Source organism: Micrococcus sp. 116, from assembly GCF_902506395.1.
Lineage (GTDB): Bacteria > Actinomycetota > Actinomycetes > Actinomycetales > Micrococcaceae > Micrococcus > Micrococcus luteus.
In genome coordinates this window covers 2,110,221-2,156,835 of the sequence record NZ_LR732370.1, presented here as the reverse complement: position 1 = coordinate 2,156,835, position 46,615 = coordinate 2,110,221, and the positions used below count along the sequence as shown (strand labels likewise).

General features: G+C 71.1%; 43 protein-coding genes and 2 pseudogenes. 31 read left to right on the top strand and 14 right to left on the bottom strand.

The window, feature by feature from the left end:
- The coding region (locus tag CITRIK5_RS10095) for a helix-turn-helix domain-containing protein (RefSeq protein ID WP_145992809.1) at positions 1 to 219 on the bottom strand (219 nt) is incomplete at its 3' end.
- A gap of 862 nt (positions 220 to 1,081) precedes the next feature.
- Here CITRIK5_RS10095 and dnaB point away from each other — a divergent pair.
- The 3 genes and pseudogenes from dnaB (at position 1,082) to CITRIK5_RS10080 (ending at position 5,406) form a co-directional block, all read left to right on the top strand.
- The gene (gene dnaB, locus CITRIK5_RS10090) at positions 1,082 to 2,470 is read left to right on the top strand and encodes a replicative DNA helicase (RefSeq protein ID WP_370462596.1); all 1,389 of its coding nucleotides are present in this window, start codon (positions 1,082 to 1,084) and stop codon (positions 2,468 to 2,470) included.
- An 18-nt stretch (positions 2,471 to 2,488) separates the two neighbouring features.
- Positions 2,489 to 3,967: a P-loop ATPase, Sll1717 family gene (locus CITRIK5_RS10085; RefSeq protein ID WP_159833609.1), complete on the top strand. Its 1,479-nt coding sequence runs from the start codon at positions 2,489 to 2,491 to the stop codon at positions 3,965 to 3,967.
- A gap of 432 nt (positions 3,968 to 4,399) precedes the next feature.
- Positions 4,400 to 5,406 (top strand): annotated as a pseudogene (locus CITRIK5_RS10080) (IS481 family transposase).
- A gap of 317 nt (positions 5,407 to 5,723) precedes the next feature.
- Here CITRIK5_RS10080 and CITRIK5_RS10075 read toward each other — a convergent pair.
- The gene (locus CITRIK5_RS10075; RefSeq protein WP_129866852.1) at positions 5,724 to 6,233 is read right to left on the bottom strand and encodes a hypothetical protein; all 510 of its coding nucleotides are present in this window, start codon (positions 6,231 to 6,233) and stop codon (positions 5,724 to 5,726) included.
- A 31-nt stretch (positions 6,234 to 6,264) separates the two neighbouring features.
- On the opposite strand from CITRIK5_RS10075, the gene CITRIK5_RS10070 reads away from it, so the two are divergent.
- From CITRIK5_RS10070 to CITRIK5_RS10055, 4 genes are all read left to right on the top strand, one after another.
- Positions 6,265 to 7,323 carry a GIY-YIG nuclease family protein gene (locus tag CITRIK5_RS10070; RefSeq protein WP_159833607.1) on the top strand — a complete coding sequence of 353 codons (1,059 nt, stop codon included), beginning with the start codon at positions 6,265 to 6,267 and terminating at the stop codon, positions 7,321 to 7,323.
- A gap of 307 nt (positions 7,324 to 7,630) precedes the next feature.
- Positions 7,631 to 9,220, top strand: a complete 1,590-nt coding sequence (locus CITRIK5_RS10065; RefSeq protein ID WP_236557176.1) for an ATP-binding protein — start codon at positions 7,631 to 7,633, stop codon at positions 9,218 to 9,220.
- Between the two features lie 81 nt (positions 9,221 to 9,301).
- Positions 9,302 to 10,153: a GIY-YIG nuclease family protein gene (locus tag CITRIK5_RS10060; protein ID WP_135101295.1), complete on the top strand. Its 852-nt coding sequence runs from the start codon at positions 9,302 to 9,304 to the stop codon at positions 10,151 to 10,153.
- A gap of 130 nt (positions 10,154 to 10,283) precedes the next feature.
- Positions 10,284 to 10,853 (top strand): hypothetical protein, encoded by a 570-nt coding sequence (locus tag CITRIK5_RS10055; RefSeq protein WP_233437087.1) that lies wholly within the window; start codon positions 10,284 to 10,286, stop codon positions 10,851 to 10,853.
- 100 nt (positions 10,854 to 10,953) lie between these two features.
- Here the strand turns inward: CITRIK5_RS10055 and glpK are convergent, their stop codons facing one another.
- The 3 genes from glpK to CITRIK5_RS10040 form a co-directional block, all read right to left on the bottom strand.
- On the bottom strand, positions 10,954 to 12,486 hold the full coding sequence (gene glpK, locus CITRIK5_RS10050) for a glycerol kinase GlpK (RefSeq protein ID WP_044659371.1): 1,533 nt from the start codon (positions 12,484 to 12,486) through the stop codon (positions 10,954 to 10,956).
- Positions 12,487 to 12,580: 94 nt separating this feature from the next.
- Complete coding sequence (locus CITRIK5_RS10045; RefSeq protein ID WP_134377329.1) at positions 12,581 to 13,303, bottom strand: MIP/aquaporin family protein; 723 nt, start codon at positions 13,301 to 13,303, stop codon at positions 12,581 to 12,583.
- A gap of 13 nt (positions 13,304 to 13,316) precedes the next feature.
- Positions 13,317 to 15,056 (bottom strand): glycerol-3-phosphate dehydrogenase/oxidase, encoded by a 1,740-nt coding sequence (locus CITRIK5_RS10040; protein WP_134377328.1) that lies wholly within the window; start codon positions 15,054 to 15,056, stop codon positions 13,317 to 13,319.
- A 292-nt stretch (positions 15,057 to 15,348) separates the two neighbouring features.
- Between CITRIK5_RS10040 and CITRIK5_RS10035 the strand changes: the two genes are divergently transcribed.
- Positions 15,349 to 15,798: a hypothetical protein gene (locus CITRIK5_RS10035; protein WP_123243980.1), complete on the top strand. Its 450-nt coding sequence runs from the start codon at positions 15,349 to 15,351 to the stop codon at positions 15,796 to 15,798.
- A gap of 115 nt (positions 15,799 to 15,913) precedes the next feature.
- On the opposite strand, the gene CITRIK5_RS12455 is transcribed toward CITRIK5_RS10035, so the two are convergent.
- Positions 15,914 to 17,164: a GNAT family N-acetyltransferase gene (locus tag CITRIK5_RS12455; RefSeq protein WP_310735467.1), complete on the bottom strand. Its 1,251-nt coding sequence runs from the start codon at positions 17,162 to 17,164 to the stop codon at positions 15,914 to 15,916.
- A 110-nt stretch (positions 17,165 to 17,274) separates the two neighbouring features.
- On the opposite strand from CITRIK5_RS12455, the pseudogene CITRIK5_RS10025 reads away from it, so the two are divergent.
- From CITRIK5_RS10025 to CITRIK5_RS09975, 11 genes and pseudogenes are all read left to right on the top strand, one after another.
- Positions 17,275 to 17,622, top strand: a pseudogene (locus CITRIK5_RS10025) (GNAT family N-acetyltransferase); the annotation flags it as partial.
- A complete protein-coding gene (locus tag CITRIK5_RS10020; protein WP_043275864.1) occupies positions 17,619 to 18,839 on the top strand; it encodes a Fic family protein in 1,221 nt (406 codons plus the stop codon). The pseudogene CITRIK5_RS10025 and the gene CITRIK5_RS10020, both read left to right, overlap by 4 nt.
- A gap of 248 nt (positions 18,840 to 19,087) precedes the next feature.
- A complete protein-coding gene (locus tag CITRIK5_RS10015) occupies positions 19,088 to 19,429 on the top strand; it encodes an alpha/beta fold hydrolase (RefSeq protein ID WP_063189451.1) in 342 nt (113 codons plus the stop codon).
- A gap of 23 nt (positions 19,430 to 19,452) precedes the next feature.
- Positions 19,453 to 20,049: a DinB family protein gene (locus tag CITRIK5_RS10010; protein WP_020621621.1), complete on the top strand. Its 597-nt coding sequence runs from the start codon at positions 19,453 to 19,455 to the stop codon at positions 20,047 to 20,049.
- 43 nt (positions 20,050 to 20,092) lie between these two features.
- Entirely contained in the window at positions 20,093 to 20,959 is an 867-nt protein-coding gene (locus CITRIK5_RS10005; protein WP_129866855.1) for a hypothetical protein, read from the top strand.
- Between the two features lie 33 nt (positions 20,960 to 20,992).
- Positions 20,993 to 21,148: a hypothetical protein gene (locus CITRIK5_RS10000; protein ID WP_158184087.1), complete on the top strand. Its 156-nt coding sequence runs from the start codon at positions 20,993 to 20,995 to the stop codon at positions 21,146 to 21,148.
- A gap of 102 nt (positions 21,149 to 21,250) precedes the next feature.
- Positions 21,251 to 22,258, top strand: coding sequence for a GIY-YIG nuclease family protein (locus tag CITRIK5_RS09995; RefSeq protein WP_070708970.1), 1,008 nt, complete (start codon positions 21,251 to 21,253; stop codon positions 22,256 to 22,258).
- Between the two features lie 268 nt (positions 22,259 to 22,526).
- Positions 22,527 to 23,234, top strand: coding sequence for a GntR family transcriptional regulator (locus CITRIK5_RS09990; RefSeq protein WP_069941227.1), 708 nt, complete (start codon positions 22,527 to 22,529; stop codon positions 23,232 to 23,234).
- A complete protein-coding gene (locus CITRIK5_RS09985; RefSeq protein ID WP_036315546.1) occupies positions 23,231 to 23,593 on the top strand; it encodes a CidA/LrgA family protein in 363 nt (120 codons plus the stop codon). Before CITRIK5_RS09990 ends, CITRIK5_RS09985 begins: the two co-directional genes overlap by 4 nt.
- Entirely contained in the window at positions 23,590 to 24,324 is a 735-nt protein-coding gene (locus tag CITRIK5_RS09980; RefSeq protein WP_123243979.1) for an LrgB family protein, read from the top strand. The genes CITRIK5_RS09985 and CITRIK5_RS09980 overlap by 4 nt, the downstream gene beginning before the upstream one ends.
- A 177-nt stretch (positions 24,325 to 24,501) precedes the next feature.
- A complete protein-coding gene (locus CITRIK5_RS09975) occupies positions 24,502 to 25,254 on the top strand; it encodes a metal-dependent hydrolase (protein WP_036315551.1) in 753 nt (250 codons plus the stop codon).
- A gap of 32 nt (positions 25,255 to 25,286) precedes the next feature.
- On the opposite strand, the gene CITRIK5_RS09970 is transcribed toward CITRIK5_RS09975, so the two are convergent.
- Together CITRIK5_RS09970 and CITRIK5_RS09965 are read right to left on the bottom strand one after the other, a co-directional pair.
- Positions 25,287 to 26,609 (bottom strand): MFS transporter, encoded by a 1,323-nt coding sequence (locus tag CITRIK5_RS09970; RefSeq protein ID WP_233569908.1) that lies wholly within the window; start codon positions 26,607 to 26,609, stop codon positions 25,287 to 25,289.
- Positions 26,610 to 27,162: 553 nt separating this feature from the next.
- Entirely contained in the window at positions 27,163 to 28,401 is a 1,239-nt protein-coding gene (locus tag CITRIK5_RS09965) for a helix-turn-helix domain-containing protein (RefSeq protein WP_123243977.1), read from the bottom strand.
- Positions 28,402 to 28,567: 166 nt separating this feature from the next.
- Between CITRIK5_RS09965 and CITRIK5_RS09960 the strand changes: the two genes are divergently transcribed.
- The 5 genes from CITRIK5_RS09960 (at position 28,568) to CITRIK5_RS09940 (ending at position 33,753) form a co-directional block, all read left to right on the top strand.
- Positions 28,568 to 30,199, top strand: a complete 1,632-nt coding sequence (locus CITRIK5_RS09960; RefSeq protein WP_123243976.1) for an amidohydrolase — start codon at positions 28,568 to 28,570, stop codon at positions 30,197 to 30,199.
- Positions 30,199 to 31,437, top strand: a complete 1,239-nt coding sequence (locus tag CITRIK5_RS09955; RefSeq protein ID WP_336621541.1) for an allantoate amidohydrolase — start codon at positions 30,199 to 30,201, stop codon at positions 31,435 to 31,437. The genes CITRIK5_RS09960 and CITRIK5_RS09955 overlap by 1 nt, the downstream gene beginning before the upstream one ends.
- A gap of 105 nt (positions 31,438 to 31,542) precedes the next feature.
- On the top strand, positions 31,543 to 32,517 hold the full coding sequence (locus CITRIK5_RS09950; protein WP_123243974.1) for an asparaginase: 975 nt from the start codon (positions 31,543 to 31,545) through the stop codon (positions 32,515 to 32,517).
- 30 nt (positions 32,518 to 32,547) lie between these two features.
- Positions 32,548 to 33,435 (top strand): polysaccharide deacetylase, encoded by an 888-nt coding sequence (locus CITRIK5_RS09945; protein ID WP_123243973.1) that lies wholly within the window; start codon positions 32,548 to 32,550, stop codon positions 33,433 to 33,435.
- A 30-nt stretch (positions 33,436 to 33,465) separates the two neighbouring features.
- Positions 33,466 to 33,753 carry a hypothetical protein gene (locus tag CITRIK5_RS09940; RefSeq protein WP_233569907.1) on the top strand — a complete coding sequence of 96 codons (288 nt, stop codon included), beginning with the start codon at positions 33,466 to 33,468 and terminating at the stop codon, positions 33,751 to 33,753.
- Positions 33,754 to 33,996: 243 nt separating this feature from the next.
- On the opposite strand, the gene CITRIK5_RS12450 is transcribed toward CITRIK5_RS09940, so the two are convergent.
- The gene (locus CITRIK5_RS12450) at positions 33,997 to 34,209 is read right to left on the bottom strand and encodes a DUF6226 family protein (RefSeq protein ID WP_152744220.1); all 213 of its coding nucleotides are present in this window, start codon (positions 34,207 to 34,209) and stop codon (positions 33,997 to 33,999) included.
- 42 nt (positions 34,210 to 34,251) lie between these two features.
- Entirely contained in the window at positions 34,252 to 35,754 is a 1,503-nt protein-coding gene (locus tag CITRIK5_RS09935; protein ID WP_159833605.1) for a long-chain fatty acid--CoA ligase, read from the bottom strand.
- 262 nt (positions 35,755 to 36,016) lie between these two features.
- Between CITRIK5_RS09935 and CITRIK5_RS09930 the strand changes: the two genes are divergently transcribed.
- A complete protein-coding gene (locus CITRIK5_RS09930; RefSeq protein WP_123243969.1) occupies positions 36,017 to 37,078 on the top strand; it encodes a zinc-binding dehydrogenase in 1,062 nt (353 codons plus the stop codon).
- 43 nt (positions 37,079 to 37,121) lie between these two features.
- Here the strand turns inward: CITRIK5_RS09930 and CITRIK5_RS09925 are convergent, their stop codons facing one another.
- Positions 37,122 to 37,349 carry a sulfurtransferase TusA family protein gene (locus CITRIK5_RS09925; RefSeq protein WP_002855519.1) on the bottom strand — a complete coding sequence of 76 codons (228 nt, stop codon included), beginning with the start codon at positions 37,347 to 37,349 and terminating at the stop codon, positions 37,122 to 37,124.
- A gap of 52 nt (positions 37,350 to 37,401) precedes the next feature.
- Positions 37,402 to 38,529 (bottom strand): YeeE/YedE family protein, encoded by a 1,128-nt coding sequence (locus tag CITRIK5_RS09920; RefSeq protein ID WP_123243968.1) that lies wholly within the window; start codon positions 38,527 to 38,529, stop codon positions 37,402 to 37,404.
- Between the two features lie 167 nt (positions 38,530 to 38,696).
- Here CITRIK5_RS09920 and CITRIK5_RS09915 point away from each other — a divergent pair, with 167 nt between their 5' ends.
- From CITRIK5_RS09915 to CITRIK5_RS09895, 5 genes are all read left to right on the top strand, one after another.
- Positions 38,697 to 39,593 (top strand): MerR family transcriptional regulator, encoded by an 897-nt coding sequence (locus tag CITRIK5_RS09915; protein ID WP_036315578.1) that lies wholly within the window; start codon positions 38,697 to 38,699, stop codon positions 39,591 to 39,593.
- Between the two features lie 139 nt (positions 39,594 to 39,732).
- Positions 39,733 to 41,277: a sodium:alanine symporter family protein gene (locus CITRIK5_RS09910; RefSeq protein WP_123243967.1), complete on the top strand. Its 1,545-nt coding sequence runs from the start codon at positions 39,733 to 39,735 to the stop codon at positions 41,275 to 41,277.
- Positions 41,278 to 41,375: 98 nt separating this feature from the next.
- Positions 41,376 to 41,966 (top strand): DinB family protein, encoded by a 591-nt coding sequence (locus tag CITRIK5_RS09905; protein ID WP_010079843.1) that lies wholly within the window; start codon positions 41,376 to 41,378, stop codon positions 41,964 to 41,966.
- 11 nt (positions 41,967 to 41,977) lie between these two features.
- The gene (locus CITRIK5_RS09900) at positions 41,978 to 42,505 is read left to right on the top strand and encodes a hypothetical protein (RefSeq protein WP_036315583.1); all 528 of its coding nucleotides are present in this window, start codon (positions 41,978 to 41,980) and stop codon (positions 42,503 to 42,505) included.
- Between the two features lie 207 nt (positions 42,506 to 42,712).
- Positions 42,713 to 43,543: an alpha/beta fold hydrolase gene (locus CITRIK5_RS09895; protein WP_123243966.1), complete on the top strand. Its 831-nt coding sequence runs from the start codon at positions 42,713 to 42,715 to the stop codon at positions 43,541 to 43,543.
- 7 nt (positions 43,544 to 43,550) lie between these two features.
- On the opposite strand, the gene CITRIK5_RS09890 is transcribed toward CITRIK5_RS09895, so the two are convergent.
- Positions 43,551 to 44,288 carry a Pr6Pr family membrane protein gene (locus tag CITRIK5_RS09890; RefSeq protein WP_020627044.1) on the bottom strand — a complete coding sequence of 246 codons (738 nt, stop codon included), beginning with the start codon at positions 44,286 to 44,288 and terminating at the stop codon, positions 43,551 to 43,553.
- A 104-nt stretch (positions 44,289 to 44,392) separates the two neighbouring features.
- Here CITRIK5_RS09890 and CITRIK5_RS09885 point away from each other — a divergent pair, with 104 nt between their 5' ends.
- Positions 44,393 to 44,842 (top strand): SRPBCC family protein, encoded by a 450-nt coding sequence (locus tag CITRIK5_RS09885; RefSeq protein ID WP_020627043.1) that lies wholly within the window; start codon positions 44,393 to 44,395, stop codon positions 44,840 to 44,842.
- 45 nt (positions 44,843 to 44,887) lie between these two features.
- Here CITRIK5_RS09885 and CITRIK5_RS09880 read toward each other — a convergent pair whose 3' ends face one another.
- Positions 44,888 to 46,600, bottom strand: a complete 1,713-nt coding sequence (locus CITRIK5_RS09880) for an ABC-F family ATP-binding cassette domain-containing protein (RefSeq protein ID WP_159833603.1) — start codon at positions 46,598 to 46,600, stop codon at positions 44,888 to 44,890.
- Positions 46,601 to 46,615: the final 15 nt, after the last annotated feature.

Here is a 46,615-nt window from a genome sequence, read left to right as displayed (position 1 = left end):
GACCGGATCGAGCTGGGCAGGTGAACGGTGCGGCCGGCTGGGCAGGTCCTGAAGGCCGGCTTCTCCCTGGGCGCGGTAGCGGGCGACCCAAGTGGCCACCGTGGGCCGGCTCACCCGGAACTCGGCGGCCACGTGTGCCTGCGGGATCCCGTCGTGCAGGTGGCGGTGGACCATCCTGAGACGGCCGGTCGGGGTCAGGGGTGCGTTAGCGTGAGTCATGAGTGGGTCTTCTCGGGCAGGTCGGTGGTGTAGGAACTTCCATCCTGCGGGAGAGGCCCACTCGTCTCATCTCAGCCCGGTACCCATGTCAAGAACCTCNGCCCCAGAGTCATTGGACGGAACGCGGGCACGGCGGACTCCTCACTGTGGCGGACGACACGACGACGGGTTCCACCCAAGCACCGTGCCCGCGTTCCGTCCAATGACTCTGGGGCAGGTCACTGACGTGCGTGAGTCATCGGTGCGAGGCGACCCGGGGCGGCCGGGAGAGGTGGGCGCGGGGAGGACCCGGGGCCGCGGGCAGAGGCTGTCAACTTCGCCGTCCCCAGATCCGAGCACCTTGTCCACAGGAGTTGTCCACAGATGTGGAGGGTGTGGACGACGGTGTGGATAGGCGTGTACCAGGCGGTGTGATGAGGGCGCAAACGAGGGTGCTGTCAAGTCCCGTGGCCGGGGCGAAAGGGGAGTGGAGAATCTTCCTCCACAGCGCTGGGGATCGCATCGTCCCAGGTCAGAACTGGATTCTGAGACTGGCCGCGCGGTTGTCCCCAGCGCGGTCCCCAGGCGATCCACACGACACGCCGCCGAATCCACACGTTGTCCACAAGGCCTGTGGGAAACGCGGTTGCCCAGCCTCCACGGCGCGCGTAGTGTCGCGTGGTATCCCCAACGCGAGGGCGGGTATTGGCCGCAGGTGACCACTGACAGGCGCGCATCCGCTCGGACCGTCGCCCCGGGGACCGTCGCACCGTCCGCCTGCAGGAGGGTGCGGCGGCACGGGCGGTGACAACAGAGGAATCAGGGCCGGGAAGACCGGCGAGGGCCGCCGTCGTGCGGGCTGTGGGAAGGGAGTCTCCGGACGTTGACTGAGAACTACGGAGACTCGGGCTCCTACGACGGCGGCCGTTCCTCTGAACGCTTCCTGCCGCCCCAGGACCTGGAGGCGGAGCGCTCGGTGCTGGGCGGCATGATGCTCTCCAAGGACGCGATCGCGGACGTGGTGGAGCTGCTGCGCGGCCACGACTTCTACCGGCCGAGCCACGAGATGATCTACGAGGCGATCATCGACCTCTACGGCCGCGGTGAGCCCGCGGACGCCGTCACCGTGGCGGACCTGCTGAACAAGCGCCAGGAGCTCAGCCGCGTGGGCGGCCCCGCCGTGCTGCACGAGCTCATCCAGTCCGTGCCCACGGCCGCCAACGCGAGCTTCTATGCGGAGATCGTGGCGGAGAAGGCCGTCCTGCGGCGCCTCGTGACCGCCGGCACCAAGATCACCCAGCTGGGGTATCAGGGCGACGGCGAGGTCGAGGAGATCGTCAACGAGGCGCAGTCCGAGATCTACAAGGTGGCGGAGAACCGCCAGTCCGAGGACTACGTGCGCCTCGCGGAGATCATGGAGCACGCCGTCGACGAGATCGAGGCGGCCGGCAACCAGGGGGAGGGCCTGACGGGCGTCCCCACCGACTTCTACGACTTCGACGAGCTGACGCAGGGCCTGCACGGCGGGCAGATGATCGTGATCGCGGCGCGCCCCGCCGTCGGCAAGTCCACGCTCGCGCTGGACTTCGCGCGGGCCGCGGCCATCCACCACAACATGGCCACCGTGTTCTTCAGCCTCGAGATGGGCAAGAACGAGATCGCCATGAGGCTCCTGAGCGCCGAGGCGACGATCGCACTCCAGGACCTGCGCAAGGGCACCATCCGGGACGACCAGTGGTCCAAGATCGCCGCGACCGTGGGGCGGCTGAACGAGGCGCCGTTCTTCATCGACGACTCCCCGAACATGACCATGATGGAGATCCGCGCCAAGTGCCGGCGCCTCAAGCAGAAGAACAACCTCAAGATGGTGGTGCTCGACTACCTGCAGCTCATGAGCTCGGGCAAGAAAGTCGAGTCCCGTCAGCAGGAGGTGGCCGAGTTCTCCCGTGCCCTCAAGCTGCTGGCCAAGGAGCTCGACGTGCCGGTGATCGCGTTGAGCCAGTTGAACCGTGGGTCCGAGCAGCGCACGGACAAGCGGCCGCAGGTGTCCGACCTGCGTGAGTCCGGGTCGATCGAGCAGGACGCAGACATGGTGATCCTGCTGCACCGTGAGGACGTGTACGACAAGGAGTCCCCCCGCGCCGGCGAGGCGGACCTGATCGTGGCCAAGCACCGCAACGGGCCCACGAAGACCATTGTGGTGGGGTTCCAGGGGCACTACTCTCGGTTCAGCAACCTCGCCAACGATGGTGGGAGTGGAGGAGCATTCTGATTAATTATGGCCATTTCTATGGACCTCATGAAGGTGTCCACATTTGGTTCCGTGGAGGCAAGTGATGACTCCCTTCTGAGGAAAAGCTTTCAGAATCACCCTGCATATACTTCCATTAAGGAAATGGACTCATTCCTCGTTGCCGGGCGCAAGGGGTCAGGTAAGACTGCAATATTTATGCGGCTTATTGAAGAGGCTGAGACAGATGACGACATTCAAGTAATTGCACATACATTCGATGATTACCCCTGGCCGCACCATGAGCGACAGGCGGTGGAGGGGGTGCCGGCCGAGCGCAGGTACCTGCAGAGCTGGATATATTTCATCCTCATTGGAGTTGCTCGACTTGTGCTAAAGGACGTTCAGACGGAGCGACTAGATGAAGAGCAATTCAACAATTATGAGCGAATGAGGGCGTTTGTCCAGGACGCCTACGGCAAGACTAATCCTGATTTCTCCCAAGTTTTCCAGCCGCTTAAAAAGAAGTTTCGCCTAGATCTTCTTTTCAAGCCAACCCCCGTCGTTGAGGCCGGCATTAAAGAGGTTGAGCCCAGGGAGCTCCCTGTCTACTTCAGTCAGGTAAACAAGGAGATGATGGGGGCATTGATTTCGATCCTAAATCAGGACAAAAAGTACTTTGTTTGCTTTGACGAGATCGATTTGGGATTCGACTCCTCTAGTCGGGAGCATTCGGACCGACTCGCCGGCCTCTTGCTCGCGGCGCGCGAGGTATTCCGTACGGCGCGGAGGGCCGGAAAACATCTAAATCCGGTCGTTTTTATGCGGTCCGATATCCTCAATGACCTGGACTTTGAGGATAAGAATAAGATTACCTCCGAGCTGACCTCCTATGTCATGTGGAACGAGGATGACCAGTTTAACCTACGTCAGCTAATGGAGGCGCGATTTGGTGCACTGGATGGCGGCGATTCCGTTCTTGTCGATTGGAGAAAGGTCTTCGACGAGGGGCAGAAAATCGGACAGCAGAGTAAGTACTCCTATATTCTTCAGCGAACAATGATGAGGCCTCGAGATATCATCAAATATTGCAATATGACTCTCGCCGAGTACAAAAAGGGCAGTAGTCGCGGAAATATTTTCTCCAATGAGCATGTACTCGGTGCCCGCTCGGCCTATTCGAGCTACCTCAAGGGCGAGATTTCGGACGAAATTAAGCGTCACTTCGATCATGGGGAGAAGTTGTTTGACCTTATTAGGTCTATTGGTTACGAAAAGTTCACCCTGGATGACCTTAAGGGGGCGATTGAATCAAAGGGTTATGGGAGTCTCTTCTCTGCAGACGATGCAATTGAAGTAATGTTTGATTTTTCCATAGTTGGATACACGAAGACGGGTGGCGCCCGTGCGGGGTCGACGTCGGTCATGAAATACAAAGATCCCGAGGCCACCTTGGATCGCTCCAAAGTTCGCTTCTTCGTTCACCCGGGACTGAAGGAGGCCCTGTCCCTGAAGGGCGAGTATAAGAAGTCTGAGTAATTGATGGGTAATTTTCCTTGAAAATCCGATAATCTCACATGATTTGCAGGACTTGTGTGGGTGGTGTGCGCGGGGCGGTGAGTAGGGAGGGTGGCCGGGTGATCGTGGGTTGTCGTGGGGCCAGCGACCGCACCTATGTTGGCACTCGTGAGGAGGTCTGTCATCGTCTTGTATTGAGGGTTCCTACCCGGGAGGCCGGCTGGCTCAATGGGGCACCTTAGGGATTTCCGTTTTTTCATTCGTCTCGGGGAGCATGTTATTAATTCCGCAGAAGACTAAGCCTGGCCGCCTACAGTTCGATCGCGTGATCGGAGGCTAACTGTTGTGGGTCATGAGGTTCTTGCCACGGGGTACGGGCTGAGATGAGACGAGTGGGCCTCTCCCGCAGGATGGAAGTTCCTCAACAACCCACCTGCCAGAAGAGACCCGCTCATGACTCACGCTAACGCACCCCTGACCCCCACCGGCCGTCTCAGGATGGTCCACCGCCACCTGCACGACGGGATCCCGCAGGCATACGTGGCCGCCGAGTTCCGGGTGAGCCGGCCCACGGTGGCCACCTGGGTGGCCCGCTACCGCGCCCAGGGAGAAGCCGGCCTTCAGGACCTGCCCAGCCGGCCGCACCGTTCACCTGCCCAGCTCGATCCGGTCTTGGTCGCCCAGATCCACGCCCTGCGGCGGGAGCGCAAGTGGTCCGCACGGCGCATCCATCACCACCTCGTCTCCGAAGGCCACCAGCTGTGCCTCCGAACGGTGGGGAGGTGGCTGCACCGGCTGGGCATCTCCCGGTTGCCAGACCTCGCGCCCACGGGTGAGGACCTGCGCCAACGACCGCAGAAGATCACCGCCCGCGGCCCGGGGCACATGGTGCACCTGGACGTGAAGAAGATCGGGCGCATCCCTGACGGGGGAGGCTGGCGTGCTCACGGAAGGGACTGCGAGAACAGCGAGCGGCCAAGCGCGGGCCTGGCCGGCGGGTCGGCTACACCTACCTGCACTCGGCGATCGACGGGTTCACCCGCCTGGCCTACACCGAAGCCTTGCCCGATGAGCGGGCAGCTACGACCGTGAGCTTCTTCTGCCGGGCGAGGGCGTTCTTCGCCGCGCACGGCATCACCGTGGACCGGGTGATCACGGACAACGGGTCCAATTATCGGGCCGCGGAGTTCACCATGAAGGTGGTCTCGCTCGGGAGCCGGCATCACCGGATCCGACCCTACACCCCGCGTCATAACAGGAAGGTGGAGAGGTACAACCGGCTGATGATCGATGAGATCCTCTACGCCCGCCCTTACGGCTCAGAACAGGCCCGGCGTGAGGCCTTGGCGGTGTGGGTGAACCACTACAACTACCATCGGCCTCATACCTCCTGCGGGGACGCCCCGCCGGCCTCGTTGGCCCCGGCCCGAGTCAACAACGTCATGCCCTCCTACAGCTAACCCTGCGACGCGGCGGAGGTGGTTCAGTGCTGCGGTCCGTCGTTGCCTGTCGAGTGAACGAAGGGGGGGCGCCTCCAGGGGGTGCGCACGAGGACGTTGTATTCACCTTCAACACGACGCTGACCGTGTCCCAGTCCGAGCAAAATGATGCAATTGCCTGCCGGATGGTTCTACGGGGACCCATACCTCTCACCCGGTGGCGTCGATGCATGTATGCGGGAGACGTTGCGGACGAGGTCGTCGCCGTGCCGGCCGATGCGCAGGCGTGAGCCGAGGTGGTCGGGTGCATGAGCGCCGGGAGTGCCGGCTAATCGAGGCTACTTCCGGATAGCCCGCTGGGCGACTTGCGGCAATAGCTGTCCAACCTGCTTGAGTCCCTCCGGGCCAGCGACGGCAGCGATGCCGACGGCGCCCACCGTAGTGGCCACCATGCCGAGCCCCGTGAGGATGACCTTCCCGTTCACCTGGTGCAATGCGGCGATAAAACGGCGATTGTCCTCTTCTTTTTCGCTGGCGAGGCGAATGAGGTCATCCGCCATTGCCATGAGGTGTTCCTTCTCCTGCCGCGTCACATCGGGCTTCGCAAGTTCTCTCTCGATGATGTCCATCTTCTTTCTCAGAAGATAGTCGCGTGTGCTGCCACCTTCCCGGTTTGCGTCAAGCGCATCTTTCGACTGGGCGCGCACTGTGTCTAGCAGTTCACGTAGGGCAGACGGCAAGTCAACAGCGTCCTTGAGGTAAAGGTGCCAGTCCTCCGGGTCCAGACGACCGTGTGAACGCGCGCCGGCGGAAGTCTTCGGCTGCTGCTTGCTGCGCTGCTCTGTCATGCCTTCAGGATGCCCCAGCGTCGGTTGATCTGTGAAGCAGGAGGTCGGTGGCTGTAACCACGTCCGGTCCCAGCGTCATCATGGAGCCATGACGCATGAACAGACGCCGGCTCGCCTGGACGCGGCCGTCCAGGCTGCGGCGCACGCCCTGGACCACGGCCCGGTGTACGAGCTGCAGCTTACCGGGGACGGCGGCCCGGAACGGGGCGTGGCGGCCTGGGCGGACGAGGCCGGGCCGATCCCTGACGCCCCGGGACTCTATGCCGTCTACGCGAAGGACCTGGAGCGGGTCCGCCGGGCGCTCGGGCCTGACGTGCCGGTGGGTGAAGACGGGCTGCTGTACATCGGGAAGGCCGAGAGGAGGCTGGCCGAGCGGGACGTGGCGCAGCACTTCGGCACCGGGAAGACCAGCCGCTCCACCGTTCGCAGGACGTTCGCAGCCCTGCTGGAGCACTCCGTCCTGCTCTGGCCGGTGCCGCGTGCGGGGAAGAAGCGATCCAGCAAGGGCCCGGCGACCTTCGCACTGAGCGAGCGGTCGGAGGAGGCGTTGACCCGCTGGATGGTTGAGTACCTCGTGCTGCGCATCTGGGTCCGTGACACGCCCGTCAGCCTCGGCGAGGTAGAGAAACAGCTGATCCAGGAGTGGGCGCCGCCCCTGAACCTCACCCACGCCGGTGCACGCCCGCACATCAAGGCGGCGCGGGCCTGGATGGTCGCCCTGGCCGATGCACAGCAGGAGGCTGCGCCGCCGGCGGGGTGGTCTCCGACGTCGGTGGGAGACCTCTTCCGTGTGCGCCCTGACCAGTACGGGCTCCGTGGGGATGCGGGCCTGTGGACCGAACTTCGGGTGCGGTTCACGAATCAGCCCATGCCGGCGGCGCGCGCCGAGCTGAAGAGCCTCGTCGACGAGGCGATCGAGGAGATCCTCGTAGAAGCCACCCCATACGACCGGGGCAGCGTGCACATGGACCGTTACAACGTGGGCGGCATGAGCCAGGGACTGGTTCACCGCCCGTGGTGGAGGGAGACCGGCGTGCCGCTGATCCTCGAGCGCTGGGAGGCGTGGGCGGCGGCGCGCACGGCTGAGTGACGAGCACAGATCCCGGCTTACAGCCGGGCCCCCTGACGGGTTCGAGGGGCCCGACATGCCGCTACCTGCCCGCCCGGGGGTTCCTCTGGTGTTCCTCTCACCTCATCCCCTTCACCTCCCGCTTGAGGATCTTCCTCGTCGCCGTCTTAGGGAGCCTGTCCATCACCACGACGCTGCGCAGGTACACGTCCATGCCGCCGCGGAGGCGCACCTCGTCCAGGTTCTCGACGTCGTCGGGGTGCAGGTTGAGCAGCCCTCGAAGGAAGCGCCCGCCATGACACTGACACCATGACTTACAATTGTCACTGTGAACTGGTTTTCTGATGATCTGACGGCCACCCTCGACGCCCTCCGCGCGCGTCGTGGCGACACCACCTCGGTCGAGGTCAAGCGGGCCACGGGCGGCGTCCCTTCCATGCCGGAGACGCTCTGCGCCTTCGCCAACATGCCCGACGGTGGAACCGTCATCTGCGGCGTCGACGAGGCGCACGGCGAGTTCCGCGTGGTGGGCGTGCCCGACGTCGCCGTGCTGGAGGCGGGGCTCGTGGCCCAGGCGCGCGAGGCCGTCACGCCCAGTCCGACCCTCCTGCCCCAGGTCTTCCGCCTGGACGGGAAGGACGTGCTCGTCGCCCACGTGGTGCCCCTGCGCCTCACGGACCGGCCCGCAACGGTGCGAGGGCAGGCCTATCTCCGCCAGTCCGACGGCGACTACGTGATGCACGCGCACGAGCTGCGCATGATGGAGGTCGCCCAGCTCCACGCCGAAGAGCGCGTGGACTACGACGTCAAGCCCGTCACCGGGATGAGCGAGGAGGACCTGGTCCCCGAGCTCGTGACCGACTACGTGGCGGCCGTGCGCGAGCGGGACCGCCGCCTCCGTGACCGCACGCACCAGGAGATCCTCCGCCAGACCAACGTCCTCACCGCCGCCGGGGAGCCCACCCTGGCCGGCCTCTACGCCCTCGGCGACTACCCGCAGGGCCGCTATCCGGGGCTCACCGTCACCGCCGCCGTCCAGGTGCGCGGGGGAGAGGGGCAGGCGCGCAGCCGCAACCTCACGGACTTCACCGGCCCCGTCCCCGTGCTGCTCGACGAGGTGATGGCCTGGGTGCGCCAGAACCTTGGGACCGAGCACGTGTACCGCCCCGACGGTCAGCTCGAGCGGCGCCCCGAGCTCCCGCTCGCCGCCGTCCGTGAGCTCCTCGGCAACGCCCTCGTGCACCGCGACCTCGGCCCCGACACCCTCGGTGCGGGCAAGGCCATCCAGGTGCGGCTCACAGACCGGGCCCTGTTCATCCAGAGCCCGGGCGGGCTCCGCGGAGTGTCACTCACCCAGCTCGAAAGTGACGAACACGCCCAGGCCGCCGTCAATCAGCGGCTGTACCAGATCGCCAAGAAGCTCACGACGCCGGACGGCGCCTCCGTCATCGAGGGCGAGGGCGGCGGCATCCACGAGGTGTTCCGGTCCGCTCGTCAGTGGGGGCTGGGCCGGCCCCAGCTCATCGACACGGGGGTCCAGTTCAAGGCCCTCCTCTGGCGGCCGCGGCCCGAGGGGGCCGTGGCGAGTCGGCAGGAGCCGGCTGTGGAGGTCGCCACGACGTCCCCCGCGGAGGTGACGCCCGGGGCGAAGGCCGGGACACCGTCGTCGGCCGTGCCGCCCAGCTCCGCGCCCACCCGCCACGAGGGGCGCGTCCTCGGTGCCCTGGCCGCGGGGGAGGCGGTGGGCATCCGCGACCTGGAGGAGGCCACCATGCTGACCGCGCGGCAGATCCGCTACGCGCTCCGCCAGCCGCTGCTCGACGGGCTGGTGGAGATGACCGGCGGTCAGGGCCACAAGGACACCCGGTACCGACTGGTGTCGGCCAGAGGGGCGGGAGACCGACACTGCCGCTTTTGAGAGCCCCCATTGGCGGTCGACTGTGAGTCTGAAGTGTCAATCTGTCGATGTGGATCCGTCCCATGAGCAGAATGAGATCCTATGCCGCACTCTGATCCGGTTCCCGAGCCGTTCGTCCTGACTCTTGGGTCGGTGCTCGCCGCCGCTGGCCTCGACCCGCACGACGTCCTCGCCATCCGCCACACCTACAAGGCGTCGGGGCTGCCATCGCGGGCGGCAGCCACACCGGAGCGGGTGCTCGCCTACACGCGGGAGCAGCACCACCTGGGGAAGTTCCCGAAGGAGCCTGCCCGCCACTGGCTGATCTTCATGGGGGAGGGCGGGCGTCGTTCTCGCCTCATCGCCGTGTACGAGAACCGCGGGGAGGCCGTGGCTGAGCGCACGGAGCGGTACCGGTACTACGACGTTGCGCCGGTGCCGCTGCTGGCCTCCCTCGAGGAGCGCCTGGTGGTGGAGTGGTCCGCAGACCCCGTGAACTGGGCCAAGCGCGGCCCCCTGGCGGCGCGGTTCCCCGTCCTGGAGATCGCCGACCCCACCACCGAGGCGTTCCCCGGCTTCGACCACGTGCTGCTCAGCTACGGGGACCTGCAGTCAATGGTGACCGAGACCCGCTATGCCGGCTGGCGCACTGCCCTTGAGGCCGTACGCGGGATCTACCTGATCGCCGACGAGACCGCGGGCCAGTGCTACGTCGGCAAGGCCGACGGTGAGCGTGGTGTGCTCGGCCGGTGGGAGGCCTACGCCCGTGACGGGCATGGCGGGAACGTCGCCCTCCGGGATGCCCTGGAGCTCGACCCCGCCCAACCGGAGCGGTACACGTTCAGCCTGTTGCGCGTGTTCGGCTCCAATACCCCGCCGGCCCAGATCGACGCCGCGGAGAAGCACTACAAGGAGGCTTTGATGACGCGCCGGTTCGGACTGAACCGGAACTGAACGGACGTCGTCGTCCTGGGGGAGAGAGCGAAGGGCAGACGGGAGGGGGGATGGATTGCCCCCGCCGAGCCTTGGGGAGGAGGGCAAGTGCGCCCTCCAGGCACAGCAGCCATCGCTGAGTTCCTCGAATATGACTGCCCACGAGCACACGGGGCATCCGCAAGCCGCCCGCATTGATGTCGCCGCGCGGGCCGACGTCGTCGAGGCGGGCGGGCCAGGTCTGATGGGTGTGAACGGCCTCCCCGGAACCGGCAAGACGACGATGCTCCGGGACATCCTGGCGTCCAACGTTGTCGAACGAGCACGCCGATTGTCGGCGTGTGAGAACCCACTCGACGCCCTCACCGAACGCACCCATGAGTGGACCGGCGAGGACAGGATGCGACGACGGGCGCGCGAACTCCGGCCTGAGGTGGCCGGCCTCGAAAGGGTGGTGGCCTCGGCGAACAACGCGGCCGTGGAGAACCTCTCCGAGGAGATTCCACAGCGGAGCGCCATCAAGGACAGCCGGAACGTGGATGCGGACTACTTCGCCTGCCTGTCCACCGCCGCCTTGGGCGGAAGCGGCGGGGAAGAGGACGCCCTGGGTGAGGACAGCTTGACGTCGGAGCAGCCGGGCGCCTCGGGCCTGGCCACTGCGCCGATGGCAACGGCACCGACTCCGCCCCGCTCCGCGCGCAGGCGGCCGACGAGGGGGTAGTGCTGCTCGGGGTTCTTCTGGAGGGGCCGGACCGGCCCGGACCGGCCCGGGGCGCACGGGGCGCACGGGGCCGGCCGGACCGACCTACGGACCGGACGGCTCAGCCCTGGGCCGACTCGACGTCCTCGTCGACCCAGTCGCGGGAGCGTTCCACGGCCTTCTTCCACAGCCGCAGGGCGCGCTCAACCTCCTCCTCGTCCGTGGTGGGCTCCCAGCGCTTGTCCTCTTCCCAGTTGGCCACGAGCTCGTCCTGGGACGCCCAGAACCCCACCGCCAGGCCTGCGGCGTAGGCGGCGCCGAGAGCGGTGGTCTCGATGACCTTGGGGCGCACGACGGGCACGCGCAGCAGGTCCGCCTGGAACTGCATGAGCAGCTCGTTGGCGACCATGCCACCGTCGACCTTCAGTTCGGTCAGGTCCACGCCGGAGTCCGCGTTCATGGCGTCCAGGACCTCGCGGCTCTGGAAGGCGGTGGCCTCGAGCGCCGCGCGGGCGATGTGCCCCTTGTTGACGTAACGGGTCATGCCCACCATGACGCCGCGGGCCGCGGCGTCCCAGTGCGGGGCGAAGAGGCCGGAGAACGCGGGGACGAAGTACACGCCGCCGTTGTCCTCCACGCCGGCGGCCAGGGTCTCGACCTCCGGGGCGCTGGCGATCATCCCGAGGTTGTCACGCAGCCACTGGATCAGCGAGCCGGTGACGGCGATCGAGCCCTCCAGCGCGTACACCGGCTTCTGGTCGCCAATGCGGTACGCCACCGTGGTGAGCAGGCCGTTGTCCGAGTGCACCGGCTCCTCGCCGGTGTTGATCAGCATGAAGTTGCCGGTGCCGTACGTGTTCTTGGCCTGGCCGACCTCGAAGCACGCCTGGCCGAAGGTCGCCGCGTGCTGGTCGCCCAGGATGCCGGTGATCGGCGTCTCGCGCAGCAGCTGCTGGCCGGATACGGTGCCCACCTCGGCGGAGGAGCTGACGATCTCCGGGAGCATGGACATCGGGATGCCCATGTCCGCGCAGATCTCCTCGTTCCAGTCGAGGGTGTCCAGGTTCATCAGCATGGTGCGGGAGGCGTTGGTGACGTCGGTGACGTGCCGGCCGCCCTCGCCGCCGCCGGTGAGATTCCACACGAGCCACGAGTCCGTGGTGCCGAAGATGAGGTCGCCGTTCTCGGCGGCCTCCCGGGCACCGTCCACGTTCTCCAGAATCCAGGCCACCTTGGGGCCGGAGAAGTACGTGGCCAGGGGCAGCCCGACGCGCTCCTTGTAGCGGTCCGCGCCGACGTCGCCGGCGAGGCGCTCGCAGAGGTGGTCGGTGCGGGTGTCCTGCCACACGATGGCGTTGTACACCGGCTTGCCGGTGTTGCGGTCCCACACCACGGTGGTCTCACGCTGGTTCGTGATGCCCACGGCGGCGACGTCGTGTCGGGTCACCTCGGCGCGGGCCAGGGCCTCGCCGATGACCTCGCGGGTGTTCGTCCAGATCTCCACTGGGTCGTGCTCCACCCAGCCGGCGCGCGGGAAGATCTGCTCGTGTTCGCGCTGACCAGTGGACACGATGGCCCCACTGTGGTCGAAGAGGATCGCGCGCGTGGACGTGGTGCCCTGGTCGATGGCCATCACGTAGCGGGGGGTGGTCATGTCCTACTCCTTCGGAGGTGGTCACGGGGGTGTGGGGGTGGCGGGCACGTTCCCGCAGGGGAACGTGCCCGCCGGGGTTGGACGGGCAGACCGCTCAGACGAACAGAGGCGCGGCGAGGCCGGCCAGGACGGCGCCGACGAGCGGGCCGACGATCGGCACCCAGGCGTAGCCCCAGTCCGAGCCGCCCTTGTGCCGGATCGGCGCGACGGCGTGGAACAGGCGGGGGCCCAGGTCGCGCGCCGGGTTGATGGCGTACCCCGTGGGGCCGCCCAGGCTCGCGCCGATCGCGACGACGAGCAGGGCCACCGCGAGCGGGCCGAGCCCGGAGGGGGTGGAGCCGAAGAGCAGGATCACGAACACCAGGACGAACGTGGCGATCACCTCGGTGACCATGTTCCACAGCGGGTTGCGGATCTCGGGGCCTGTGGCGAAGGTGCCCAGGATCGAGCCCTGGTCCGTCTCCGCCTGGTAGTGGTCGCGGTAGGCCAGCCAGGCCAGGGCCGCGCCGAGGAAGGCGCCGATCAGCTGCGCCGCGAAGTACGCGAGCGTGGTGCCGAGGGTCACGGCGATGCCGGGGGCGTACTCCTCGGCGCCGCTGACGAGCAGGCCGACGGTCACGGCGGGGTTCAGGTGCGCACCGGTCGCGGCAGCGACGTAGACGCCCGCGAAGACGCCCAGCCCCCAGCCGAAGCTGATGAGCAGCCAGCCTCCGCCGTTGCCCTTGGTCTTCGTCAGGACGACGTTGGCGACGACGCCGACGCCGAGCAGGAGGAGGATGGCCGTGCCGGCGATCTCATGCAGGAAGATCGTGCCCATGGACGGGCTCCTTTCAGGGGGTGGGGGCGGCGTCGGCGGCCGCGAGCGCGGCGGCGGCGGTGACGTCGTCGTGGGCGGTCTCGCCGCGGAGGCGGGCGGCGACGAGGTCCTTGTACGCCCGGATCTCACCGGCGATGCGCTCTTCATCCCAGCCCAGCTCGGGGGCCACGAGGGACGCGATCTCCTCGGCCGCCGCGACGCCGCGGTCGCGGACCTCGGTTGACAGGCGCGTGCGGCGCTCGATGACGTCGTCCAGGTGGACGACGCCCTCGGCTCGGGCCGCGTAGACGATCTCGGCGCGCAGGTAGCGCGGCGCCTCGGCGAGAGGGACGCTCAGGGACGGGTCGCCGTCGATCAGGTCGAGCACATGGCGCAGGACGGTGCCGTAACGGAACAGGAGCCGGTCCACGCGGGCCTCGTCCAGGCCGTAGTCGGCGGCGATGCGGTCCGCCTCCGCCTCGATCTCCGAGTAGCCGAGGCCGCCGAGCACGGGGATGCGCTCGGTGAGGCTGGGACGGGTCGGGTGGGTCTCGCGCACCACGAAGTCCACGACGTCCTCGGCCATGGCCCGGTACGTGGTCCACTTGCCGCCGGCCACGGCGGTGAGGCCGGGGGCCACCTCGGTGACGGTGTGCTCACGGGAGATCTTGGTGGAGCCGCCGTCGGATCCGGTGACCGGCTGCAGGAGCGGGCGCAGGCCGGCGTACGTGGCGATCACGTCGTCACGCGTGAGGTCCTCCTTCAGCACCGCGTTGGCGTGCTCGAGGATGTAGTCGATGTCGTCCGCGGTGGTGGCCGGATGGGCCACGTCCTCCGCCCACGGGGTGTCCGTGGTGCCGATCACCCAGTACTCGTCCCACGGGATGAGGAACAGCACGGACTTCTCCGTCTTGGTGATCACGCCGGTGGCGGCGTCGGCGCGGATGCGGTCGCGCGGGACGGTGATGTGGGCGCCCTTGGAGGCGAGCACCTCGAGGCCGCCGTCGGCCCCGGCCAGCTCCTGCTGCTCCTGGGTCCACACGCCCCCGGCCAGGATGACGGCGCGCGCGTGCACGTCGAACTCCTCGCCGGAGGTCTCCTCGCGGACACGCACGCCCTGCACACGGCCGTCGTCGCCGCGCAGGTAGCCGGTGACGGCGGTGTAGTTGGCGGCCACGGCGCCGTGGTCCACGGCGGATCGCACGAGCATCATGGCCAGGCGGGCGTCGTCGAACTGGGCGTCGGCGTACTCCACCGCGCCGACGATCTTCTCGTCGTCGAGGGAGGGGAAGGTCGCGGCCATGGAGCGGCGGCTGAGATGGCGGTGCGCGCCCATCGCGCGGCGGCGGCCGAGCGACTGCATGGCGTCGTACATGGTGACGCCGGCGCCGATGAAGCCGCGGTCGATCACCTTGTGGAAGAACGGGAAGACGAAGCGCAGGGGACGCACCAGGTGGGGCGCGGTCTGGGTGAGCAGCAGGTCGCGCTCCCGCAGCGCCTCGTACACCAGCTTGACGTCCAGCATCTCGAGGTAGCGCAGGCCACCGTGCATGAGGCGGGAGGAGCGGGACGAGGTCCCGGAGGCCCAGTCGCGGGCCTCGACGATGCCCACGTCGAGGCCGCGGGTGGCCGCGTCGAACGCGGCGCCCACGCCGGTGGAGCCGCCGCCCACGACCAGGATGTCGAGGGGGGCCTCCGGGCTGGTGGCCCGGAGGCGGGCGAGGTGGTCCTCCCGCGTGGCGGCGGAGAGGGGGACGGTTCGCAGGGTCGGCATGGGGGGTTGCTCCTTTATCAGTGGAGGCACAGTGTAGTGGCGTGGCTCACGATACCCAGTATCAGCACGAGCCGAGGTCCATGATGTCACTCCCGGGCCGCGGGTATGCACGCGTCGGGTACGGTCTCGCGGAACCCGAGCCGCTCGAACAGCGGCACGTCGGCGCGCGTGGAGGTGGCTCGTCCCACACGCTCCTCGGGCTGTGGCACCTCACCCTGTTCCGCTGGAACGAGGGCGGAGCGCCTCGGGTGACGCGTGCCCTCGGGTGAGGCCCCGCCCCTACACTCCGACCATGGACATCACCGTCGGCGCCGTCGGCCGCGCCTCGCTCTCGGACTGGGAGCAGGAATGCTGCGGTGACTCGATCGCCGTGGGGGAAGTCCACGAGCTGATCCTGCTGCCCTCCCGGGGAGTGAGTCAGGCTGGGCCCCTGGCCTCTGCAGGCTGGGTCGTCACCCATCACGACGACGGCAGCCCCGCCGGGTCGATCCCGTTGCGTCGTGTGCGGGCCGTGGTGAGGGCGGCACACGAGGTGTGGCCCTCGGGGCGGCTCGCCGAGATCGACCGCGTCCCCGGCCACGCTGACCTGACGATCCTTGAGCCGGAGGAGGCCACCGGCCTCGGCATGGGGGAGGTCGTCTACGTCGGCGCCTACGAGCCGGTGCTCCCCGAGACTCCCCGCCCTGACGAGTGGCTTCTCGACCTGGAGATCCTCGAGGACCTCGGTCCGCACACCTGGTGAGCCTCGCGAGTCCACCCCCTCACGGTGTCGAGCTACATGGGGTGAGCGTAGAAGTCCGTTCGGCGGCACGGATTGCGCCCGACACGCCGACCTCGGTGCGCATGGATGCGAACGTTCACATCACTGCATCCCCCACGCCTCTCCACGATGCGCAGGTGGGGGATTTCTCTTTCGCCACGGGGCCCGAGGCGGTTCTTCCGGAGCTGACGTTGCCTTCGCCGTCATAGATGGCCCCCCCACCTCCCCGGTCGCTCGCGAGCATCGCGTAGACGAGGGTGTCCGTCCACTCGCCCTTGCTCCACCAGTTCTGGCGGTGGTGTGCCTCTCGACGCATACCGAGCGTCTCGGCCAGTCGGGCGGACGCCGTGTTGCGGGCATCCATCTGTGCCACCACCCGGTGCAGGCCAGACGTCTCGAACCCCAGGTCCAGCAGCGCAGCCGCGGCCTCCCGGGCGAAGCCCTGACCAGCATGCCGCGGATCCAGAGCCCAGCCGATCTCCGCGACACCGCGCTCGCGGTCCGTCAGCCACAGGATCACGTCACCCACGGGGACGCCCGCGTGCTCCACCACCAGGGACGCCGCCCCGGACGGGCCGCCGAGGTCGTCCCACGTGATCCGCTTGGCCAGCTTCGCCCGCGCGGTCGCCTCGTCCCAGGGCTCGTCCAGCAGGTGGTGCACCACCTCGGGCTGCGTGTACATCTCCTGCAACCAGCCGCGGTCGTCCTCCCGGTGCGGCCGCAGCGTCAGCCGCGCGGTGGGCAACGGCCAGTCAGGGGCGCGGCCGCCCGCAGCCGCGCCCTCCTTGCGCCCCGCCGGGGGTGTGACGTCCGCGTCGGCCGGGACCGGCGTCGTCGTGCCGGACGCCCAGTCCTGGCGCAACATTGCGTAGGCCACGGACGCGAGCGGCTCGCCGCCGTCCACGGGCCAGCCGCGCCGGTAGTGCGCCTCCTTGACCCAGCCGGCCCGGCGGAAGGTGCGCAGCATGGGGACGTTGTCCTCGCGGGTCTGGCCCTCGAAGCGGTCCACCGCGGGCATCGTCTCGAAGACGCGCCGGGTGAGCGCGGTGAGGATCTGCGCGCCGAGCCCGCGCCCGCGGAACCGCTCCGCCACGCGCAGGTCGAACAAGGGGGTGGGGTCCGTGAGGTCCTCCAGGCGCACCACGCCGACGCGGCCGTGCTCGGGATGCTCGATCCAGAAGGTGCGGTGGTCCTCATCCTCCCAGGCGCCGCCATCGACGGCCTTCTCCGCCTCCGGCCGGGTGACGCGCGGGCGCGTGTGGAACGGCCACGCGTTCTCGGTGAGCAGGGCGACGAGCGCGTCCCGGTCGGCGCCTGCCGGGTCGAGTGGAGTGAAGGTGACGTCCATGGGGCCGAGAGTAGGGGAGGGGACGTCACCGCCGCCCGTTGCCGTGACCCCATGGCCACGCCCCTCCTCGACCTCGCGGCGCACCGCGCGAGGAAGCCCGGGACGCGCAGGCCGAGATCGGCTGGACCATAGCCCAGGCCCACGCCGGCCGGGGCCGCGCCACCGAGCTGGCCTGTGCCCTGTTGGACCTCGCCTTCGCAGGCCTCGGCGTCCGACCCGTGGAGGCTCACGCCTTCGCGGACAACGCGCCCATCCTGCGCGTGATGGAGAAGGTCGGCCTGCGCCACGAGGGCACCTTCAAGGAGGAGTCACTGCACCGCACCCGCGGCTGGGTGGACGGCGTCACTTACGCGATGCTCGCCTCGGAGCATCGGGCCCGGGGCAGACGGCTTTCCACCTCACGACGCCCAGAAGTACGCAACTCTCTAGACATAACGTTGCGTAAGGTGGCGGCATGAGCAACGATCCGCGCCCGACCCCGTGGGCCGTCGGCTGGGAAGAGCGCCCCTGGGCCGCGGGCCCGGATGACGCCGGCGTCCTCACTCGGCGCGCTCGCGTGCGTGCAGCAGGCCCATATCGAGCCGCGCTCCCAGCCCGCATCGCCCGACTCGGGCTCGACCTGCCCTCTGATCTGGCGACCGAGGTCGAGGAGGCGACGGCCGCCGTCGTGCGCTTCGATGCTGAGATCAGCCACGCCCTCCCGGGGCTCACGGGAGAGATCGCCCCGATCGACGCGGTGCTCCTGCGCACTGAGTCCGCGTCCTCCTCGCAGATCGAGCACATCACCGCGGGCGCGCGAGCCCTCGCCCTGGCGACTCTCGGCGAACGCACCCGCCCGAACGCAACGCTCGTGGCGGCGAACGTGAGGGCCATGGGCGCTGCTTCCCGGCTGGCCGCCGACCTCGACGAGCCCGCCCTGCTGGCCGCCCATCGTGCCCTCATGGACGGTCAGGAGCATGCCCGGCCGGGTGCCTACCGCGATGCGCAGGGGTGGATCGGGGGCGGGGCGCCCACGCCGCACACGGCGCAGTTCGTCCCGCCCCATCCGGAGCGCCTGCGTGCCGGGATGGACGATCTCTTCGCCTATCTGCGCCGCACGGACGTACCCGCCCTCGTGCAGGCCGCCATCGCGCACGCCCAGTTCGAGACCATCCACCCGTTCGCGGACGGCAACGGCCGCACCGGGCGCGTCCTCGTGCACGCCGTGTTGCATCGGGCCGGCGCGATCACCCGTATGGGGGTGCCCCTCTCCGCGGGACTCCTCACGGACACGGCCGGATACTTCGACGCCCTCACCGCCTACCGCGACGGCGACCCCGCGCCCATCGTGCGCCGCTTCGCGCAGGCCGCCCTGGCCGCCGTCGGCAACGGCCGAGAGCTCGTCGCGGACCTGGACGAGGCCCTGACCGGCTGGCGCGAGCGGCTCACCGCCCGGCGGGACGCGGCGGTCTGGCGGGCGCTCGCGGTGATCATCGCGCAACCCGCCGTGACCGTGGACCACCTGGCCCAGGTGCTGGGTGTCTCGCGCCCGGCCACCCAGCGGGCCGTGGACCAGCTTGTCGAGGCCGGTGTGCTGCAGCCGGTCTCCAGCCAGCGTCGGAACCGGGTGTGGCTGGCCACCGAGGTGCTCGCCTGTCTGGACGAGTTCGCCGCGCGTGCGGGCCGGCGGGGTTGACGGGGGCGGTCTACAGGGTTGACCAGCCTCAGTGCCGTATGGAGTGCCCCGGCCATGGTCAGGCGAACACACGAGGTGAGGCCCGCGGGATGACTCGCGGTCCGTCAGCCACAGGATCACGTCCCCACGGGCATGCCCACGTTCCCCACCACCAGAGACACCGATCCGCCAGGGCCAGCCGAGGTCGTCCTCCCGGTGTGGGCGCAGCGTCAGGCGCGCGGTGCGCAACGGCCAGTCACAGGCGCGCGGTGCGCAACGGCCAGTCAGGGGCGGGGCCGCCCGCAACCGCGCCCTCCCCGCGCTCCACCCGGGACGTCGACGTCGGCTGGGTGCCACGCTTCGACGTCGACGTGCTGGAGGCCGCCCTGCGGCCCGTCCACGAGCGGCCCCGGTGGGAGGAATGGGGGCAGATCGCCGCGCCAACCCTGCTGATCACCGGGGAGAACGGGTACGTGCCCGCCGGAGAGCTGGACGAGATGCGGCGTCGGCGCCCGGATGTGCGGCACGTGCAGGTGCCCGGCGCGGGGCACGACGTGCACCTGGACGCGCCGGAGCGGGTGGCGGAGCTCGTGCGGGGGTTCGCGGCCTGATTGCTCTGGGGCAGGATCACCTCATGGACCACAAGCAGATCCTCCACGACGGGCTGCGCCGCCAGCGTGCGGCCCTCCTGCAGAAGCTCGAGGGCCTCAGCGAGCGCGACGCCCGCCTGCCGCGCACTCCCACCGGCACCAACCTGCTGGGACTGGTCAAGCACGCCGCCGTCGTCGAGCTGGAGTACTTCGGCGAGACGTTCGACCGCCCCGCGGAGGTGCAGCTGCCCTGGGCGGCGGCGGGGCAGTCGGAGGAGGACAACGTGGACATGTTCGCCGCCGAGGGGGAGTCCCTCGAGGACGTCCTCGAGTTCGCCCGCCGCTGCTTCGCACACGCGGACGCGACCATCACGGCCCTCGGCGCCGACGCCCACGGGCGGGTGGCGTGGTGGCCCGACGACAAGGCGGAGGTCACGCTCGCGCAGATCATCGCGCACGTCGCCCTGGACGAGGCCCGGCACGCCGGCCACGCGGACATCCTGCGGGAGCAGATCGACGGGCAGGCCGGCCTGCGCGCCCCGGGGAACAACCTGCCCGTGTGGGGCGCCGACCGCTGGGCCGCCCACGTGGACCGTCTGACCGCCATCGCGGAGGGGAGCGGCGGGCCGGGCCGGAACTGAAGGCACATGCCTCCCGTTCCGCCGCTGGGCCTACGCTGTGGCCATGACGAGTATCCCCGCTGCCGCCGTACCCCCTGCCCTCCAGCGCTCATTCGATGCGTGGGCTGCCGCCGGCAGGCCCGCCGACGAGCCCACGCGTTGGTCCTTCGATCACTGGACGGCCCACGTGCCCGACCTGCCCGCCTGCCTCGAGCGCGAGCCGCTGACCCGCGCCGTCGTCACCGGTTACGCCGCGAAGGTGACCGCCGAGGACCGCGCCGTGCAGCGGGACGCCTTCATCGCCGCGATGGTGTGGGGATACGGACGGGTCGGCTACGGCCCCTCCCGGGTGGAGCGCATCATGGCGCAGCCCGGGTTTGAGGAGCAGCTCGCCGACGTCACCCGCATCACCCTCGAGCAGGGCGGGCCCGCGGCCTTCGAGCACATCCGGCAGCAGCGCAAGAGCGGGGTCGGCTGCCTCAAGCACCTCGGCGCGGCCTTCGGCACCAAGTACCTCTACTTCCTCACCAAGGCCCACCGGGAGTCCGACATCGCCCCCGTCCTCGACTCCGTGGTGCGCGCTTGGTTCGCCGAGCATGCGAAGGACGTCGACGTCCGGATCGGCGGCGGTTGGACCTACCCCCGCAAGTACGCCACGTACGTGGAGACCATGCAGGCGTGGGGTGAGGAACTCAAGATCCCGGCCGACGACGTCGAGCGGCTCATCTTCCTCCAGCAGCAGGACGCCACCCAGGAGCCCTGGCGGGAGAGCTGGAGTTCCGCCGCCGCGGACCCGGAGGCCGGCGAGCTGCTCGAGGCCCTCCGCCTCGCGCTGGCCGACCTGGGCGCCGGGGACGACGCCGAGCCCCACCTGCAGGCTCTGGAGGACGTCATCGCCGACGCGGAGGACCGGGCGCCCGACGAGGCATGAAGCCCCGCCCGCCTGTGCGCGGTTGGCGTCGGGATGAACGTGTCCGCTGAGCAGCTGATCGGCGACGAGTCCGGTGTGCACCGCGGCCTGTACCTGCGTGTCGTGGACCACGTCCCGTGGCTGCGCGGCTTCGCATGCGACGACCTCCACGTCTTCGACCCCGAGGACCGGTGGATCCTGGCGCGGTGAGGGGTCAGCGATCTATCGCCAGGGCGCCTACCGTGTCCAAGGCCCTCCGTAGGCTCGAGGCGTAGCCGGGGTGGATGTCCCGGACGAAGAGAGGACATTGGCATGACCACCAAGGTGGGGTTCATCGAGGCCGCTTCCCATGCTCTGCAGAACGGTCCCCAGCTGTTCGCACGCGTCGAGGACGGCGGTGTGGTCATCGGCGGGGGTGGCGGCGAGGTCGTGCCGGATTCGACCGGGCTGTACGCGGTTGTCGCGCAGGATCCAGACGCGGTGCGAGCCGAGCTGCGATTGGACACGTCTGTCAGTCGAAGCGATGTGCTTTACATCGGCAAGGCCGAGGGCAGCCTGCGGGCCCGCCTGGAACGCAAGCATTTCGCGGGCGGCGGCACCGCGCACTCCACTCTGCGCCGCACTCTGGCCGCACTCCTGGTGGATCGGCTGGACCTGGAGCCGGTCGCCGTCGCTTCCGCGGGTCGATTCTCCCTCACCCCGGAGAGCGGCGAGCAGCTGACCACCTGGATGCGCCGTCACCTCGCCGTCCGCGTGTGGCAGACACCCGCCGGGTTCGCGGAAGTGACACCGCTCGGGGGCATTGAGAAGCCTGTGATCGACGCGCACACCCCGCCGTTGAACCTCACCTACGGCGGCACCAGCCCCGAAGCACAGCTGCTCCGCCAGCGCATCCGGAAGGCCCGCACGGGCCTGGCGGAGCAGGCGAAGCGCGGTGTGGACGTGGTGGAAGTCCATTCGTCGGCGCGCGCGACCGTCGGCTACTTGTTCCGCCGCCGCCCCAGCCAGTACGGGCTGCGGGGAAGCGTCGGTCTCTGGGAGGAGCTCGCTGAACGGCTCGACGACACCCCCATGCCCACCAGTGAGTATGAACTCGGCCGGCTCCTGCGCGATGCGCTCAATCGCTCCCTTGAGGGGGCCGAGCCTTACGACGAGGACAAGGTCAACGTGGAGCGGTTCAACCGCGGAGGCATGAGTCAGGGCCTCGTCCATCTGCCCTGGTGGGAGGACCAGGCCATCCCCCTCCTCCTCGACCGCTGGGGAGCCTGGGCGGACACCCAGGGTCTCCTCGGCCCGGAGGACTACATCGGGAGCTGGTGACCCGACAGTGTGTGGTGCCTGCCGCCGTCCTCGATGGCCTCCTTCGCCACCGGCCGGGTGACGTGGGGCGCACAGGGAAGGGCCACGCGTTGCCGGTGAGCAGCGCAATGAGCTCCGCGCGGTCCGCGCCGGCGGGGTCGAGACGGGTGATGGCGACGGTCATGGGGCGAGGGTGGGCGCCGGCATCATGGGCGCCTCCCCACCCGGACCCCTTCCGAGTCCGACACAATGCATACATCCATGCATGCATCCGATTATTCTGGCCCGCATGTCTCCACTCTCCGACCCCTTATGGGGCAGTCGTGCCACGGCTGCCGGCCGCCTGGCCCACGACGTCGCCTGGCGCATCGTCCGCGGTGAGATCGCCGCGGGGGAGATGCTCACCGAGGTCCAGCTCTCCACGGAGGCCGGCATCTCCCGGACGCCGGCCCGGGAGGCCCTCCTCCAGCTCGAGCGCTGGGGCCTGGTGCGGCTCCTCCCCAAGAAGGGCGCGGCCGTGCAGGCCCTCACGCCGCAGACCGTGGCCGACCTCACGGCCCTGCGCGGCCTCCTCGAGTCCACCGCCCTCGCCACGGTCGTCGCGCGGCCCGACGCCGTCGGGCCCCTCGTCGCCACGCTCACCGCCAACCTGGAGCAGCAGCGCGCCGCCCTGGACGCCGGCGACCTCGCGGCGTTCTCCGCGCTGGACGTGCGGTTCCACCGGGACGTGATCGCCACGTGCGGCAACGCCGCCTTCGACGAGGTCGTGCGCACCTTCGCCCCCCGCCTGGCACGCCTGATCCACGCCGCCACCGGCGGATCCGTCGACGCCGCCCGCCGCCTCCTCGATGGGCACGCCGAGATCTGCGCCCAGCTGGCCGCCGGGCGCGCCGCAGACGCCCAGCGCGCCCTGCAGGCGCACCTCGACGCCGCGGGGAGCGGCGTCGTCCCCGGCCTGCCGCCCGTGGGCCCGTCCGAGGCAGGTGAACCCCGATGATCGAGGGCCTGCTGATCCTGCTGCTCTGCCAGCTGGCGGGCACGCTCGTGGCCGACACGCTGCACCTGCCGATCCCCGGGGCCGTGCTGGGCATGCTCCTGCTGCTCGGCCTGCTCGCGTGGCGCCGGCCGGCCGAGGACGCGCCGGTGATGACGGCGAGCCATCACCTGCTCCAGCACCTGCCGCTGCTGTTCGTCCCGGCGGGCGTCGGCGTCGTCGCGGTGCTGGGCCTCATCGAGGAACACCGGGCGCTGATGCTGGTCGGCTTCGTGGTGCCCTGGCTGCTGGGGCTGGTGGTCACCGCCGGCGTCGCCGCCCCGCTCGCCCGCCGCCTCACGGACAAGGAGGACGCACAGTGAACGCCGCCGAACTGACCGACTCCCTCGCCGAGGCCTGGGACGCGCTCCTGCACACACCGCTGTTCGGCATCGCGCTGACCCTCGCCGTTGCTGTGCTCTCCCGCCGCCTGTGGCTCGCCGCCCGGCAGACCGCCCTGCTCACGCCCGTGCTCGTGACGATCGTGCTGGTGGCCGCGTTCCTGGCCCTGACCGGCATCGACTACGAGACCTACATGATCGGCGGCAGCTACCTCACCTTCCTGCTGGGCCCCGCCACCGTGGCCCTCGCCGTCCCCCTGTACCGGGCCGGCCCTGACATCCGGAAGCTGCTGCTGCCGGTCGCCGTCGGGGTCACCGTCGGCTCGCTGACCGCCATGGTGAGCGCCGTGCTGATCGTGCGGGCAATGGGCGGGGAAGCCGCGCTGGCCGCCACGTTCGCCCCCAAGTCCGCGACGACGCCGATCGCCATGGCGGTGGCCGACGCCGGCGGCGGGATCGTCTCCCTCGCCGCCGTGCTCCCCGTGCTCACCGGCGTGCTCGGCGCCGTGCTGGCCCCCTGGGTGCTCGACCGGCTGCGCGTGCGCGACCCCCGCGTGCGCGGCCTGGCCATCGGCGTGAGCTCCCACGGCATCGGCACCGCCCGCGCCCTCGCCGAAGGCCCGAAGACCGGTGCGTTCTCCGCCCTCGCCATGGCCTGCTCCGGTGTGCTCACCGCCCTGCTGGCCCCGCTGGTGCTGGCGATGACGGGGTGAGGGGCCGGGCGGCCGCCCCCGGCCGGGCAGCCGCCTCGACCCGCTCCAGCCGCGGCGGCGTCCTTACCGTGTCCGCCCCGCCTGCCACCCTGGTCCTCTTCCTTCCCCGCGGGCCGCCCGCCGGCCCTCGCTGGCGCGGTGACGCGGCCCGGTCCTGCGAACGAGAGGACCCCACCCATGATGGGCCCGTCCCACGCGGCCACCGGCGCCGCGGCCTGGCTGGCGCTCACGCACTGGCAGTCGCCGATCGCCGTGCTGCACCTGCCCGCCGAACTCCAGCTGCTCGGCGCCGTGACCACCGCCGGCGCGGCCATGATCAGCGACTGGGACCACCCCCGCGCCACCGTCGTCCACGCCCTGCCGCCCCTGACCGAGTGGATGAGCCGCGGCATCCGCCACGTGGCCGGCGGGCATCGGCGCGGCACACACTCGCTGGTGGGGGTCGCGGCGTTCACCGCCATCGCGACGGCGGCCGCCTCCATCCAGGTGCCGATCGCGGGGCACGTCTACACGCCGGGGCAGGGGGTCATCGCCGCGTTCCTGGCGGCCGTGGCCGCCAAGGCCCTCCGACTGCTCCCGAACCGGGGATGGAGGGCCGCGTGGGCGCTGGGCATCCTGGTCGCGGTGTCGGCGACCGTCCTCAGCGACGGGCTGTGGTGGATCCCCGCGTCCGTGGCCGTCGGCGTGAGCGTGCACATCCTCGGCGACGCCCTCACCAACAACGGGGTGGCCCTGCTCTGGCCGCTCAGCCCGGAGCCCCCCGCGCGCCTGTGGTGGTGGCAGTCCTCCGGACGGTTCCGGCTCCCCCTGCTCGGCCGGACCGGGTCCTGGCGGGAGTGGGCGCTCGTCTCGGTGGTCACTGCGTTCACCGTGGTGCGGGCCGTGCGGCTCATCCCGCTCGCCGCTCGGGGGGTGGCGGCACTGTTCTGAGCGGCGGCACCCGGCCACCGCCGCCCCCTCACTTAGCCCGCCCGCACCACCGTCTCGTCCTGCACGCGAAGCCGCTCGCCGATGAACCCGCCCAGCGCCGTCAGCAGGGAGATCCCGACAAGGATGACGATCGCGGGCGTCGAGGACGGCGTCTCCTGAAGACCGATCATCCACGTGGCCAGGAACGGCAGGAACCCGGAGAGCGCGCCGGCCAGGTTATAGCCCAGGCCGACGCCGGAGTACCGGTACTCGGCGGGGAAGAGCTCAGACAGCAGGCTGCCTGTCACTGCGTAGGTGATGGTCAGCAAGCCGATGCCGGTCGCGACGGCGACGGTGATCGCCCACGCCTGCCCCGTGTCGATCAGGGCGAAGAGCGGCCACGCCGCCAGCGCGGTCACCACGCCGCCGGCCATGGTCACTCGGCCGGGTCCCCAGGTTTCGGCGACCCTCCCGAAGATCAGGATCACGACGACCTGGACCACGGCGGCAATGAGGGTCGCGTTCACGACGGTCTGCCGCTCCACCCCGAGGGTGTTGGTGGCGTAGCTGAGCACGAACGTGTTCATCACGTAGAAACCGCCCACGCCGAGCAGCGCGGCCATGATGGCGACGAGGAGGCGACCGCCGGCCTTGGTGAACACCTGGGCGGCAGGCACCTTCGGTCGGTCGTCCATCTTCTGCAATTCCTCGAAGACCGGCGACTCCTCGACCTTGACCCGGATCCACAGGGCGATGCCGAGCAGCGGGAACGCGAAGAGGAACGGGAGCCGCCAGCCCCAAGAGTCGACGGCATCGGCCGGAAGCATCAGCACAAGCGCGAACGCGCCAGACGACAGCAGAGTGCCGACCGGGGAGCCCAGTTGCACGAGCGCGGCGTATCGGCCGCGACGCTCCGGAGGTGCGTGCTCGATCGCGATGGTGGTCGCACCACCCCACTCGCCGCCGACCGCCAGGCCCTGGATGAGGCGAAGCACCGCGAGCAGGACTGGCGCGAGCAGGCCGATGTCGGCGTAGCTCGGCAACAGGCCGATGACGCCGGTGGCCGTGCCGATGAGGACGATGGAAAGGATCAGCGTGGGCCGGCGCCCCCAGCGGTCGCCGAGGATCCCGAACAGGAACGCACCGATCGGCCGCGCCGCGAAACCCACGCCGAAGGTCGCAAACGAGGCGAGGACGGCCGCCGTCGGGTTGAGGGTCGTGAAGAAGAGCCGGTTGAATACCAGCGCCGCCGCGGTGCCGAAGAGGTAGTAGTCGTACCACTCGAGGGCGGTCCCCACGAACGCCGCCCGGGCGATGCGCCCGACCTCCTTGGCGCTGACGGTCTTTTCCGAGGCCGGCTCGTGCGGCTCGTCCACCTTCGGGGCGGGACGCGGGCTTGGATGTGTGCTCGACATGGTGGTCCTCCCAGCAGCTCTCGTCGTTCAGTCCCTCAGCGTGCGCCCGGGGCTGTGACCGTGGACGTGGAGGGGCAGCGCCGATGACGGGTGGCAAACGCCGGCGCATCATCTGACGTGTCACTTTGCCACCCAGGGTGATGGGAATCACTGGGCATGTGCCGCGCCTGGGCCAAGCACCCTTGGTCACCTGCACAGGGCACACCTTGTCAAGGACAGACTCGACGTCCGGGGCGGTCACCCCCCCCATGCCGACGGACCGGCACGGGGGTGAGCGCCCCGGCGCCGCGATGCTCCCCCGCACTCCCGGGCCGGGTCACCGCCCTGCACGCTTTCCACGAGCACTTCAGCACCGAGCCCTAAGGCGGCGGCCAGGGCCGCTACCTCAACCTCGACCGGGTGCGGTGACGGGGCGTCCTCATGAACGGCCAAAAGGTCGCCACCCTCGACCGGGTCCTCGCGGACCAGGGCCCGGCCCCGCTTCACGTGATCGTGGGCCGGGACCTGCCGGCGATCAGCGGCGCGGGGTTCTGCCGCCCGGGCTGTCCTCCGCGTCCAGCTCGGTCGTGTCCGCGCTGAACAGGATCTGGAGGAGGGCGGCCTCCCGCGGGACGGTCACGTCCAGCCCCACGCGCTCCTTCAGCATCCGGAACCGGTTCTGCACCGTGTTGCGGTGGCAGTACAGCGCCCCCGCGGTGTCGCGGATGGAACCTGTCTCCATGTAGGCCCGGGCGGCCTCGACCACGAGGGCCCGGTCCTGCGGCGGGATGCTCTCGATGAGCTCCCGCCACTCCCGCAGGAACCAGGGGGTCGCGTCTGACAGGTGACGGCGCGCCTCGTGCTCCCACACGTGGAGGAACTCGGTGGGCCGACTCAGGGACGGCAGATTGGCGAGCGTCCGCGCACTTCCGCGCACCGTCCGGCGCAGTTCCGCCACGCCGAGGCAAACCGGGAGCAGGAGCGCACCGAGACCGGCGAGGTCGTCGGCGAGTCTGCGCCCGCCGGTCACGGGGCGGACGAACGCGATCGTGTCCGCACGCTGGTGGCGCCACGCGGTGCCGCGCTGGAACGCGGGCTCCATCCGCCGGTCGAGCTCCGTCCCGTTCTCGACGGGCAACAGTGCTGCTTCAAAGCGCGTGTCCGCCTCGACCCCCAGGCCGGTGCAGATGCGAGAGACCGCGTCCGCGTCGAGTTCGGCTTCATCGAAGAGCCGGGCGACGACGCGGTCGGTGACTACCCGTGCGTCGTGCTGGATCCGCGCCCTCTCCGCCGTGAAGGCCAGCTGGACCCCGGCCGAATAGGCCTCCACCGCGTAGTGGATGTGCTCGGTTCGGGCCACCAGCACGTCCACGTGCGTCGGCAGCGCAAGCTCCTTAATCCGGCGCCACAGGACGCCGAAGTCGAGGCGGATGGCCTGCACGAGCGAGGAGAGGGGGACGCCCTGATGGGCGCGGCTGCGGCCCAGATCTTCGGCCGCCGCCTGGGCGGCCGGGGCGTCACCAAGGGAGGGGCCCTGGCCGGCATCCTCCAGGGCCAACAACTCGATCAGCGCCGTGAACGTGCTGAGGGCTGAGTCGAGGATCTGCTGCGGGGTGACGCGGCCATGGTCGTAGTAGCCGTGCCCGCGCAGCTCATCCGAGAACGCGTCGGCGAGTCGGCCCACGTCTCCGTGGAGGGTCTCGACGATCCTCCGCCAGACCTGCTCGTCCACTGCCTGCCCGTCCTTGACGGGGTGCGGGGTCACCTCCTCCATCGTCCCGATGCTAGTCCACCGCCGGTTTCCCGGCCTGGCTGGATGTGCACGTGCCCACGCACCGGGGTGAGGACGGCTACATACGTCCATTGCTGGGCCCCACCCCGGTCGATTCAATGGAGGGCATGCCAGTGGTCACCGTAGAGACAGACGGGGCGGGAGTTCCGTGCAACTTGATCTGATCCTGGAGCACGCCCGGATCCATACGATGACCGCGGACCGCCCTTCGGCCAGCCGCGTGGGCGTGTGGCAGGGGCGGGTCGTGGGCGTGGACGAAGAGATCGAGGGGTGCACCGCGCGGGAGCGGGTGGACCTTGGCGGCCGGACGGTCCTGCCGGGCTTCAACGACGCTCATGCCCACTCCGTCTGGTTCGGCCAGACTCTCCTCGAAGTGGACCTCAGCGAGGCCACCACGCTGGACGATGTTCTGGAGGCCGTCCGCTGCGACGCCGAACGGCGCGCGCCCGGCGAGTGGGTGAAGTGCTCCGGCTACAGCCCGCTGAGCCTCACCACCCGCACCCCGCGCCGTGAGGACCTGGATGCGGCTGCTGGCGGCCGCCCCGTGCTGCTACGCCACAACTCCGGCCACGCATTCACCGTGAACACGGCCGTGCTGGAGCAGGCCGGCATCGGGGTGGCGCCTGGGCACCAGCCCGAGGGCGGGCGCATCGTCACGGACGAGTCCGGGAAGGCCACGGGCCTGCTCGAGGAGACTGCGATGGCACTCGTGCAGGAGCTGATCCTCCCCGAGTCCCGCGCCGAGATCGCCCAGTGCCTGGCCGCGGCCACCGAGGCGTACGCCGCGGAGGGCCTGACCTCCGTCACCGACGCCGGCACGGCGGGCGGGTGGATCGGCCACAGCCCGCAGGAACTCGCCGCCTATCAGGACGCCCGGGACGCTGGCCGGCTGCGCACCCGCCTGCAGGCCATGGTCACCTCGGACGTGCTCCACGACGTCGGTGGCCATGCCGACGATCCCGCCGCCCTCACCCTGGACGCCGGGTTGCGCTCCGGCCTCGGCAACGAGTGGTTCGAACTGGGCCCGGTGAAATTCTTCACCGACGGCTCACTGCTCGGTGCGACGGCGGCCATGACCGACCCGTATTGTTCCCATGGTGCCGAGACGGGCTACCTGCAGATGGACGCCCCGACCATGGCGGCCCGCATCCGCGGCGCCGCGCGCGCAGGCTGGGCACTCGCCCTCCACGCGATCGGCGACGCCGCCCTGGACTTCGCCCTCGAGACCATCGAGCAGGCTCGGGCGGAGGCCGGCCCCGGGCCCATGCCGGACCGCATCGAGCACGGCGGAGTCGTCCGCCCGGACCAGGTGGTCCGCATGGCCGCTCTCGGTGTTGTGCTGGTCCCGCAGCCCCATTTCCTGGCCAGCTTCGGCGACGGGATGGCCGGCCTGCTCGGCCCTGAGCGGACCGCCCTCTCCTACCCCGCGCGTCGTCTTCTCGACGCCGGGATGATGCTTCCCGGCAGCTCAGACCGCCCCGTGGCGCCCGGCGCACCGCTCGCTGTCGTCCAATCCTTCGTCAGGCGCCTCACTCAGAGCGGCGAGGTCTACGGACCGGACGAGCGGATCGGCGTCGAGGAGGCGCTGCGCGCGTACACCGCCGGCTCCGCCGCGGCGACCGGCTGGGCTGGCCGTAAGGGCCAGGTGGCCGCGGGCCAGCTCGCCGATCTCGTCGTGCTCGAGGAGGACCCGCTGCGGGTCGAGCCGGACGACCTGGCGGACATCCCCATCTCGTCCACGTGGGTGGGCGGGGAGATCACCTACGGAGAGGAACGATGATGACCGGCACTGCGGACTTCCTGAACGATTTCGCCACCATGTCCACCCATGGGGCGACCCCCGGTGGGGGCGTGGACCGCCAGGCCGGTACTGACGCGGACCGCTCCGTTCGCCGGTGGTTCCACGGCTGGCTGGAGGAGCGCGGGTTCACGGTGGACTACGACGCGATCGGCAACCAGATCGGCCGCATCGAGCTTGTGCCCGGCGCCCCGTACATCGTGGCCGGCTCTCACCTGGACTCTCAGCCGCTGGCTGGCCGCTTCGACGGCGCCTACGGCGTGCTCGCCGCCGGACACGCAGCGGCCGCTGTCGCGGACGCCGTGCGCGCCGGTGAGGCGGCATCGGTCTTCAACGTGGCCGTCGTGAACTGGTTCAACGAGGAGGGCTCGCGGTTCACTCCGTCGATGATGGGCTCGTCCGTGCACACCGGGCGGCTCGAGCTGGCGGACGCGCTGGCGAAGGCGGCTCGAGACGGCGCAACCGTGGCCGAGGAGCTGGGGGCCGAGGGTCGCGCCGGGTCCGGTGCCTTCCCCGAGACCGCCGGCTACGCCGAGCTGCACGTGGAACAGGGCCGGTCCATGGAGGAGCGCGAGCTGCAGGTCGGCTTCGTGACCGCCACATGGGGCGCCAAGAAGTTCCGCGTCACCGTGACTGGTGCACAGGCCCACACCGGCTCCACCCGCATGGAAGACCGACAGGACGCTCTCTACGGAGCGGCCCGCGTGATCGTGGCCGCCCGTGAGGTGGCCGACCGTGCGCCGTACCGGGCGCTGCACTCGTCCGTATCCGAGCTGGACCTCGAGCCGAACTCGCCCGTCACGCTGGCGCGCGAGGTCGTGCTGAACCTGGACCTGCGCTCCCCGGAGACGTCCGTGCTGGAAGACGCCGAAGCCTGGCTGCGTGAAACCGTCGTCCGGATCGAGGAGGAGGCCCGCGTGCGCGTGGACCTCGAGCTCACCCACTCGTGGGGCCAGCTCGCCTACCCGGAGGAGGGCGTGGCCTTGGCACGGAAGGTGGCCGAGGAGCGCGGCTTGCGGGGCGGAGAGGTGCTGACCGTGGCCGGCCACGACTCCACCAACATGAAGGACGTTGTGCCCACCGTCATGCTGTTCGTCCCTTCGGTGGACGGCGTCTCCCACAACGAAGCTGAGCTGACCTCGGACGAGGACATGCTGGCCGGCGTCGACCTGCTCACGGGCGTGCTCACGCGCATGGTGGAGGGGGACCTCAAAGCCTGACCTTGCCTGTCCTGGCCCCGACCGGCTGGGTCGCCGGTGGGCGGGGCCATTGACCGGCCTCTCCCGCCGCTGAGAGGGTCGGGCCATGACCGAAGGAGCCCCCCAATGACCCGCGTCCACGTCCTTGCCACCGGTGGCACGATCGCCTCGCGCTCTGGCGAGGGGTCCGGGGCGACGGCCGGGGACTCCGCTGAGGTCCTGCTCGAGGGCATGGACGCGGCCGCCGACGTCGAGGTCACCAGCGAGGACGTGATGACGGTCGGCAGCTACCGGCTCGGACTGCCGGAGCTGGCCACGATCGCCCGCGTCTCACGCGAGCGCGCGGAAGACCCCGGCATCGACGGTGTCGTCGTCACACACGGCACTGACACCATGGAGGAGACCGCGTTCCTCGCGGACCTGCTGAACGGCACGGACACCCCCGTAGTCTTCACGGGCGCCCAGCGCGCTGCCGACCACCCGGACACCGACGGTCCCCGCAACCTCCGCCAGGCCGTCCTCGCCGCCGCTCACCCGAACGCTCGCGGACTCGGCACCCTCGTCGCCTTCGACGGTGTGCTGCTCTCGGCACGCGGCACCCGCAAGGGGCACACGATGGTCAGCCAGCCGTTCACCGGCGGCACGCTCGTAGGCACGACGCACGGGGATGAGTTCCGCCTGCACGCCCGCCCGCATCGACCCGGCACCCTCGACCTCCCGGACTCCGGGCTGGACGGCGTCCGCGTCGACCTGATCACCGCGTACCCGGGCGCGGACCCCGCGGCCCTGCCGGCCGCCGTCGATCGCGGCGCCCACGGCATCGTGCTGGCCGGCACTGGCCTGGGCAACGCCGGGCCCGGACACGCGGAGGCGGTGGCTGACCTTGTCGCGCGAGGGGTGCCCGTCGTGCTGGCGACCCGCACCCTGGCCGGCCCCGTCCTCGGCGTCTACGGCAGCGGCGGTGGCGCGGACATCCTGGCCGCCGGTGCCGTGGCGGCCGGCGAGCTGCCGCCGTTCCAGGCCCGCATCCTGGCCGCCGCCCTGCTGGCACATCGTCCGGATCCCCACGAGTTTGCGGCGCGGTTCACCCGGCTGCGCTGACCCCACCCACGATTCCGAGGAGGAACCCCCATGGCGAAGAAGATCTACGTGAGCGTCGGCATCGATGTGGACGCGGTCGGCGGCTGGCTCGGCTCGTACGGCGGCGAGGACTCCCCGGGCGACATCTCCCGCGGCCTGTTCGCCGGCGAGGTGGGTGTACCGCGTCTGCTGCAGCTCTTCCAGCGGCGAGAGCTGCCGGTCTCCTGGTTCTGGCCGGGGCACTCGATCGAGACGTTCCCGGAGCAGTTCGACGCCGTCGTCGCCGCCGGTCACGAGATCGGCGTGCACGGGTACTCACACGAGAACCCCATTGCCATGACCCGGCAGCAGGAGACCGAGATCCTGGACTACTGCACGGACCTGATCGAGCGCCGCTCGGGCACCAAGCCCGTGGGCTACGTGGCGCCGTGGTGGGAGTTCTCCAAGGTGACCAACGAGATCCTGCTCGAGCGGGGCTTCCTCTACGACCACTCGCTCATGCACGACGACCACACCCCGTACTACGTGCGTGTGGGGGACAGCTGGACGAAGATCGACTACGAGGCCGCGTCCGCGCACGAGTGGATGAAGCCGCTCGTCCGGGGCGAAGAGACCGACCTGATCGAGATCCCGGCGTCCTGGTACCTGGACGACCTGCCTCCCATGATGTTCATCAAGTCCAGCCCCAACAGCCACGGCTTCGTCTCCCCGCGGGACATCGAGCAGCTGTGGAAGGACCAGTTCGACTGGGTGCACCGCGAGATGGACTACGCCGTCTTCCCGATCACGATCCACCCGGACGTGTCCGGACGCCCCCAGAACCTGCTCATGCTGGAGCGGCTGTTCGACCACATCCAGGGGCACAACGGCGTGGAGTTCGCGTTCATGAAGGACGTGGCCGCGGACTTCGCCCGCCGGTTCCCCCGCGAGCTCCGCTGAGCGCGGATGTGCGGGGCGTGCGGACGCGGGGTGGCGTCCCCGACGACAGCGTTCCTCAACGAGCACGGCCTCAAACGGCGGGCCCTGGCGCGGCTGCGCGGCGAGCTCGCCCCGGGGTGTCGACTCACGCTCGAGGGGGACGCCTGGACGCTGATCCGCCGCTCGGGGCGCGGTGAGCACCACGCCGACGTCGAGGGGTTGATCGCCAGCCTCGAGGGCGGCGCCGCGGGGGACTGGGCCGGGGCCGAGCCACCACGGGAGGTTGTGGCGGCTGTGACGGCGGGGATGGTGGCCCGCGCCCGAGGCAGGTCGGCCTGACGGCCGCGACACGACCTGGGGTCTGCCGTCAGGTCATGTCGCGATCGACAGGTCATGCCGAATCCACCGCCGCCCCCTCATGTCTCCGGGAACCACCCCGCCCGCACGGTCGCCTCGGTCCCGCGCGGCAGCCTCGGACAGCCGCTGGCGGCCAGGTCCCGGCAGGCGTCTGTGAGCGCCTCGAACGGCCACCCCGGGGCGCCGACCGCCACCCGGATCACCGGCAGGACGCCGCCGTCGTCGTCATCCTGGGGCACGTCCGTCTCCAGCAGCCACCAGGGGGAGGCGCCGTCGACGCCGGGCGGCCGCGATCCGATACCGCTGCGGGTCGGTCACCCGGGAGTACTCCTCCTCCCGGGGTGGGGCGCCGTCCGGGTGCGGGCCAGGCCAGGTGGGCAGGTCGAGGGCGGCGTACCGCCGGGCCACCTCCGCCCGTAGGCGCGGCAGGGCCGTCATGGGAGGCTCACCGTGTGTCCGGCCCGGGCGGCCACCCCGGGCTCACTCCGCCGGCGCCAGTTCCCGCTTGAGGATCTTGCCGGTGGCGGTCTTGGGCAGCCCGTCCCGCACGGTCACGGTGCGCGGGTACTTGTAGGGGGCCACCTGAGACTTCACGTGCTGGATCAGCTCCTCCTCCGTGGCGTGCGCGCCGGGGGCGAGCACCACGTGCGCGGCGACCTCCTGGCCGAGCTCCGGGTGGGGCACCCCCACCACGGCGGCCTCCGCGACGGCCGGGTGCTCGTAGAGCACCTCCTCGATCTCGCGCGGGTACACGTTGAGCCCGCCGCGCAGGATCATGTCCTTCGTGCGGTCCACGATGTAGTAGTTGCCCGCGGCATCGCGCCGGGCGAGGTCGCCGGAGCGGAACCAGCCGTCCTCGGTGATGGCCTGGGCGGTGGCCTCCGGCTTGCCCCAGTAGCCCTTCATCACGTTCTCCCCGCGGATCCACACCTCGCCCAGGGTCTCCTCGTCGCCCTCGGGCACGACGGCCCCGTCCGGCGTCACCAGCTGCAGTTCGCACCCGCGGACGGCGCGTCCGATCGAGCCCGGCTGATGCTCCTCACCCGGATGGTTGAAGCACGCCACCGGGGAGGTCTCGGACAGGCCGTAGCCCTCGAGGATCTCGCAGTCGAAGGTGGCCTCGAAGCGGCGCAGCAGCTCCACGGGCAGGGCGGATCCGCCGGAGACGCCCAGGCGCAGGCTGGCCAGGTCCTCCGGATGGTCCTTGGCCGCGGCCAGCACGGCCCCGTACATGGTGGGCACGCCGATGAACACGTCCACCGCGCGCTCCCTGACGGTCTGCGCGGCCACGGCGGGATCGAAGCGGGGGATCAACGCCAGGCTGGCGCCCATCGTCACGGGCGCCATGAGCGCGCACGTGAGGCCGAAGACGTGGAACAGCGGCAGGCAGCCGAGCACGGTCTCCCCGTGCTGGAGCTGGATCAGCGTCTCCGCCGCGGTGTCCGCGTTGGTGCCCATGTTCCGGTGGGTCAGCTGGGCGCCCTTGGGGCGGCCGGTGGTGCCGGAGGTGTAGAGGATGACGGCGTCGTCCTCGAGGTCCCGCTCGACGGTCTCGGTCACCGGGCCGGGGCTCTCCGCGAGGTGCGGGGCGAGGCCGTCTTCGCCGAGGGTGCGCAGCGGCACACCGCGCTCGCGGGCGCCCTCCACGGCTTCCTCGGACGGCACCGACCACAGCATCGACGCGCCCGAGTCCTCCAGGTAGTACTCGATCTCGCGGCGCTTGAACAGCGGGTTCATCGGGACGACGACGGCGCCCAGCTGCAGGGCCGCGAAGAACACCACCGGGAACGCCGGGATGTTCGGCACCATGAGCGCCACGCGGTCCCCGGGGCCGATGCCCTCCTGCCGCATGAGCCCGGCCAGACGCTGGGACTGGTCCTGCAGCTCCGCGTATGTCATGCGGTTCTCGCCGAGGATCAGGGCGGTGGAGTTCGGATGCTCGGCGGCGGTGCGCTCGAGGCGGGCGGGCAGGGTGAGGGTCACGACGGGCCTCCGAGGGGAGTCGGATGTGATGGGAACCACAGCGTAACGCCCGGCGGTGCTCGTTCGCTGTGAGCCGAGTGGGGTGTGTCGGCCAACCTCACGCCAGCGACATCACCGCGGTTCTGCCCGGCGGTGATGTCGCTGGCGCGCGGTCATCCACCGGCCCCGCCCGCGTCGCCGATGTGTCGTCTCCACGGCTCAGGGGCGCAAGACTGGTCCCCGCACACCGCCCGGACCGCCGGGCCAGACCGGAGGACAGACCATGACCGCACAGACCCCCGCCACCCCTGCCATCCCCAAGACGATGAAGGCGGTCGTCATGCGCGCGCCGGGCGACGTCGTCGTGGAGGAGGTGGACACCCCGCGCGTCGCCCAGCCCACGGATGTGGTCCTGAAGCTGGCCGCCGCGTGCGTGTGCGGCTCGGACCTGTGGCCCTACCGCGGCCACAACGACGTCGACCACCGGCGCATGGGCCACGAGTACGTCGGCACGATCGTGGAGAAGGGCGAGGACGTCGCCACCCTCGAGGTCGGCGACTTCGTGATCGGCTCCTTCATGCTCTCGGACAACACGTGCGAGATCTGCCAGGCCGGCTACCAGTCCCGCTGCGTCAACGCCGGCGAGTACACGGGCAGCCAGGCGCAGTACATGCGCGTCGAGCTCGCCGACGGCTCCCTCGTGAAGGTGCCCGGGGGCGAGCCCTCGGACCCGGACCGCCTGGCCGACTACCTCGCCGCCTCGGATGTGCTCGGCACCGGCTGGTACGCCGCCGTCGCCGCGCAGGCCGGCCCCGGCAAGACCATCGCCGTGGTCGGCGACGGCGCCGTCGGCCTGTGCGCCGTCCTGGCCGCCAAGACCCTCGGCGCGGAGCAGGTCATCGTGTTCTCCCGCCATGAGGATCGGGCCGCGCTCGCCCGGGAGTTCGGCGCGGACGTCGTGATCGCCGAGCGCGGCGAGGAGGGCGCCGCCCAGGTGCGCGAGCTCACCGGCGGCTACGGCGCGCACGGGGTGTGCGAGGCCGTCGGCACGCAGGGCTCGATGGACCAGGCCCTAGCCTCGGTGCGCCCCGGCGGGTACCTCGGGTTCGTGGGCGTCTCCCACGACCAGACCCTCGACGGCTCCGACCTCTTCGCACGGGAGGTCCACCTCGAGGGCGGGCCCGCCCCCGTCCGCCGCTTCCTGTCCGAGCTGATCGAGCGCATCCAGTCCGGTGAGATCCAGCCCGGCCGTGTGTTCACCGCGCGCATGCCGCTCGACGACGCCGCCGAGGCGTATCGGGCCATGGACGAGCGCCGCGAGATCAAGGTGCTGCTGGAGGTCTGAGCCCCCCGCGGCGGGCGGAGGTGCCGAGGGGCTCCTCCGCCCTTCAGCCCTTCTTCACGGTGATCGTCCACTCCGCGGCGCCGCGCTTCACGAAGTCGGTGACCTCGTGGCCGTTCTCCGCGGCCCAGCGGGGCAGGGAGTCGGTGGCCTGGGTGCAGTCGAAATCGATCACGAGCTCGTCCCCGGAGGGGATCTGCTGCATCGCCTGGTTGGCCTCCACGAGCGGGAAGGGGCAGACCTGGCCGTCGGTCTCGAGCAGGTGCTTCGCCATGATGTTCTCTCCTTGATGTCGGTGGTCAGAGATCGTGCGCGGGCGGGCCGGCTCAGCCGATCGGCGTGAGCTTGACGGGGCGGGCCGCCCCGGCGTCCGCCGCCGCGCCCTCGGCCGAGGTGAGGCCGGAGCCGGAGGCGGGGACCGGCGTCGTGCCCTTGCCGCGGTGGTTGAGGATGAAGAGCTTGGCCGCCAGGCCGGTGCCGAGCACCATGAACACGAGCGCGGTCCAGCCCTGGAAGCTGAAGGTCGCGGTGTTCACCATCGCGTTGCCGATGGTGCAGCCGCCGGCCCACGCCGCGCCCCAGCCCATGCCGAGGCCGCCGATGATCGAGCGGACGGTGGTCTGCGCGTCGGGCACGCGGACGCGGAACTCGCCCGAGGCCTTCGCGGCGATGAACGAGCCGATCAGCAGGCCCGTCACCATCAGCACGCCCCAGTCCACGAGCTCGAGTTCGCCCGTGCCGAGGAACGCGCCGATGTTCGCGGACGGGCCGGTGATGCCCAGACCGGACTCGCGGCCGGTCGCCCAGGAGAGCGGCCACGCGAGGATCGCCAGCACGCCGATGATCGCGGCGGTGACGAACGGGTGCCACGCCTTCTCGGTGAGCACGTGCGCGAGGCCGGTCTTGGCGGCGGGCAGGCGGAAGCGGGTCATGGCTGCCTCGCGACGCAGGTGATGACGCACGGCCAGGCCGACGCCGGCCACGAGCAGCGCCACGAACACCCACGGGGACAGCCCCGTGAGCTGCTGGAACGAGCCCGTCTGCGTCTCGACGGAGCGGACGGCCTCGGTGGTGCCGGCCAGCGGGCCCTTGCGGAACGCGGTGGCGCCCACGATGTAGAAGATCAGGGCGAACCACGAGCCCACGAGGCCCTCGCCCGCGCGGTAGTACGTGCCGGTGGCGCAGCCGCCCGCGAGCACGATCGAGAAGCCGAAGATCAGGCCGCCGATGATCGTGCCGAGCCACGGGAACGTCTCCGCCTCCAGGGTGATCACGCCGAGCGCGTCGAGGGCGAACACGCCCACCGACTGGACGGCCACGATCACCATGAACGCGGTGAGCCATCGGGTGGACCGGATGGTGAACAGGTCACGGAAGGCGCCCGTGACGCAGAAGCGTCCGCGCTGGAACACGAAGCCCAGGACGAGGCCGAGGAGGAGTCCGGTGATGATCATGCCTGCCATGAGACAGGGTGCGGCCGGGCCCGCGCGCCGGGCAGGACGTGCGGGGTAACAGTCGGAGGACTGTGCCGGGGACGACGCGCGGGGGCGCCGTGGGCGACGCTTGACCCTCCCCTTGGGGGAACGCCCACGCTGGGATCACCTGAGAGAAAGGTCGCCCCATGAGCCCCCTGATGACCGTCGGCGAGTTCGCCCTCGCCACCGGACTGAGCGCGAAGGCGCTGCGCTTCTACGACGAGCGCGGCCTCCTCGCCCCCGCCGACGTCGACGCCCACTCCGGCTACCGCCGCTACGCGCCCGCCCAGATCCGGACGGCCGCACAGATCCGCGTCCTGCGGGCGGCCGGCCTCACGGTCGACGACGTCCGGTCCGTCCTCGCGGACCCCGCCTCCCTGCCGGCGCGGCTCGAGACACACGCGGCCGAGCTGCGACGCCGCCGCGACCTCGAGGACCGCGCGCTCGCGCTCGCGGCCGCCGGTGTCTACGCGGCCCCGGATCCCGACGACGACGGCGGCCCCGCCCGTCCCGGCCCCGTGGCGGAACGCACGGTCGGGCCGACGCCGTGGGCCGGCGTCGTGCAGCGGGTGGCCCTGGACGAGGCCGGTGAGGAGGGGACCACCGAGCGCGCGAACGCCGCCTTCGCGATGCTGTTCCAGGCGCTCGCGGAGGCGGGGCCGGCACCGGCCGGGCCGCTGTGGACGGCGCTGCGTCCGGTGCCGGGCGCCGCCGACGTCGTGGAGACCGTCCTGGCGGTCCCGCTGAGCGGTCCGGCTCCCGCGGGCCTCAGGGTCGACGGGCACGAGGTGGTGACCGGGACACTGCCACGCCGTGTGGAGCGGTACGTGGACGTGCGGGCCGATGCGGGCGACGTCGACCTCCTCGACGACGCCCCCGGCGGCGCGCTGCCCCATCCGGATCTGCTGGGACTCATGGACGCGTTCGACGTGGACGACGCCGGCGCCGCGCCGGAGATCCGCCAGATCCTCGTGGACCCGGAGGCCGGACACGTCGAGTTGGCGGTGACGGTGCGGGAGGAGGCGGGAGCGGGGCAGGGGTGAGCCGGTGCGGGGGCGGCACGGCGTGTCTGGCCGGCCGACCCTGCCGGTCTCACACAGACCCCCCGGGGGCTCAGGGGTGCCCGGGGTGGCCCGAATGTGATGGAGTGCACGGATCCTGTCCGCGACCTGGGAAGAAGCCATGGAGCAGTTCGTCACCGCCGCCAACTCGATCATGTGGAGCCTGCCCATGGTCGTCGGGCTCCTCGCCCTAGGCCTGTACTTCACGATCCGCATGGCGGCTCCCCAGGTGCGGCTGCTCAGGGACATGGTGGGCCAGCTGGTCAGGGGAGGATCGTCGTCGGCGGGGATCAGCTCGTTCCAGTCGTTCGCCATGGCCCTGGGCGGGCGCATCGGTGTCGGCAACATCGCGGGCGTCGCGGCCGCGATCTACCTGGGCGGCCCGGGCGCGCTGTTCTGGATGTGGGTGACGGCGATCCTCGGCGCCCCCGTGGCGCTCGTGGAGAGCTCGCTGGCGCAGCTCTACAAGCACAAGGTCCGCGGCGAGTACCGCGGCGGGCCCGCGTACTACATCCTCGAGGGGCTCGGCCGGAACTGGCGGTGGCTGGCGGTCGCGTACGCCGCGGCCACCGTGTTCGCGACGGTCTTCACCGGCCCGCAGATCCAGGCCAACGCCGTCACCGCCGCCACGACCGAGGCGTGGGGCTGGAACCCGCTGTGGGTGGGTCTCGGGATGGCCGTGCTGTTCTGCGCGATCGTGTTCGGTGGCATGCACCGCCTGGGCCGCACGGTGGGCCTCGTGGTCCCGTTCATGGCCGGCGCGTACATCCTGGTGGGGCTGCTCGTCGTCGGACTCATGTGGCAGCAGGTCCCCGCGATGTTCGGGCTGATCTTCTCCAGCGCGCTGGGCCTGCACTCGGTCTACGGCGGCATCCTCGGCGCCGCCGTCGCGTGGGGCGTGCGCCGTGCCGTGTACTCCACCGAGATCGGCACCGGTTCGGGCGCCCAGGCCTCGGCGGCCGCCCACGTCTCCCACCCCGTGAAGCAGGGCCTGGCCCAGGCGTTCTCCGCCTACGTGGACACCCTGTTCGTCTGCACCATGACCGGCCTGATGATCCTCGCCACGAACAGCTTCAACGTGCTGGGCCCGGACGAGGAGAGCCTCCTCGCGGAGCACGTGCCCGGCGTCGAGGAGGGCCCGGCATGGGTCCAGATCGCCATCGACGAGGCACTGCCCGCCTTCGGACCGTCCTTCGTGGCGATCGCCGTCTTCCTGTTCTCCTTCACCACCCTGCTCTCCTTCGCGTTCTACGCGGAGACGAACGTCGCCTACCTCATCCCCAACAAGACGGCGCAGCGCGCGGTCATCGCGATCGCCCGGCTGCTGCTGGCCGGCTCCATGGTGTTCGGGTCCGTGCAGAGCTCGGCCCTCGTGTGGGCGTTCGCCGACTTCGGCGTCGGCCTCTACACGTGGGTGAACATCGTGGCGCTCATCCTGCTGAGCCCCGTGGCCATCCGGCTGCTCAAGGACTACGACCGCCAGCGCCGCGCCGGCCAGGAACCCGTGCTGGATCCGCACGCGATCGGCGTCCGCAACGCCCGCCTGTGGGAGCAGATCCACGCGGCGTACCAGCAGACCGGCGACCTCGACCGCGCCATGGAGCACGTCGCCGACACCGCCCCGGACACCCGGGCCATCACCGTGGTCCCGCGCCGGGAGGGCTGAGGACCGACGACGGCGGCCCGGGGCGCCGGACGTCCGCGACGACGTCGGGCCACGGGCCAGGGCCGTCCGCGCGGCCTGAATCCCGGCAGGCTCACCCCATGGACCACAAGGAGATCCTCCATCAGGGGCTGCGCCGGCAGCGCGACGCCCTCTTCGCGAAGCTGGACGGCCTGCCCGAGCGGGAGGTCCGCCTGCCCCGCACCCCCACCGGCACCAACCTGCTGGGCCTGCTCAAGCACGCGGCCACGTGCGAGCTCGAGTACTTCGGCGAGGTCTTCGGCCGCCCCGCCGGCATCCCCCTGCCCTGGGACGCGCCGGGGGTGGGCGAGGAGGACGGCGCGGACCTGTTCGCCGCCGAGGACGAGACCCTCGAGGACGTCCTCGACTACGCGCGGCGATGCTTCGCGCACGCGGACGCGACCATCGAGGCCCTCGTCCTCGACGCGCGGGGGCGGGTCCCCTGGTGGCCCGCGCACCTGGCCGAGGTGACTCTGGCGCAGATCCTCTCCCACGTGGCCCTCGACGCGGCCCGCCATGCCGGCCACGCCGACATCCTGCGCGAGGGGATCGACGGGCAGGCCGGCCTGCGCGGCCCCGGGGACAACCTGCCCGGCTGGGACGCCGAGCGGTGGGCCGCGCACGTGCGGCGGCTCGAGGGGATCGCCCGGGGTGCGGGCCCGGTGCGCTAGCGTCCGCGGTGATGACTCCCCGCTCGCTCGCCGGTCTGGCCCTCACCGTCGCCGCCCTGATGTCCGCCTTCGTGCTGATGGCGCCGACGGCGCCGGGGCTGTTCGTCGGCGTGCTCACGGTGGGGACCTTCGGGTTCGGCCCGTTCTACGGGGAGCCCTCGCGGCAGCTCGTGGACCGGCCGTGGAGGCGGGACACGCGCTGGCGCGATCTCGCCCGCCGGGTCCGCACCGACTGGCTCTCCCGGCAGCTGGGCGCCGTCGGCTGGAACGCGGCCATCAGCCGCCGCATCACCGGCCGGGCCGACCTGCGGCGCATCCGCACCGCCGCCGTGGGCTCCCTCGTCAGCCACGCCGCCTCCGCGGGTCTGCACGCGGTGGCGGGCGTGGCGCTGGCGGCCGTCGGGCATCCGGTCTGGGGCGTGGTCGCGGTGGCCCTGGGGCTCGTGGTGCACGCCTGGCCGGCCCTGCTGCAGGTCTCCGTGCTCGGGCGCATCGACGGACTCCAGACGCAGATCCGCGGGGACCAGCTGCTCTGGTGACCGGCCGGCACCGGGCGGCCCGGCCGAGCACTTTGTGGGCCGAATCCGACGGATGAGCCCCTGAATCGGGCACGGGAGCGTCGCATTCGGCCCGCAAAGCGGTGGGGAGGGGGCAGCGGGGAGAGGGCGGCGAAGCGGGGAGAGGGCGGCGAGGAGAGGGCGGCGGGGAGAGGGCGGCACCGCGCGCTCAGCCCTACGCTCGGACCCATGACCGAGCACACATCCGAGCACACCCCCGAGAACCCCCACGTCGTCCGCCGCGGCTCCGGCGTCCCGCTGATCGCGGTGCACGGCAACAGCGTGGACCACCGGCTGCTGCTGCCGCTCGACGACGCCCTCGCCGAGGCCGGGGAGGTCGAGCGGATCTACGTGGACCTGCCGGGCTTCGGCCGGACCTCGGCCCTCCAGGACGACGGCGGCCTCCCCGAGCTCGCCGCCTGGCTCGTGGACTGGATCAGCGCGGAGGTCGGCGAGCGGCCGTTCGCGGTGCTCGGCAACTCCCTCGGCGGCCTGCTCGCCCGGCACGTGGCGGCCGAGTTCGGCGCGCAGGTGTTGGGGCTGGGGCTGCTCGCGCCCGTCGTCGACCCGGACGAGGACCGGCGCACCCGCACCGACCTGGTGGTGCGCGAGCGCGACGACGCCTTCATGTCTACCCTCGACCCCGACGACGCCGCCCCGTTCCTCGAGATGTCCCCGCGGCTGACGCGGGACACGTGGGAGCGGTTCCGCGAGCACGCGCTGCCGGGCGTCCGCGCCGTGGACGAGGAGGCGCTGAAGCGCCTGTCCGCGCGCTACGTCCTGGACGCCGTGCCGGAGGAGGCCGCGCCGCCGTTCGAGGGGCCCGCCCTGATCCTCACCGGCCGGGAGGACCACCTCGTCGGCTACCGGGACCAGGCCGGGCTCCTGGAGCATTACCCGCGCGCCACCTACGCGGCGCTCGACGCCGCCGGCCACAACGTGCACCTGGACCAGCAGGAGGTCGCCGAGGCGCTCGTCCGCGCGTGGGCGGTGCAGGTGGGCCGCGCGGCGTCGGACTGAGGCGGGGTCAGGGGGAGGGACGGGCCTCCACCCGGGCCTCCGCCTCGGCGCCCGCCCCCACCCCGACGCCGGCCCGCGCCAGCAGGCCGTCGGCCACCCGCAGCAGGGCGGCGACCGCCACGAAGAACACGAGGATCGCCACCACGTAGACGGCGACGCCGTCGTAGCCCAGCCGCGGGACGTCCAGGATCGTGTACGGGTACCAGTCCAGCCACGGCCCGCGCAGCAGCGTGAACGCCAGCCAGGCGAGCGGGATGAGCGTGGACAACCACACCACCCGCCACGTGATCTGCCGCCGCGGCCCGAAGACCGCCCACAGCACCGGGGTGAGGATCGGCGTGACGATGTGCTGCAGGGTGTCGTTGAACCGCTCGACGGCGGTCATCGGGTCGGCGTCCCGCAGCAGCACGTTGAACACCACGCCCGTGATCACGATGCACACCACCCCCGTCACCCGCAGCACCCGGAACAGCGTGCCCGGCCGGTGCAGGCGCAGCGCCAGCAGCAGGGACGTCAGCCCCACCAGGAAGTTCGAGAGGAACGTGAAGTACGTGGGCTGGTTGAGCATGTGCTCCCAGCCGCCCTCGAGCACGCCCGCGTAGCCCGCGTCGGCCGGCAGGTCCGAGGACTTCCACGAGCCGATCCACAGTGAGAGCAGGTTGCCGCCCAGGGACAGGGCCGCGGCGACGGCGAAGGCAGGCCGCGCCGTCGTCGTCCAGCGGCCGGAGGGGGTGGGGAGGGTCATGCGCCCATCCTGCCGGAGCGCGACGCCGCCCCCGGTGCACTGGCCGAGCCGCTCGGGCCGGCGGGCGTGTCCCGGCCGGCGGTCCGGACCCTACGCTCGGCACCATGATCCGGACCCCCTGGACCCGCACCCCCGCCGGCGCGAGGCGCGCGCGCCGCCCCCGACAGTTCCGCCGCGTGACGACGACCGGGCCCGCCGCCGTGGACGTGGCCTGGGCCCGCTACGCCGACCTGCGCCTGTGGCCGCGGTGGGCTCCGCAGATCCGCGCCGTGGAGGCGCCACGGCGCCGGCTGCGGGCCGGGCTTCGCGGCGTGGTCCACGCGCCCCTGGGGCTGCGCGTCCCGTTCGTGGTCGAGGAGGTCGACGACGACGCCCGCACCTGGCGGTGGACGGTGCGGGTGGCCGGGACGGCGGTCTCCATGACGCACGACCTCACCGCCACCCCCCGCGGCACCCGGGCGGGGCTGACGGTCCACGGGCCCGCCGTCGTCGCCCTGGCCTACCGACTGCCGGCCCGCGTGGCGCTGCGGCGGCTGTGCCGGGCGCACCTCTGAGGGCGGACCGCCGGGCCGGGCCTGTGGCCAGGGGCCCCGCCCGCCTCACACCGCCGCGGCGTCGGTCCGCAGCTCGACGCGCGGCCAGTCGGCGAGGTCGGCGAGCATCTGCCGGTCGTGGGTCACCACGACGACGGCCTGCTCCGTGACCTGCAGGGCCTCGGTCATCTCGTCCACGAGCGCGGGGGAGAGGTGGTTCGTCGGCTCGTCCAGCAGCAGCACGTGGGGGCGCTCGATGAGCACCATCGCCAGGTGCAGACGGGCCTGCTGCCCCTGGGACAGGCGTCCGACCGGGGTGTCCGCGGCCTCGGCGGTGAGCAGCCCGAGCGAGGGCAGCGTGGGGGCCGGCAGGGGACGGCCCAGGTCGTCGACGCCGGCCTCGTCCGCGCCGACGCGGCGCACGTGCTCCTCGAACACGGCGGCGGCGGTGCGCTCCTCGTCCCACGCGGGGGTCTCCTGCGCCACGAGGCGCACGCGCACGTCGGCGCCCACGGTCACCAAGCCGCTCGTGGGCTCCAGGTCCCCGGCGAGCACGCGCAGCAGCGTGGACTTCCCGGCCCCGTTCGGGCCCGTCACCAGCACGCGGCCGCCCGGCACGAGGGCCGCGCCCATCGGCTGCTCGAGCCGCCCGGCCACGCGCACGGCGTCCGCGGTGAGCAGGACGTCGTCGCCCGCCGTGCCCGGCCCGCCCGCCGTGCCCGCCGCCGCGTCCGCGCCGTCCCGCGGGTCGCCGTCGGGCATGTCCGCGAACGGCCAGTCCAGGCGCAGGGGCGGCTCGGGCACGGTGATCCGGTGCGCCTCCAGCTCGTCGAAGCGCCGGTTGAACATCTGCACGATCCCCGCCGACCGGCTCGAGCGCTGGTGCTTGCCGGTGCCCTTCGGGGGCCGCCACGAGCCCTGCATCTGCTCCCGCGCGTCCTCCACGGCCAGCTCCAGCCGCTCGCGCTCGGCGTTCTGCTCGGCGTACTCCTGCTCCCAGGCGGCCCGGGCGCGGCGGCGCCCCTTCGCCCAGCCGGCGTACCCGCCGGAGTACCGCCGCGGCCGCCCGTCCTGGCTGGGATCCAGGTCCACGATGTCGGTGCACACGGCGCGCAGCAGGGCGCGGTCGTGGCTGACGACGGCGACCCCGCCCGGGTGCTCCACCAGCCGGCGGGTGAGGAAGTCCAGGGCGACGTCGTCCAGGTGGTTGGTCGGCTCGTCCAGCAGCAGCAGGTCCGGCCGGGAGCCGAGGGTGACGGCCAGGCGCACCCGGTGGCGCTGGCCGACCGAGAGCGATGTGAGGGGGCGCTCGCGGTCCGTGCACGCGTGCAGCCCCTCGAGGTCCATGTCCACGCGCCGGCCGGCGTCCCAGGCGTCGTAGAGGTGGGCCCGCTCCAGCGCGGTGGAGTACCGGTGTCCGGCGCCGGCGTCGTCGGGGGCCTCGGCCAGGGCGGCCGCGGCGGCGTCCAGGGCCTCGAGTGCGGCGTGCGGGCCCGTGAGGGCGTCGCGGACCAGGTCGCCCACCGTGCGGGAGCGCCCGTCGGCCCGCGCCCGCAGCGCCTGCGGGACGAACGCGAGCGTGCCCGCCCGCGTCACGCGGCCGACGTCGGGCGTGATCCGGCCCGTGAGCACGTGGAGCAGCGTGGTCTTGCCGCGCCCGTTCTCACCCACGATCCCGAGCCGCGAGCCGGCGTTGATCCGCACCGTGGCGTCCGTGAGCACGCGGTGCCCGCCGAGCGAGACGGTCAGGTGCTCGCCGCGCAGGTGGGCGGCGAGCACCTGACCGTCTCGCTC

Bases quoted from the DNA above. Each gene is read 5' to 3' on its own strand.
- CITRIK5_RS10085 (WP_159833609.1), top strand. From the start codon at position 2,489: ATGGACCTCATGAAGGTGTCCACATTTGGTTCCGTGGAGGCAAGTGAT.
- CITRIK5_RS10075 (WP_129866852.1), bottom strand. From the start codon at position 6,233: ATGACAGAGCAGCGCAGCAAGCAGCAGCCGAAGACTTCCGCCGGCGCG.
- CITRIK5_RS10060 (WP_135101295.1), top strand. From the start codon at position 9,302: ATGCCGCACTCTGATCCGGTTCCCGAGCCGTTCGTCCTGACTCTTGGG.
- CITRIK5_RS10055 (WP_233437087.1), top strand. From the start codon at position 10,284: ATGACTGCCCACGAGCACACGGGGCATCCGCAAGCCGCCCGCATTGAT.
- glpK (WP_044659371.1), bottom strand. From the start codon at position 12,486: ATGACCACCCCCCGCTACGTGATGGCCATCGACCAGGGCACCACGTCC.
- CITRIK5_RS10045 (WP_134377329.1), bottom strand. From the start codon at position 13,303: ATGGGCACGATCTTCCTGCATGAGATCGCCGGCACGGCCATCCTCCTC.
- CITRIK5_RS10040 (WP_134377328.1), bottom strand. From the start codon at position 15,056: ATGCCGACCCTGCGAACCGTCCCCCTCTCCGCCGCCACGCGGGAGGAC.
- CITRIK5_RS10035 (WP_123243980.1), top strand. From the start codon at position 15,349: ATGGACATCACCGTCGGCGCCGTCGGCCGCGCCTCGCTCTCGGACTGG.
- CITRIK5_RS12455 (WP_310735467.1), bottom strand. From the start codon at position 17,164: ATGGACGTCACCTTCACTCCACTCGACCCGGCAGGCGCCGACCGGGAC.
- CITRIK5_RS10020 (WP_043275864.1), top strand. From the start codon at position 17,619: ATGAGCAACGATCCGCGCCCGACCCCGTGGGCCGTCGGCTGGGAAGAG.
- CITRIK5_RS10010 (WP_020621621.1), top strand. From the start codon at position 19,453: ATGGACCACAAGCAGATCCTCCACGACGGGCTGCGCCGCCAGCGTGCG.
- CITRIK5_RS10005 (WP_129866855.1), top strand. From the start codon at position 20,093: ATGACGAGTATCCCCGCTGCCGCCGTACCCCCTGCCCTCCAGCGCTCA.
- CITRIK5_RS10000 (WP_158184087.1), top strand. From the start codon at position 20,993: ATGAACGTGTCCGCTGAGCAGCTGATCGGCGACGAGTCCGGTGTGCAC.
- CITRIK5_RS09995 (WP_070708970.1), top strand. From the start codon at position 21,251: ATGACCACCAAGGTGGGGTTCATCGAGGCCGCTTCCCATGCTCTGCAG.
- CITRIK5_RS09990 (WP_069941227.1), top strand. From the start codon at position 22,527: ATGTCTCCACTCTCCGACCCCTTATGGGGCAGTCGTGCCACGGCTGCC.
- CITRIK5_RS09985 (WP_036315546.1), top strand. From the start codon at position 23,231: ATGATCGAGGGCCTGCTGATCCTGCTGCTCTGCCAGCTGGCGGGCACG.
- CITRIK5_RS09975 (WP_036315551.1), top strand. From the start codon at position 24,502: ATGATGGGCCCGTCCCACGCGGCCACCGGCGCCGCGGCCTGGCTGGCG.
- CITRIK5_RS09965 (WP_123243977.1), bottom strand. From the start codon at position 28,401: ATGGAGGAGGTGACCCCGCACCCCGTCAAGGACGGGCAGGCAGTGGAC.
- CITRIK5_RS09955 (WP_336621541.1), top strand. From the start codon at position 30,199: ATGACCGGCACTGCGGACTTCCTGAACGATTTCGCCACCATGTCCACC.
- CITRIK5_RS09950 (WP_123243974.1), top strand. From the start codon at position 31,543: ATGACCCGCGTCCACGTCCTTGCCACCGGTGGCACGATCGCCTCGCGC.
- CITRIK5_RS09945 (WP_123243973.1), top strand. From the start codon at position 32,548: ATGGCGAAGAAGATCTACGTGAGCGTCGGCATCGATGTGGACGCGGTC.
- CITRIK5_RS12450 (WP_152744220.1), bottom strand. From the start codon at position 34,209: ATGACGGCCCTGCCGCGCCTACGGGCGGAGGTGGCCCGGCGGTACGCC.
- CITRIK5_RS09930 (WP_123243969.1), top strand. From the start codon at position 36,017: ATGACCGCACAGACCCCCGCCACCCCTGCCATCCCCAAGACGATGAAG.
- CITRIK5_RS09925 (WP_002855519.1), bottom strand. From the start codon at position 37,349: ATGGCGAAGCACCTGCTCGAGACCGACGGCCAGGTCTGCCCCTTCCCG.
- CITRIK5_RS09920 (WP_123243968.1), bottom strand. From the start codon at position 38,529: ATGATCATCACCGGACTCCTCCTCGGCCTCGTCCTGGGCTTCGTGTTC.
- CITRIK5_RS09915 (WP_036315578.1), top strand. From the start codon at position 38,697: ATGAGCCCCCTGATGACCGTCGGCGAGTTCGCCCTCGCCACCGGACTG.
- CITRIK5_RS09910 (WP_123243967.1), top strand. From the start codon at position 39,733: ATGGAGCAGTTCGTCACCGCCGCCAACTCGATCATGTGGAGCCTGCCC.
- CITRIK5_RS09905 (WP_010079843.1), top strand. From the start codon at position 41,376: ATGGACCACAAGGAGATCCTCCATCAGGGGCTGCGCCGGCAGCGCGAC.
- CITRIK5_RS09900 (WP_036315583.1), top strand. From the start codon at position 41,978: ATGACTCCCCGCTCGCTCGCCGGTCTGGCCCTCACCGTCGCCGCCCTG.
- CITRIK5_RS09895 (WP_123243966.1), top strand. From the start codon at position 42,713: ATGACCGAGCACACATCCGAGCACACCCCCGAGAACCCCCACGTCGTC.
- CITRIK5_RS09890 (WP_020627044.1), bottom strand. From the start codon at position 44,288: ATGACCCTCCCCACCCCCTCCGGCCGCTGGACGACGACGGCGCGGCCT.
- CITRIK5_RS09885 (WP_020627043.1), top strand. From the start codon at position 44,393: ATGATCCGGACCCCCTGGACCCGCACCCCCGCCGGCGCGAGGCGCGCG.